Genomic DNA, 56,797 nt, shown 5'->3' with positions numbered 1-56,797 from the left:
GGAGGAGACCGCCTATTTGCGGCTGGGGCCGACATCTCTGAATTTGGTGGTCCGGAAGATGCCCGACGGATTGGTGGTGCCTTTCGCTCAGCCCTCGACGCAGTGGCGGCCATCCCACGTGCCACGATTGCCGCCGTTTCGGGCTTCGCCCTAGGCGGCGGCTGCGAACTCGCTTTGGCGTGCGACTTTCGTATCGCATCCACCAGAGCGGTATTCGGCCAACCCGAGATCTTGCTTGGCATAATCCCAGGTGGTGGTGGTACTCAAAGGCTGGCCCGTCTGGTTGGTCCGGCCAAGGCCAAGAACCTAATTTTCACCGGGCGACAAGTTAAAGCCGCCGAAGCGTTGGCTATGGGCTTAGCCGATGAGGTAGTCGAGCCCGACGAACTAATGCCCAGAGCTACCGAGCTAGCCGCCGAGCTTGCCGCTGGAGCGGTGGTTGCTCAAGCCCTGGCAAAACAAGCCATCGACCAAGGTCTTAGCACTGATCTAGCTACTGGCCTTGGTATCGAGCAGGACCTCTTTGAGCAGGTGTTTCGCACCGAAGATTCCCAGATCGGAGTGGACTCATTCCTCGAAAGTGGTCCCGGACATGCCAACTTTGTGGGCCGTTAGGTAACCACCCAGGTGAACCTACCGCCCACCTATTGCGCCTTTCACCCCGACCGCCGCGCCGGGGTGAGTTGCCAACGCTGCGGACGGCCCATCTGTCCCGACTGCATGCGCACCGCACCCGTTGGTTTCCACTGCCCAGAATGTGTGGCACAAAAAAATAATCGGGTATACACACGGGCCAACATCGCACAACTAAATGATCCGTTGGTGACCAAAGCCTTGGTTGCTATCAACCTGGCCATCTTCGTCCTTACCTTGACCGACGGCGGCGGCCGGGCGCCAGCTAGCGGCCTATTCCAAAAAGGGCGGCTTATTGCAGCGGGCATCACCCGCACCCAAGAGCTGATCGGCGTCGACTTTGGTGAGTGGTACCGCATCTTTACCAGCGGCTTCCTCCACGTCGATCTAATGCACGTTGGCTTCAACATGTATCTGCTCTATGTGCTGGGAACATCTATCGAACCAGCTCTAGGCCATTTACGTTTTGCCCTTCTCTACTTCACTTCGCTGGTCGCCGGCTCATTCGCGGTGCTTTGGCTAAGTCCACTAACGCCCACCGTAGGCGCTTCAGGTGCGGTGTTCGGACTGATGGCGGCCATGTTGGTTGCCCAACGAGCCGCAGGTATGAAGCCGTGGCAATCGAGCATCGGCATTCTGGTCGCCATCAACTTGGTGTTCACCTTCGTGCAACCCAACGTGTCTATCGGTGGTCACATTGGCGGTCTAATCGGCGGCGCAATTAGCGGTGCCATACTCGTCTACCTGCCATTACGCGCTACGCCAGAACACCGGACTCAAGCTCGAAACCTGGCCACAGGACTAGTAGCTGCACTGCTCATAGCCGGATTCATAGGGTCGATTTGGATAGCTGGCGATTGGGTCCAAAAGGTTTAATTAGCAAGCAGCTTAACCAGCAAGCACATAGCGAGAAACGTGCACGCCTGAATCGGCGGTAAATGGTTCGCCAGCCCAGCCAGCATGTCGCTCTGCCAGTATCAACCCGGCCTTCGCCGCCATCTCATCCAGCTGAGTTGGTGTCATATACCGAATTTCCCACGGCCGCAGTCGAATACCGGCTTCGGTGATTTCCACATGTTGTCCAAGCACGGTTTGTTTCACTAGATCGTGCTCAGTAGCGCTGAGTACTAGAGAATCCCTGGTAACTCGGGTAGGGGAAAGCTCACGCCGCAACATGCTTTCAGACCGAGGAACAGAGGACCCGGGAGTATCAGAGCCCAGCACATCAGGCACGAAAGCTTCCACCACGAAAGAACCATCGTCGGCCAGCACCCGAGCGACTCCTTGCAGGCACCGCAGTTGACGCTCTGGTGACGCCAGATTGAACAAAGTATTGAATGTGACGACCACTACGCCGAAGTGCTGCTTTCCAAGGTGCTGCTCAACCAACTCATCAACCACCGCCATGTCACCCAATAGTGAGCGAACCGTTGAAGAGTCAGCCTTGGCGGCCAGCAAATCGAGCATGGCTTGGCTTGAATCAACACCAGTAACCGCTAATCCCTTGCGCGCAATCGGCAACGCCACCCGACCGCTGCCAACGCCCAGTTCCAACACGTTTCGGCTGGTAGTTCCGGTGGCAATGGCATTGATATAACGGGCGGTCGCTGCAGCGTCGCTCACATTGGCATACCATTTGTCGTAGACATCGGCGAACGAGTGGCCATAATCAGGCTCCGGCAACGATAACGGGTTATTCGATAACGGGTTATTCACGCCACCTGGTCTCACTTGCTTACGATGCCGCTAGTCTCGCAATCATACAAATGGATAGAGGGAAAGGAACCCACTGTGGCTTTTGAACTGCCAGCACTACCGTTTGCGATCGATGCTCTTGCTTCTAAGGGCATGAGCGCAGAAACGCTTGAATATCATCACGGGAAGCACCACAAGGCCTATGTTGACAACCTAAACGGCCTTATCGCGGGCACCGAGAACGAGTCGAAGTCGCTCGAAGAGATCATCAAGGCAGCCCCCGAAGGCGGCTTGTTTAACAACGCCGCTCAAGTGTGGAACCACACCTTCTTCTGGAACTGCCTCAGCCCAACCGGTGGTGGCGAAGCCTCAGGTGAAGTCGGAGAGGCTCTCTCAAGCGCCTTCGGATCGGTGGAAAACTTCCGCAACGAGTTCACCGAAGCCGCCAAGACCCAATTTGGTTCTGGCTGGGCCTGGCTAGTGCACGACGGCAGCAAGCTGTCCGTCATGAAAACCGCCAATGCCGACTTGCCAATGAAGCACAGTGTTCAGGCACTGTTGACACTCGATGTGTGGGAGCACGCCTACTACATCGACTTCCGTAACGCTCGCCCCGGCTTCATCGATAACTTCTTTGATCAGCTGGTGAACTGGGACTTTGTGGCCCAGAACCTAAAAGCAGTGTAAAGACCCTCTACGCTTCTCTCGCTGGTGTGCTCGCAAACCACGCCAGCGAGAGTGCGTTTTGGTTGATTAAAGCCGGTTTTGGCCGTGTAGTTTATAGAAATACTCCCTAGCCTTAACTCGTGCCGTCTACCTACCCTGATCGCATATACCTAGATCACGCCGCCACCACACCGATGCGGCCTGAAGCGGTCGAGGCATTGTTGTTCCACACCCAGCACACGGCCGGAAATCCGTCGGGTTCACACTGGGCGGCTCGGGCTGCTCGCCAAGTAATTGATGAAGCGCGTGACACGATGGCTGAGCTGTTGGGAGTGCGACCGGGCGAGGTGAGCTTCACCAGTGGCGGTACCGAAGCCAATAATTTGGCGCTCTTTGGCGTCACCCAGGCCACCAAAGCGACTTTGGCCGTTAGCGCAATAGAGCACGCCGCGGTGCTTGAGCCCACCAAAGCACTAGGTGGCCATATTCTACCTGTCAATACGTTTGGCCAGGTAGACGTTATTGCTCTTGAACAGGTGCTTTGCCAGGCTAACGAGCAAGCAACACTCGGGGGACAAGCAACATTCGGGGGAAAGGCCATCGGCCTAGTTTCGACCATGTTGGTGAACAACGAAATCGGCTCGATTCACCCGCTAGAGCCAATTGCGCAAACCCTGATGGAATTCTCGAAGCACGAGAACGCCACGGCACCGATTTACCTCCACACTGACGCTGTGCAGGCCCCCAATTGGATTGATGTAGCCGCGGCTGCTCAAGCGGCCCACCTCATTTCCGTGAGTGCTCATAAGTTCGGTGGTCCTAAAGGAGTGGGTGCTATTGCTATCCGAGAAGGCACCCCCATTCGGGCCGTGACCTTAGGCGGTGGCCAAGAACGTGAGCGGCGCTCGGGCACCCAGAATGTGGCAGGCATTGCGGCCATGGCCGCCGCGGCCAAAGCAGTTATGGCCGAACGCGCTGAGTTGGTGGCACGTGTCGGAGTGTTGCGCGACAGGTTGGTCAGTGCGATTGAGGCCGAGCTTGATGGGGTCCATGAAACTCCGGTAGATCAACGAGCAGCAGGCTTTGCTCATCTATGTTTCGATGGAGTTGAATCAGAACCGTTGCTATTTTTGCTTGACCAAAAGGGTGTAGCCGCCTCGGCGGCCTCGTCGTGCGCCAGCGGAGCGCTAGAGCCATCGCACGTGCTAGAAGCAATTGGTATCGCGCCGAAATTAGCAAAAGGGTCACTACGATTGTCGCTTGGCCACACCACCACCGAAGCCGATATTAACGGTGCTGCGGCGGCCATTGTGGAAGCAGTTGAGCAGCTTCGAGGAAGTGCGTTATGAGAGTTATGGTAGCCATGTCGGGCGGGGTTGATTCGTCGGTCGCAGCGGCGATTCTGGCTGACCTCGACCACGAGGTGGTGGGGGTCACGCTGAAGTTATGGGGCGGTGAATCTGACACCGGATGTTGCTCGGTGGCCGACGTTGATGATGCTCGTCGAGTGGCGCAACAACTTGGCATAAACCACCAGGTGTTCAATTTTGGCGAAGAATTCAACACCCATGTGGTTGAACCATACATTGCTGCTCACCAGGCCGGATACACGCCTAACCCCTGTGTGGAATGCAACCGGCACCTTAAATTCGACAGTCTTTTGGAACGAGCTCAGACCCTTGGTTTTGACGCCGTGGCCACTGGACACCATGCCCGAGTGGTGCAACATGCTGATGGCACCAAGAGGGTGGCGCGTGGTGCTGATGCCGCCAAAGACCAGTCGTATGTGCTGCACATGTTGACCCAAGACCAACTAGCTCAAGTGATGTTTCCCTTGGGGGAGCGGACCAAAGACGAGGTTCGGGCGTTGGCCGGAAGCATGGGTCTTCGAACGGCCCAGAAACCTGATAGCCAGGATGTCTGTTTCATTACCCAAACCGCGGGTCGTGCTGGCTTCTTAGCGCAGCGAATGGATTTGCACCCTGGAACCGTGGTTGATGAAGATGGCAACGAAATTGGCGAGGTGCCAGCCATCGAGCTGGTGACTATCGGGCAACGTAAAGGTTTGGGCGTGGCCGGGTCGGACGATCGCCAATACGCTGTAGCGGTTGACGTGCCCAGGCGACGAGTCCGAATTGGTCGCGCCGAAGATCTTCTTACTACTACCGTGAGCCTTAGCAACCTGGCTTGGGTGGCAGATGTTGAACCCGAAACGGTCTTGGTGCAAACCTCAGCGCATGGAACGGCGGCCCCAGCCACCATGGTCGGGAACGAAGTCCACTGGCACGAGCCACGCCGTCGGGTAGCGCCAGGCCAGAGCGTAGTGATCTACCAGGGCGATGAGGTTATAGGCAGCGGCATCGCCTGCCCCTAAACCTAAACCGGAAAGCGGCGTTTCTTGGCTTCCGCCAGCACCGCACCTGGCCGAGTGGGCGTGAAGATCATGGTGTCGGTCTCAACTGGTGCTGGGGGTTCCCCAAATCTACGTACGGGCTCAAGCTTGGTTACCCCATGTAGCACTAGCTCTAAGGCCAATCCGGCTGCTCCTGCGGTCAAATCTTCACCTTCGGTGTCAAATGGTGCCGGACCCAAGCGGCGAATGGTCGAACGCTGAAACAGTTGTGCCGTTACCGCAGTGGGGTCGTGAATCACCATGCCCGCTGGCACAAACACCAACCAGCGCCTCGACAGCTGATGTAGGGAACGAACTGCCAGGTAGGTAGCAGGTAGACCAAGCGCTAAAAGCAACACTCCAAGCCACCAAACCTTGGCCGCCAACAACAACGGACCGGCCACCGCTCCGGCCACCGCAATGGCCCAAACCACATACAGGGGACCGAACAACAAAGCCGCTGGAATCCGTAGCGCGAAACGCCGCTCCGACCCGTAGGCAGAACCGTTCACAAACAGATCACCGGCCGTTGGTGCCATTACTGCCACGGTTGCCACACTGGCACCGAGCACGGCCATAATCGCCGCCACCGTTGAAGCCGTTTCAGCAGTTAGGGCCGCCCAAATTATTAGCACTAAGGCCGCCGGGGTTACGGTGCGCACGAAGGTTAAACCCACGGTACGTGGCACAAAGGTCGCCACCAAACCAAGGGTCCAAGCCACCCACAAAATAGCCGATAACAACCACACCACTGGCGTGGAGTGCGACTCGAAGGCGGCGTCTAAAATCGGGCCGAACACGACCGGTAACAGCAACCAAATCACTCGAAGTGGCCAGGGGCTATTTAAGTTCACACTGTTGAGATTTGCTCAGAAGGGTCGTTGCTGGCTAGTCCATTAGGTGGGGGATCGGTCACAAAGTGCCGGAAAGGAGCTAACAATGAATCTGCTGGAAGGAAGCGGAAACACATTGCTAGCTGGCCTTTCGCCAGGTTTAGACACCTCTATCGGTAGTCTTCCGCATACCGAAATTCACCGCGGCGTAGATTTTGTATTAGCGCGCCAAACCCAGCTTCCTGCCATGCCAACCCTTCCCAATCGCTCGCCGATGGAAGGCATGATTGCCCAGGCGGCTTGGGGCATTGCTGGTGTCACCATTGAAGCCGACGGCACACTTTGTATTGATCACGACCAGCTTGACCCAGAAGCACCCGTAGGCGACGCCGAATTACGGGGCGAACCGTTTCTGACCTGGCGACATTTCCTGCACGCGGTTGCGTTTCGTACCGAACCAATAAAGCTGCAACTTACTGGTCCGGTCACTTTGGCGACGGCGCTCACCAAGGCCGGAGTGGCACCAAACTTGGCTTTTAAGATTGCTGGCCGGGCGGTGGAAAGTCGTGCCGAAGCCTTGTTGAATCTGGCCGATGCGTTAGCACCACGAGCCGAGCGCCTGGTGTTTCTCGATGAGCCAAGCTTGGGTGGTTTGGTCTCGGAAGATTTCTTGTGGGACCGTGACGAAGCGGTCGATTTGGTTTCGGGTGCGTTGTTAACTTTAGAACGCCGTGCCACTACTGGCCTGCATTGTTGCGCTTACACCGATTGGAAATTGTTGTTGCAAGCCGGTCCCAAGGTGCTTTCCGTGCCTGTAGGCGGCGGGGTAGAAACCGCTGGCGAAAACCTGGGACGCTTCCTCGATGACGGCGGTTGGATCGCCTGGGGTGCCATTCCCACCGATGCTCCCATTGGGCTTGAACCAGGGCGATTGTGGAAGCAGCTTTCGATGTCATGGTGTCAGCTGGTGCAAAGCGGTTGCGATCCAATCCAGCTGCGGGCGCAGGCATTGGTAACACCGTCTTGTGGCTTGGCCCAGCATGGATTAAGCCAAGCCGACGCCGTGCTACGCCTAAACCGCCAAGTTGCCAGCCAGATTCATGAGCAGGCCATTGGAGTGCGTTTGGCAATTGGTGCCTAGCATTTAGGCCTATGGAGCTGGAAGAAGCTAGGGAAGAAGCGATTGTTCTTCGGGAAACGATTGCTCATCACAACCGTCTTTACTATCAACATGACGCCCCTGAAATCCCCGATGCTGAATACGATCTTTTAGTCCGCCGTCTGGCCGAGCTGGAAGAAGAGTTTCCCAGCTTGCGCGACGCTTCTTCACCAACCCAACAGGTGGGCGCTCCAGCTTCGGCCACTTTCGCGCCGGTAGTTCATACGAGCCGGATGATGTCGCTCGATAACGCCATGGGCTTGGCGGAGCTACAAGCTTGGGGTCATCGCACCGAACGACGTGTCGCGGCCCTGGATAACCCCTCAACGAAGCCGCTGCGTTATGTATGTGAGCTCAAAATCGATGGCCTGGCCATCTCAGTCACTTACCGTGATGGAATCTTCACGCAGGGCGCGACCCGAGGCGATGGTCGAGTAGGGGAAGACGTCACCGAAAACCTGCGGGGCGTGGACGGAATTCCCGAGCGTCTAAGCCGTGATGCGCCGAGCTTGGTGGAGGTGCGTGGTGAGGTTTATATGGCCAAGGCCACCTTTGAGGAGCTAAACCGCCACCAAGAAGCGAGCGGAGGTCCGCTATATGTGAATCCGCGCAACACCGCCGCTGGTTCTTTACGTCAAAAAGATGCTGCTATTGCCGCGAGTCGCGGCTTGAAGTTTTGGGCTTATCAACTGGGTGAAATTGAGGGTGGCCCCAGCTTCGTAAGCCATCAAGAAACCCTAGAGTTCGCGGCTGCTAACGGTTTCCCGGTGAACGACAACATTCGGGCCATGACAAGCTTCGACGAGGTGATGGAGTTCTGTCGTTACTGGGAAGAACATCGTCACGACCTGCCCTATGAGATCGACGGTGTAGTAGTAAAACTCGATGATTTGGCTTTGCGAGAACAGTTCGGTTTCACTGCCAAAGCACCCCGTTGGGCCATAGCCTTTAAGTTTCCACCCGAGGAACGCACTACCAAACTCTTGGACATAGAGGTTTCTATCGGCCGAACCGGTAAAGCCACCCCTTTCGCCCGTTTAGAACCTGTTTTTGTGGGGGGTAGCACCGTTGGCTTGGCCACCCTACACAACCAAATCCAAGTGGCGGCTAAAGACGTTCGGGTGGGTGACACGGTGGTCGTCCGTAAAGCGGGCGACATTATCCCCGAGGTGGTGGGCCCGGTGCTTTCCATGCGGGAACCTGGGGCCCAACCATGGCAATTCCCTAGCCATTGTCCGGTTTGTGGTGGGCCGTTGGTTCGTTTAGAAGGTGAAGGCCACCATTTTTGTATTAACGAAACATGCCCAGCCCGGACCAATGCTCATATTGAATATTTCGCCTCTCGCGGGGCCATGGACATTGAGGGTTTGGGGGAATCTCGGGTGGCGCTGTTCGCCGCCGCCGGGCTTTTAAACGACATCAGCGACATTTATTCGCTCGATTTCGACACCATTGCCAGTTGGGAAGGCTTCAAAGAAACTTCGGTTGAAAACCTGCGACGGGCGATTGAAGCGTCGAAAACCCGTCCGTTGGCCAACCTGTTGGTGGGGCTCAACATCCGGCATTTGGGTCCGGGTGGAGCCCGAGCAATAGTGGGCGAGTTCGGCACTATCGACGCCATCGCAAACGCTTCGGCCGAAGAATTAGGCCAAATAGAAGGTATTGGCCCGGTGATTGCACAAAGCGTGGCCAATTGGTTTCGCTTGGATTCGAACCGGGCATTAATCGAGCGGCTTCGTGCCGCTGGCTTGAACTTTGGGGAATCGGAAACAACCTCCGAAGGAGCTGACGAGCCCCAAACGTTGGCTGGTTTAACCGTGGTCGTGACCGGCACGCTCGGCGGATTCAGCCGCAGTGAAGTTGAAGATGCAATTGTGAGCCGGGGCGGCAAGTCACCCGGTTCCGTGTCGAAACGCACCACGGCGCTGGTGGTCGGTGATTCGCCCGGTGCTTCAAAGGTTACCAAGGCTGAATCGCTTGGAATTCCGATTATCGACGAAGCCGCCTTTGTGAAGCTGCTAGAAACCGGCGAGCTACCCGAAAGCTAAACCGCTAACCCTATGCGGCGGTGAAACACCAGGTCACCACCGATGATTGGTTCGGGCCCACCGATGCTTTCCAGAACGTTGCGGTGGCGCAATTCAGTCCGCTAGCCAGCGTTTCTACGGCTCTGCCGGATGCTGGCTGGAATAAGAACTGGCCTTGACCTCGGTCGCCGGAAAGCTGGGCATCGGGAATAGCGACACCGTTCAAGGTGAGCTGGGCCAGATAGCCGTCGGTTAAGTCGATGCCTACGTTTGATTGTCGCAGCACGTCGGCCTGGTTGGCCGGGATGAGCGACTCGATAGCTGGGTGGCGTTCGGTGGCCGAGCTAGTGGAGCGCTGGCCGCTCTGGCTGGCGAAATACATAATGCCAAAGGCGATGGCTAGCAGCACCGCATAGATGATTCGACGCGGCATGGTGCGGTCGAGAAGCGCAAGTGGAGAGGCAAGAGGAGAGGAAGACACGCCTCAATGATAGTGTCACCAACTTGGGGTTTAGACCGTCTAGTCTAAGAACGTGACGGTTTCGCGCATGGTCGATCAAATCGGACGAGTGCTAGATGGGCGTTACCGGCTAATTGCCCCCGTAGGTGCTGGTGCCTCGGGAAGGGTTTTTCTGGCCGATGACGTGCGTCTGCGTCGCCGCGTCGCCGTGAAGATTCTGCATCCCTCGCTCGCTGATGATCAAGGCTTCTTAAGGCGTTTTCAAGCCGAAGCCCAAGCCGCAGCAGCGCTTAACCACCCCCACGTAATGGCGGTTTACGATTGGGGTCACGACGAAGTGCCCTATCTCGTCACCGAATATTTAGGCGGTGGCAGCCTGAGGGCGCTTCTTGATCAAGGCAATCGCCTTAGTGTTTCCCAAGCTTTGCTGGTGGGTTTAGAGGCAGCTCGGGCGCTTGATTACGCCCACCGACGGGGTTTCGTACACCGCGACATTAAACCCGCCAACCTGCTTTTTGGTGATGATGCCCGACTGCGTATTGCCGATTTCGGTTTGGCTCGTGCGCTGGCCGAAGCGGGCTGGACTGAACCGTCTGGGGCTGTCTTGGGCACCGCCCGCTACGCTTCACCCGAACAAGCCCAAGGGGAACGGGTAGACGGCAAAGCCGACGTTTACGGTTTGGGCTTGACCTTGATCGAAGCGGTGAGTGGCACGGTGCCCTTTGCCGCCGATACCACCATCGCAACGTTGATGGCGCGTATCGACAAAGAAGTTGATCTTGACGAAAGTTTTGGTCCCTTGGGTCCGGTGTTAACCCAAGCTTGTCACCCAAACCCCGCTGAGCGGCCCGACGCCAGTGCTTTGGCAGTTTCGTTTATGGCCTGCGCTGAAGGGTTACCTCGCCCCGAGCGTTTACCTTTAGCTGGTGCACTAGAAGGCGGCAAAAAGCCGCTAGCACCAGAAGATTTGACCGAGGCTGTTCCCTCAACCAACGCTAATGGCGCTGGCCCCGATGGCGAGCCAAGCGAGCTTGATGCCACCATTGCCAACTCGGTGGTCACGGTCGCTGAACCCATCAACCCCGATGAGGACGACAACTCCGGCGAGGACGTTGAGTCGAGCGAACTCAACCCATCACTTGAGACCGACCAAACCACAGCTAAAAAGCGACGGCGCTGGCCTTTGGTGGTTCTGGCGTTGGTGTTATTGGCGGGGCTCGGCACAGCAGGCGGCGTGCTGGCCGCGAAACGCCTGGCTGAACCCGAACTTTATGAGGTTGACAACTACGTGGGGGTTAACGCCGCGGCAGTAGCAGGCCTGGTAGAAACCTTCGGTTGGAGTGTGGAGGTTGAGGAGGTTCGTGAAACCGGGGCCGAGGTAGGAGTCGTGCTTCGCCAAGAACCATTGCCCTTAACCAAACTGGAAGAAGGCCCCGACAGTGTACTTACCGTTTGGGTCTCGATTGGCAACGCGTTAGTGCCAGTGCCAGCCGAGCTAGAGGGGCAAAGCCAAGAAGAGGCCGAAGCGGCCATTGTGGAAGCCGGTTTGGTGGTGGGTGAAATTACGCCAAACTTCCACGAAGATGTACCGGCGGGGGTGGTTATCTCGGTCGAACACGACCCTACCGACGATGGTCAACTGCCCGAAGAAAGCATAATAAATCTTGTGGTTTCGGCCGGGCCGCAACCCCGCATCGTTCCTAACGTGGCTGGAGGTTCCTTCGAAGCTGCCAAAGGCGCCTTGGAAGCCTTGGGCCTCAGCGCCGCTGAAGACCGCGAAGCTTCAGAAACAGTTCCACAAGGCCAGGTGATTGGTACTCGACCAGCCAATGGTGCCGAAGTCGCCAGGGGTGATGAAGTCACAGTGGTGGTCTCTAGCGGTATGCCGTTTGTGAAGGTGCCCGATGTACGGGGGCTTTCCGAGGCCGACGCCACTGCCAAACTTGAAGCCAATGGATTGGTGATCGGCGATCGCCTAGGGCCGCCGCGCCGTGAGGTTCTTACCACCGACCCTCCCGCTGGTGAATCGGTGCGCAAAGGTACCAGGGTCACCATCATCACCCGGTCAACCTAATTACTGGTGTCCCACTAACAGATAATTACCCCAATACGGCCATCGCCGTAACCTTCCACCATGACGGCAAACTCACGCCGTTTCGACGGATTATGGATGGCGTGCCACACCGTCTCGGGAACCTCGGGACTATTAGAAGGCCAAATCTGATCAAGGCGCATGTGAGGCGAGTTCGGAGTGTTCAAGAGCGAGGTCATTATGTTGGCCACCTCTTGATAATTTTCGAAAAGAGTTTCCGACAATTCGCCAGCCTCGGCAGCTTCTAGGGCCGCGGCCGCGGGAATCATGCCCAAGGCCGCCCCCGAGATTGCCGCGAACGACAAATCAGCCAGCGAAAGCGCGGCTAATTCTCCGTTGGTGTCGATATAGGTAGCAATGATGTGCTGACCATCGGGGTTGATCGCCGTGGGCGTGACTTTGGTGGCGGCGGTGCCTTTGCCCACCAACGCCCCAACAAATTCACCTACCGCTTCTTGGATAGGTACTGGTGGGGCAGAAGCGTTAGCTGGCGGTCGCACGGCTATGCAATACCTAGGGCTTGGCGGAACGAATCGGGGTTGAAAGGCTTGGTCAAGAGAAACGACGCTCCGGCTGCCAAGGCTTGTTCTTTGTAGGTAGGCGTTGATTCTGAGGTGATGAAACCGAAAGTGGTGTCGTTACCTTCGGCTCGCAAGGCCTGTAAGAATTCCATGCCGTTCATTTCCGGCATGTTCCAATCAGAGAGAATGAGGTCGGGGGAATGTTCCTTTACGGCCGCTAAACCTTCCAAGCCATTTTCGGCTTCCACGATTTCGGTTTCTTCAAAACCGGCTTGGCGCAGATTTCGCTTCACCAGCATCCGAATAGTTTTGCTGTCATCGACAAGTAGAATCTTGTCCACAAGTACTCCTTGAGAATACGGGCTTTAGCGTTTGGGTAGGCCCACGTTAATAGTTGGCGTGCTTCCTCAGCGTAGGAAGTCAAGCAAAGTTGGTTGAATAACTTTGCCGGTGACTGAAAGCGCAGCTTGATAGGCCATTTCTTGTACTTGAACTTCGATTAGCGATTCGGCCATATCAATATCTTCAACTTCGGCCAAAGCGGCCTTAAGTTGAACATTTATCTCTAAATTTCGAAAACCAATTTCTTCTACCTGGCGGGACCTGGCACCTAGCTCCACCTGGGCGGCCTCAATGCGATCGGTGGCGGCGTCGAGCTTGGTGAGACCAGCACTAGCTGCTTCCATATCGCCGCTGCGCAAAGCTTCTGAAATGCCAGTTAGCACCTGAAAAAGGTTGCCATCAAGCAGCTCATTGGTAGTTAAAGCGTCACCTGGGTTGGCGGGCGTGGCCTCATCGCCAAAGACCGCTGGGCCCGAGCGGTTCACTTGGATGGTGACACCGTCAGCCACGTTGCGTTCCACTACGCCGGCATTGCCGAGATAGTACCCGTCGGCATCGTAGGCGTCGGCCACACCCTCGGTGCCCGAAAATATTGGCCTCGACAGGTGTTGAGTGTTGGAGGTTTGTAGCAGTTCTTCACGAATGGTGTCGATTTCGGCGGCGTAGGCCATGCGAGCTTGGTGGCCGGAAGATGCGTTCAAGGCACCCAGCATCAAACTACGAATTCGTTCGGTTCGCTCAACGGTGTGGGTTAAGGCCCGGTCGGCGGAATCAAGCCAGGTTCGGGCGTCGTTCGAGTTACGTTCTTGTTGTTCATTGCGTCGAAGTTGACCACGGTAGTCGAGCGCCGAGAGTACTTGGGCTGGGTTGTCGGATGGGCGCTGAATTTGCTTGCCCGAAGCGATTCGTTCTTGGGCCCCAACCAGGGAACGAGCTTTGGCGTTGATGTTGTTGAGCAGCATTTTGCTGCTTGACATGTTGGTTACTCGGTTCATGGTTCGTTCCTCGGGTTGCCTCGTGTTGCCCTAGCGTCCCACCAAGCCAGTGCTGTGAATAAGGGTTTGAAGCATTTCGTCAATGGCGGTCATCAATCGAGCCGAAGCGGCATAAGCGTGTTGGGCTTGCACCATGGCCACCATTTCTTCGTCGATATTTACGCCTTTCACACTTTCACGGGCCATATCAACCTGCGATGTGACCTCGATTTGTATGGCATTTCGTCGTGCTAGAGCCTGGGTTTCGATACCTAGGCCACCGATGAGCCGGCTATAGAGGGCATCAGGCCCGTTCGGATATAGCCCTCGCTCACCAAGTTTCGCTAAGGCCGTAGCGTTGCCAGCGTCAAGAGTTCCTGCCGATTGAGAAGGATCGTTGGCGTCGGCGCTAGCAGCTGCAATTTTGTTGGGGTCGCTTTGAAGGGCCGGATTGACCTTTATATTCATGGCCCCTACGCCGCTGGCATCGCCCACAAAGAAGTCTTCCCCGGCGGTTCCATCAAGGTCGAAACCGCTTTGGTGCACACTATTTACATGACTAGCTAGGGCGGCGGCCACGGCGTTTAGTTCATCTAAATAATGGGGCACCATCACATTGGTGGCCTCAAGCAGACCGCCTATTTCGCCGCTAGTTACGATGGCCGGGTAACCATCTTTAGCCCACTGCACGCTATATCGATGCAGCTCGGGCGCATTAGGGTCGGGTGTGCCCCCGGGGGGCGTGGCATCGGTGTCGACGAGGGCTAGTTCTTCAAACCGATCGCCCCTGACTAGAGCGCTGCCGCCTAGATACACATCCATGGTGCCAAGCTCGCCAGCGCGGGTAGTCACACCAGCTATTTCACCGAGTCTTTCAATTAGGCGGTCACGTTGGTCGGCTAAATCGTGCGGGCTTAGACCGGCGGCTGTTGCGTTTCGAATAGCTCCGTTTAGCTCGGCTACCCGAGCTACGGTGGCGTTCACTTCATGCACTAGGGCGTTGGCTTGGTCCACTGAAGAGCGGTGCAGGTTGTGCAGCTCGGTAGCACCACGATTTAGCTCATCGGTAACAGTGCGGGCACGTTCTAAGAGTGCAATGCGGGGGGCTTGAGCACCAGGTTGGTTGGCCAAATCGTCGAAAGCGCCCCAAAGTTCGGCCAGTTGGTGGGCAATACCCACGTCACTTGGTTCGGGGAAGATCATCTCAATACGAGAGGCCACTGAGTGTTGGACCGTGAGAGAAGCGCCTTTGCCGATTTCGTTTAAAGCTCGGGCTTCTAAGAACTCGTCGCGAATACGAATCAGGCCCGCTACTTTCACACCGTTGCCAATGCCATCAGACTTTGACCAAACGGCGGGCACCACCCCACCACCGGCCGACATTAGGTCTACCCGTTGTCGGCTGAAACCTGCGGTCGCGGCGTTTGCGGCGTTGTGCCCGGCGGTTTGTAGGGCCTGTTGGTGCGAGATAAGCCCTGATAATGCAGTTTGGAGTGCGGAGAAGTTAGACATTTACACGTCCCAATCCACCATGGTGGGCCGTGCGGTGGCCCTGGTTCCGGTGCCTTCCGGCGAATAGCCATCTAGTGAAGGGGTCTTGGTGAGGCGAGCCATAAAGTTACGGGTGTCTTCCAAGCCTTGGGCCAAAAGTTCACGATTGTCTCGACTTACCGACTCTATAGAGGCAATAAGAGTGAGGAAGCTGGTTTGATGATCACGCAAGATCTGTCGCCAAGGCTCGCCAGCGGCCGCTGCCAGTTCGGAAAGGCTGGCATCGGCTGCAACACCTAGAGATGGGGCCACGGCTGCTACCTGGGTGGCTCGTAATAGTTCTTCGTTTCGAAGAGCGGTAATGGCGTCTTCCACATCGCGAGAGGCTTGGTCAACCCAACGGGTACGGTTGGCGGCCAGCACCAATTGTTGTGTCTCTAGTCGGTACAGCAAAAGCTCTACCAATCGACGTTGGTGCCATAAGGTTTGGCTCAGCTGCCCTAGCTGCTCTTCGGCGCGAAGCATAGACATGAAGTCTCTATCGGCCCGCGAGCTCTAAAGATGAGGTTTTCCGGGCTTTGTTTATGGCCTTTTTGGCTATCGGTGGGTCGATCGGCCCATTTCCAGCGGAATTTAAGAAAATCTTTCACCAAATCCTTAATTCGCCTTGATGAGCTCCGATCGTTTGTGTGTCACAGGAAGTGATACGGCTCCGGATTCTTATGAGCCGGTAGCCAAGTTCCGAAATCACGGAGGAAATAGGAACAATGCGTATTAACCAAAACATCGCAGCTTTTAACTCATACCGAAACCTATCTATGACCAACACGGTTATGGGTAAAAGCCTTGAAAAGCTTTCATCGGGTTTCCGTATTAACCGTGCCGCCGACGACGCCGCCGGTTTGGTAATTAGCCAAGGCCTGCGAGCCCAAGTTTCGGGTTTGCGCCAGGCTACCCGTAACGCCCAAGACGGTATCTCAGTTGTACAAACCGCTGAAGGTGCCCTAAACGAAGTCCACGCCATGTTGGATCGTATGCGTACCCTGGCTAACCAATCAGTAAACGCTTCGAACGACACCGCTGCTCGTACCGCAGCGGATAACGAAATCACCGAATTGAAGGGTGAGATTAAACGTATTGCTGAGACTACCAAATTTGGGACTCAGGCGCTTCTAGATGGCAGTTTTGGTGCTACACCAGCGAAGCTTGAAGCAACGGGTGATGCGGTAGATTTTAGCAGCTTTACCATTGATGACACTCCAGCCACTGCCAACGATACCGTTTCGATTACTGTTGGTGGCACCACTTATACGGCGACTTTTGCCGATGGGCATACCTTCGCTGATGCGAATGATTTTGCTCAACAGGTTCAAAACAAGTTGCGAGGGGCGTTAGTCTCGGCAGGAGAAGAAGACCTAGCAAACAAATTGAGCGTTGCAGCCGGATTTAACAAGGATGCCGACCTTACCGTTACGGTTGAGCAGACACTTGATGATGGCGACAACTTCACACTGGGAGGAAACCTACTAGGCGCAAACGGGGTCAACCTGGGCACATCCACTAGCGCAAACGCTAAGGGTGATGAAGCTCTGTTCCAGGTGGGTGCCAACTCGGGTGAAACCATTGCGATCAAGAGCGTCGACCTCTTAACCTTGGCGACAAATGGTATAAGTGGAGACGTTCTAACGGCTCAAAATGCTTCTACCTTCATTGACACCATGGATGCTGCCATCGCTTCGGTATCTGATATGCGTGGTCAGCTAGGTGCGGTGCAGAACCGGTTTGAGTCAACCATCAACAACCTGCAGGTGACCACCGAGAACCTAGCCGCTTCGGAGTCTCGTATCCGTGACACTGACATGGCGCTTGAAATGGTGAGCTTCACTCGTCACCAAATCTTGCTGCAGGCCGGTACTGCGATGTTGGGCCAGGCTAACCAATTGCCACAAAGCGTATTGGGCCTACTCCGCTAAATTAGGTACGCCTAAGTGAATTAGCACACCAAGGGTGGGTGGCCATAGCGGCTACCCACCCTTTATGGCTATAAGGGTCTCAAAGGAGCGGTAATGAGCTATATCGATGGCCTAGCATCGGGCCTAAACACAACCGAAATAATTAAAGGCCTTATGCAGGTTGAGGCGATACCTCAAACCCTTCTTAAGAACCAAGTATCGACTATTCAACAAGGCCTCGACGCCTACGCTTCCATTCGTACCAAGATCTCAGGCATTCGCACCGCCGCCGATGCTTTAAGTACCTCGCAAGCTTGGCAGGCGGTGAAAGTTACCTCGTCTAAACCCGACGTAATGGCGGTAACAGCCACCAAGGCCGGAGCCACCCTCGGCTCAACAAGCCTTAGCGTCACCCAGCTCGCCAAAGCCATGGCGCAATCATCGAAAGACACCTTTGCTAGTCTTAACGATCCTCTAGGCGCCAGAGCCATAAGAATTTCCGCTAACGGACACACTTTCGACTCGAGTGAGGCCCAACCGCCCATCGAATCGGTTAGCGACCTAATTCTTGCCATCAACTCTGATTCTAGCCTCAACGTGCGAGCTAGTGCCGTGCAAGTGGCCCCCGGCGAATACCGGGTGGTGCTGACCGCCAAAGATACCGGGGTCGCCAACGGTTTCAGTGTTGAAACTGAAGGTTGGGATCACGATTTCGAAGTCACCAGCCAAGCCCAAGACGCCCTCTTAGAGATGGGCACCATACAAATCACTCGATCTTCCAATGTGATCGACGATCTAATCGACGGCGTATCGATCACCCTCAAAGACGTGTCGGCAACGCCGGTTACCATTGGCATGGAACGCGACATCGATGGTATCACCAGCAAGGTTAAAGCCCTGGTAGAGGCGTTAAATGGTGCGGTGGCGGAAATGAAGCTGCGCACCGGATACGACCCCGAAACCAACCAGCGGTCATCACTCACCGGCGATGCCACCGTCCGTTCACTAAGCCAAAGCCTGGTCAGCGCCGTTACGGGCCTGGTTGCCGGCTCAGAACTCGGCACGGTGGGCTTGGCTGGCCTAGAACTAAACCGAGACGGCACCTTTAGCTTCGACGAAGCGAAATTCAAAGCCGCTTACAACAACGACCCAGCCGCTGTAGAAGCCTTATTCAGCGAAACGACCAGCACTACCGGCGACGTCAGCTTTGAATACGCCGGTTGGCGGACCCAAGCCGGAACCTACGAAATAAACGTCACCGGCGACGGTGAAGGTGGTTATACCGCCACCATCGACGGAGAAGCTGCCGAAGTAAAAGTAAACGACGATGGCTCGCTGCGCATCTCAATGTCGGCTTTGCACAACCGCCTAGGTGGCTTGGCCGTCAACGTGGCGGCCGGAGCTCTACCTGACCCCAACACCAACGACACCGCCAACGTAGGTTCGGTGACGTATAACACTGGTGCTGCCAAGAGACTTGTGGCTTTCACTAATCGTGCCCTCGATCCGGTCGATGGATTACTTACCAGTGCCGAAGACGCACGTAAGAACCGAATCAAAAACCTAAACACCCAGGTGGAAGCGTGGGAGCTACGTTTAGAAAAACGTGAAACCGCCTTACGCCGCCAGTACACCGCCTTAGAAACACTACTTGGGCAACTGGCCAACCAAAGCCAATGGCTCTCGGGCCAACTTGCTGGCTTGAACGCCAACAACCAGAAGTAACTGAGGGGATGAAGGGAACGTCATGTACGCTGCCCAGGCCGCAGTACGCAACAGATTTATAACCGACGGCACAGGCACCGTTTCACAAGAACGCCTACTAATCATGCTGTACGAGCGCCTGCTGCGTGATATTGACGACGCCCACACCGCTCTTGGTGAACCCAGAAACGTTGCGGCCGCCCATGAGGCGTTGGCCCACGCCCAAGACATCGTGGCCGAATTGCACAGCGCCCTAAACCCCGAACTTTGGGAAGGCGGTGAAGAGATGGCCAGCCTTTACACCTATCTGGCCACCCTCTTAATGCAGGCCAACCTAGAAAAATCGCAGGCCAAAGTAGCGGAAGCCCGCTCAATAGTGGCCCCCATGCTGGCTACCTGGCAAGAGGCCTACCAAGCCGTGACCACCCCCGCTCACGCCGCCAAGGTAGGCACGGGCACTCTAGATGTTGCCGGGTAGCCCAATGTCGAACCCTGCCGAGGCGAACATCGAACAATGGAACAGCGCCTTAGACGAGCTCCAAGCCGATCTCGGTGAGCTGCGCCAAGCCCTAGATGACGAAAACCCTGAACTGCCAGCGCTCAATTGGCAACCACCAACAGGTTTGGGCCCCTTACCGGCAGCGTTGGCGCCGCGAGCACAACAACTGGTGGTTGACCTAGACCTAGCACAACGCCACCTAGAAACTTTGCGTAATGCCATTGGTACTGAACTAAGTGAAACCAGTGCTCGCAATAGCCGGGTCAAGCGGGCGATCAGCACGCCGAGTGATACCCCAGCCCCACGTCTTATCGATCACAGCGCCTAGCCCAAGCGGCCTAATTTGGGAATTTTATTCGATAAACCCTAAAGAGCCGCTTCAAGTGGCCGATACGACATAACGAGCTAGGAAGGCTCCACGACCATCGCCACGGACCGGCGAGAAACGTTCTCTTAAGTCGCGAGGTTAGTGATGCTTCCAGTTCATGAGGTTCGGCCGTGATCCTCTCTGACGTAACCATGCAAAGCTTGCAGGCGTCGCTGGCCGGGCTCAATCTTCGCCGTCAAGTGGCCGAAGACAACATCGCCAACATCGAAACGCCGAATTACAAAGCCAAAAAGGTTGATTTCGAAGCGTCGTTGCGCAAAGCCATCGGCAACGCCAACCCGGCCGCAGCCCAGCCAACCGTTTCCAATACTTCGGCGCCTGGCCGTATGAACGGCAACAACGTTTCGGTCGATCTAGAAATGGTCGGACTCACCGAAACAGCCCTTCGCCACCAACTAGTGGTTGAAGCTATGAACTCGAAGTTTCGCTTGTTGCGAAGCGCTATCAGCGGACAATAAGGACCGGCCATGAGTGGAATGTTTTCCTCATTGGCGGTCACCGCCACGGGTATGACGGCTTTCAAAACCTGGATCAACGCTGTTTCTGACAACGTCGCCAACGTGAACACGGTTCGGCCAACCTCAGAACCAGCCTTCCAGGAACGCTTTGTTCATGTCTCGGCCCGCCAAGCCAGCCGCGATGCCATTGGGGCCGGGGTGAAAGTGGACCACATTGAATTCGGTCCGGCGGAAGGGCAGCTGGTTTATGACCCCAACAACCCTATGGCCGATGAAGAGGGCATGGTTCGACGCCCCCAGATGAACCTTTCCGACCAAATGACAGCATTGATTTTGGCGCAACGTGGCTATCAAGCCAACGTGACGGTCTTTGAACGGGCCCGCGACGCTTATCAACGAGCCCTAGAAATAGGTCGATAGCCATGGCCATCATTCCTCCCATTGGTGCTAGCGGAGTTGCGGCTTCACGTTTTGGCGACTTGGCGCAGGTGGGTAACGCCAAAAACGCTCTAGGTGCGACCAACGAATCCGACGGTGACCAAAGCCTTGGATTCGGCCAAGCCGTAATCAATGCTCTCGACAATCTTCAAGCTGCCCACACCGCCACCGACCAAGCTGCCCAAGCTGCAGCCACCGGCGATCTACAAGCGGTCGAGGACTACATGGTGCTGGCCACCGAAACCCAACTCGCCACCCAGCTAACGGTGGCAGTGCGCAACAACGCTGTTGAAGCCTTCAACGAGATTATGAGGATGCAGATCTAATGGCAGGCTTCGACGTGAAATCGCTAAAAGAACGGGCCCAAACTTTAAGTGACGGCTTCACCACCAAACAAAAAGCGTTGATTGGTGGCGGCACGGCCCTAGCAGTAATTGCGCTGCTGACGTTCGTGCGGGTAGCCAATGCCACCGAATATGCCACCCTTTACGCCTCGATTTCGGGTGAAGACGCCGCCGCGGTGGTGGAAACCTTAGAAGGCGAAGGCATTCCATACCGCTTGAGTAACGGTGGTGCCACCATTGCGGTGCCGCAAGACAAGCTGTACAAAACCCGTATTCTGATGAGCGCCAAACCGCTACCCAGCCAAGGCGGGGGCGAAGGCTGGCAAAACCTAGACGGCATAGGCATCACCGCATCCGATTTCAGCCAACAGGTGGGCTACCAGCGGGCACTTGAAGCCGAGCTAGCAAAAACCATACGGTCAATTGACGGGGTAGAAGTAGCCACCGTTCACCTGGCCCTGCCACGCCGCACCGCTTTTGCGCTACAAGACGCCAAAGCTTCGGCATCGGTCATGATCAAAACCAACGGCATTGGCAGCCTTGACCCCATGCAGGTGCAGGCCATTGTAAACCTGGTCAGCTCAAGTGTGGAAAAGCTTGACCCAGCCGACGTGACGGTGGCCGACTCTACCGGTGTTGTCTTAGCGGCGCCCGGTGTTCGTTCGGGGGTGGGTGGTTCTGGCGATATGAACATGCGCCAAGCTGCCGAATTCGAAAGCCGCATTGAAAAGGAAATTACCGCCATGTTGGGTTCGGTGGTGGGTGCGAACCACGCAGTGGTGCGGGTGAGCTCGGAACTGAACTTCGATGAAGCTTCAGTAACCAAAGAAACCTATTCCAACCCTCGTGAAACTGCCGACACTGAAGGTGAACAGCCCCAACTGGTTCTAAACGACGATGTACGCACCGAAAAATACACCGGTGAAACCCCCATGGTAGGCGGCATTCTCGACCTAGACGGGGGACAAGGCGGCACCGGTTCTGGCGAAAACCGCAGCTATGACTTAGATGAAGCTGCTCGCCAATACGCGCTGAACCGTGAGGTTGAACTTATTAATCGGGCACCCGGCAAAATTGAACGAATGTCGGTAGCGGTAATTGTGGATTCCGCCACCACCACACCGGCCATGCTGGAACAAATTGAAGATGTGGTTGCGGTGGCCGCCGGAATTATTACCGACCGGGGTGACACCGTGGTGGTCAGCCGAATGGCTTTCGACACCAGTGCGGCTGAAGCGCTGGAAGAAGAAATGGCAGCGGCTGAAGCTAAAGCCAGCTCGCAAAGCCAGCGTGAACTAATGCAAACCCTGGCTATGGCGGCGGTGGTGTTGCTAATAGTGGGCGTTGCTTGGCGTAACACCGCCAAGGCCCGCAAACGCAACCGCCTGGCCCAAAGTGCTGGCCTAGAACAACTAGCAAACTACGAGACTGTGGGGCTAACTGTGGGTGACGCGGCCGCTGGAGCAGGTTCAAACGACGACGAATTCGCACCACTTGATGCTGATGAGCTGAGCGAACTGGTAGGTGGGTTACACCACACGCCACCGCCCGAAGCCGTTCGAGTAGCCACCGAAGTTGCCGACATGATCGACAACCAGCCCGAAGAAGTAGCCCAGCTGTTGCGAGGCTGGATGACTGAACCTCGAGGTGGCCGACGATGACCTTGGTTGAAACCACCGAAGCGGTTGAGAACCTGACCGGGGTACAAAAAACCGCCATCTTATTAATGGCGATGGGCCAAGAGCGGGCCACCACCATTCTAAAAACGATGCGGGAAAGCGAAGTAACCGAAATCATGGCCGAAGTGGCCCGGTTACCTAAGGTTGACGACCGCACAGTAGAAGCAGTGCTCGGTGAGTTTGCCATTACGGCCTCGGCCCGCCGCCATGTAGCGGTAGGTGGGGTTGATGTGGCCAAAGAAATGCTGACCGCCACGCTAGGTGAACGTCGCGCCGAAGAAATCTTCGAGCAAATGTCGATGAGCTTGGCAAGCGCCCCGTTCGAGTTTCTACGCAAAGCCGACCCGCGCTTGGTGTTGGGCTTCATTCGTGAAGAACACCCCCAAACAATTGCTTTGGTGGTGGCTTACATGACCCCCGACGCCGCGGCTTTGGTTCTAACCAGTCTGCCCGAAGAACTCCAGCGGGAAGTTGCGGTGCGAGTGGCCACCATGGACCGCACCTCGCCCGACATTATTGCCAATGTGGAAGCCATGTTGGAAGCCCGCATATCTTCGGTGGTGCAACAAGGCGACCTTTCCTCAGTTGGTGGGGTTCAAACCCTAGTTGACGTGTTGAACCGGGCCGATCGTGCCACCGAACGTCTGATTTTCGAAGGTTTAGAGAACTTTGATGAAGCATTAGCCGACGAAGTTCGCAGCCTGATGTTCGTGTTTGAAGACATTCTCACCCTCGACGATCGTTCGATTCAACAAGTGCTGCGCCAAGTCGATTCGAAAGACCTGGCTTTGGCGCTAAAGGGCGTGAAAGAAGAAGTGCGGGTGAAGGTGCTTTCCAACGTTTCATCACGCGCTGCTGAGAACCTGAAAGAAGAAATCGACATGTTGGGTGCCGTGCGTCTAGCAGCGGTGGAAGAAGCCCAAGGGGCGGTGGTTCGGGTGATTCGAGCCCTAGAAGAAGCCGGCCAAATTGTGCTTACCCGTTCGGGTGATGAGTATGTCGAATAGCCCGTTCCCACTACTTTCGGAACTGCCCGAAGTCGCGGAAGACCAAGGCGACCCCAAAGCTTTGGCAATTTACCGTTTGGCGCACGATGAAGGTTTTCGCCACGGTGAAATCGCCGGTCAGGCCGCTGGCTATGAAGCTGGTTTGGCCCAAGGCCGTGAAGAAGGTTTTCGCCGGGGCCACTCAGAAGGGCTAGTAGCCGGTATTGATGATGCCGCCGCCATGGCTGAAGCGAAAGTTCGCCGCAATATTGAAGCCCTAGAAATAGCGATCGCGACCTTGGCGCAGCGTGAAGCAACGGCCTTAGAAGAAATCGAAACCAATGTGGTTGACCTGGCGCTATCTTTGGCCGCCGCCATCTTGGATCGTGAGGTTGACGCTTCGATCGACCCTGGCGGTGAGGCCATAGCCCGAGCCTTGAAACTGGCCCCAGGTCGAGGTGAGCTCACCATACGAATGAACCCAAATGATTGTGAAGCGCTGGGCGACCTTTCACAGATTGCACCAGGGCGGGATTTGTTGGTGGTGCCTGATGCGGCCATTGAAGCGGGTGGGGCACTGGTTGAAACCGACACCGCCTTAGTCGATGCCCGTATTTCTACGGCCTTAGCCCGCGCCCGCGAGGTTTTGGCCGACCCCAACCATGAAGCCGTTAACGGTTTCGCCAGTGTCAGCGAAGGGTGGCAATAAAATGGTGGCCTTTGCGGGAACGCCACTGGCAGAGCGTGTCGACGCGGCCCTAATGGCGGCCGGGGCGCGCCGAACCGGTCGTGTGACCAAAGTAGTAGGCCTTACCTTTGAAGTGGCTGGCGTTGAAGCCGCTATCGGCGATGTGATTCGAGTAGAAACCGCAACCGGGCGTGTACTGGGTGAAGTGGTGGCTATCGGTGTCGATTCTGTGACAGCAATGCCGTTAGATGAGCTGAACGGGCTACGAGCTGGTGCTCCGGTTGAGGCTTTGGGGCAAGCAATTTCGGTTCCAGTGGGCGAAGAGTTGTTGGGGCGGGTGATTGACGGTTTGGGTCGACCCCTTGACGACGGTCCACCCCTAGGATCGCTACAACGTGCGGCCTTAATGGCAGATGCCCCACATCCGCTGCGGCGACCCTCTATTTCGGAAGCCGTGCATTTAGGGGTGCGTTCTCTTGACACCATGGTGCCGGTTGGTCGCGGTCAACGCATTGGCATTTTCGCAGGCTCAGGCGTTGGTAAATCAAGCCTAATGTCGATGATTGTTCGAGGTACCGATGCTGATGTTTCGGTAGTGGCGCTAATTGGCGAACGTGGTCGTGAAGTTCGAGAGTTCATCGAACGTGACCTAGGCCCCGAGGGTCTAGCCCGCTCGGTGGTGGTAGTTGCCACCTCTGATGAACCAGCTTTGGTACGTTTGCGGGCGGCCTTCGCGGCCACCAGAGTCGCCGAATATTTTCGTGATCAGGGCCGTCACGTGAACCTGTTAATGGACAGCCTGACCCGCTTTGCGATGGCTCAACGCGAGATTGGCCTTTCCGCAGGAGAAGTGCCTGCCACCAGGGGCTATCCACCTTCAGTATTTGCATTGCTGCCTCGGCTTTTAGAACGTGCCGGGACCTCGGAGCAAGGCTCGATCACTGGTATTTACACCGTGTTGGTGGAAGCCGATGACCTAAACGACCCGATTGGAGATTCGGCCCGATCAATTCTTGATGGCCACATTGCTTTGTCGCGCCGCTTAGCCACCTCAGGTCATTTCCCGACGGTCGATGTTTTGGAATCTATTTCCCGTCTGGCAGGCGCCATCACTAGCCCGCAAGAACAAGAACTCGCCCAGCTGGCACGCCAATTGTTGGCCGTCTACCGCGACGCGCAAGACCTAATTGAAATTGGGGCCTATCAGCCCGGCAGCAACCCGTTGGTAGATGAAGCCGTCTTGCGCCGAGACAGCATCAACCAGTTTTTGCGCCAAGGGATGGGTGAAACCACGCAGCCAGGTGAAGCGTGGCATAACTTGGCCTCGGTTCTTGATGTGCCCTGGGCTGACACCGAGGTCGGTGCGCCATGAAACGCTACCGTTTCCGCCTGGAACAAGTGGCCCGAGTGCGGCGAATTCAAGAAGAACAAGCCCGTGGTGAGTTGTTAATGGCACGCCAACGTTTACTGGAAGCCGGGGCTGAGGTTGCACAACGCACCGATCGTTTAGCTAATCGGGTGGGGCATCGTGGCCAAATAACTACCAGCAGTTTTTTGGCGGAACGTTACCACCACCAGGGTTTAGCCCAAGCGCTGCTAGCAGCCCGCACCGCCGAAGCGAATGCTGCGCTGATGGTAAACACTCGTATTGATGAATGGAAAGCCGCCGCCCAGAAGGTTTCTACCTTAGAACGCCTCGATTCTCGTTCACGGGCGGAATATCAGGCTGAGATGGATCGAGAAGAACAAAAAGAACTCGATGATTTAATCATCACTCGAGCCAGCCAGAACCAGAATGAGGACGAGCCATGACCTCGGTGATGGCAGGAGCTGGCCTGGGCAATGCCCTAGCACGAATCGACCAAATAATCTCGCGGTTCGAACCAGGAGTTGGCGCTGGAACCGATGTTTACAGCGATGCCGATTTCGCCACTCTGCTCGCCCAAAACAACGTCAATTTTAACCCCTCCGCCACGACTTCTTATGGTCTTACCAATACCGGCGAGGCCCTGGTAGCCCAAGGCATGAGTTACCTAGGGGTGCCCTACCTTTGGGGCGGCACTGACCCGGATGTTGGTCTTGACTGTTCCGGTTTCACCCAACGGGTTTTCAAAGACTTAGGCATCGACATTCCACGAGTCAGCCGTGATCAAGCTCGTGGGGGCCAAGCGGTGGCCTCACTCGATGAAGCCCGCCCCGGTGACATTCTGGCTTTTGGTTCCCCGGTCAACCATGTAGCTATTTACGCTGGTGACGGCATGATGGTGCATTCACCCAGACGTGGTGATGTGGTCACCTATGAAGCCATCGATCGGCCCATTACCGCTATTCGTCGTTACACGCCCAGCGCTAGTACACCCTTAGCCACAGGCGGTGCGATTCCTGGTTGGAGCGCGGTGTCCATGTTGGGAAATAATCAAGCTGCCAACTCCTTAGGTGTGGCTGGAGTGCCACAGGCCTATGCGGCTTACTTCAGCGAAAGTGGCTCTCGCTACGGGGTTGACCCCAAGTTGTTAGCGGCGGTGGCCAAAGTGGAATCTGGTTTTAATCCCAATGCTAAGAGCTCGGCCGGGGCGCTCGGGCTGATGCAATTCATGCCCCAAACTGCGGCTTCTATGGGTATCGATCCGCTTGATCCGCGCCAAGCAATAGATGGTGCGGCCCGATACCTGCGTGCCCAACTCGATGATTTTGGCAGCTTAGATTTGGCTCTGGCTGCCTACAACGCCGGGCCGGGAGCAGTTCGCAAACACGGCGGAATTCCGCCATATTCCCAAACTCAGACCTATGTGGCCAAGGTGCAGAGCATCTTGAACGGAGGCAACTGATGTCAGACTTAACAGCGGTGCTGCCAGCGCCGGTCACCACCTACAGCGGTGCTAACGCCCCGTCTGTCGCGACCGACAGCGCCGATTTCAGCGAGACCGAAGGTGAAACCTTTGCCGAGGTGGCTGAACGGGTAATGCCCGTGCTGGTTTCAGAAACTGACACCGAAGCTGTGGTTGAAGACCTTAGCGACGAGGAAACCGAAGAGGCTTTATCGTCAACCAATGGTGAGCCTATAGCCATAGCTTGGGACGTGTGGGGTCAACTCCGCACGGTGGACGAAGTCGACCAAAGCCAAACCAAAACCGAGGAGGCCCCGCCAGAGGAGGCGGCATCGCAACCCGACGTTGTGGCACACGCCAGTTCGTCGCCTGAAATACCTTCTGAACCACCAAATAGCTTGGCGGGGGAGAGCAGTTCTGCGCCGGAGAACGCAGAAGAAGGACCTTCGGCGCCAAGAACCGATTTCACAATCGACACCACTGCTCGTGCCGAGGTCGAACAAGACACCGAACTCACGCCACAAACCCCGGCGCAAACCAACCAAGAGGCGGTCACCCAAACCGCTCCAGCGTCGGAACAGGTGGGCTCATCGGAATCAGCTAAGGCCGAGATTGTTCAACCCAAAGGCCCGGCAGCAGAACAAGCAAAACCGGCGGCAACACCGAATATGGTGACCGCACCAGCAACACCGCCCACCGCTACGGCCGCCAATTTTGAAACCGCGCTTAGCGAAGCCCAAAGCATGGCCCAACCCGAAGCGCCGGTGTGGGAACAACTGGCCACCGCACTTAAACCGGTGCGGCTCTTATCCGACGGCAGCCAACGTCTTTCGGTGGAACTTCACCCAGCGGAATTGGGTTCGGTCCATCTAGAGGTTTCCTTGAAAGACGGGGTGCTAAGCATTCGAGCCGTGGCGGAACACGTGCTCGGCCGAGATGCTCTGCAAAATTCGCTACCCGACCTGCGTGGCGAACTTACCAAAGCAGGCGTCCAGCTTGGCAACGTGGATGTTGGCGATAAAACCTCCTCGGGTGGCCAGGGCAACACCGAGGCGCAACAGGCGCCCCACGTGATGGGGCATGACGCTGGTGAAAGTGCGACAAACCCCTCAGCTGCCCATGGCACACCGGCTGTAAATACTCCTATTCGCGTTGGCCCCGGCGCCCTAAACCTGGATCTTTAACATGACTTACATTCCACCTACCCCGGCCGCTACCGCCGACACTTGGGGCGCTAATACCAACCAGGCGCGTTCTTCGTCGGAGATGGACAAAGACGCTTTCATGAAGCTCTTGGTAGCGCAGCTGAAATATCAAGATCCACTATCGCCCGCGGATCCTGGTGAGTTCCTAGCTCAAACCGCCCAGTTCACGGCGGTTGAAAAGCTGGAACACATTGCCACCCAAACATCTGAACAAACCTGGGCTTTGGCCCTTGGTACTGCTAGCACCCTTATAGGTAAGGAAATTTCCTTCCTGCGAATGGATGGCACCACGGGTGTTGGCGTCGTGAGCTCGGCCACGACAGACCCAGACGGGATTGTACTCAACGTCGGAGACGAAGAGGTTCCTTTGGGTGCCATTACACAAATTGGTTCTGGAGACGGTTCAGGGACGAACAGCGACCAGGTCGAAACACCCAACCAAGATGCTGAAACACCTACAGAAACTGAATCACCCGTAGAAGAAGGAGAAGCTCCATGATCCGATCAATGTTCTCGGCCGTATCGGGCTTACGTAACCACCAAACCATGATGGACGTAGTGGGTAACAACATTGCGAACGTCAACACCACCGGTTTCAAAACCTCGAACGTGGTTTTCCAAGATGTGTTAAGCCAAACGCTTCAGGGCGGGGGAGCTGCCACCGCGCAACAAGGTGGCACTAACCCGGCACAAGTTGGTCTTGGTGCCCGTGTGGCTGCCATTACCACCAACTTTGGTCAAGGTGCGCTGCAACGCACCGGGCGCGCCACCGACTTGGCAATTGAAGGTGACGGCTTCTTTGTGGTTAGCCAAGCGGGCCAACAGCTCTACACCCGAGCCGGGTCCTTCTCGGTTGATGCGCTGGGTCGATTGGTAACCCAAGACGGCGCATTTATCAATGGCTGGCAATCAGGAGCCGATGGTCGAGTCAACACCAACGGACCGGTGGGTATGATCCAAATTCCAGTTGGCGACTTGATTGCGCCCGTGGCCACATCATCACGCGAGCCCGGTGTGACCGTGGGTGGAAACTTGCCGGCTAATGCTGATGTGGGCCGCATCATTACCAACTCGGTGCAGGTTTTCGATGGGCAAGGTAATCCCGTCAGCTTGAAGATGGCTTTTGAGAAGACCGATGAAAACGAGTGGGAAGTCACTTTCTCCTACGTTGACGAAAATGGTGATGACGTCGAGTTAAATACCGAAACATTGGCTTTCGACCCCGACACCGGCGAGCTGGACACTCCCGCTGACTATGGAATTGTTATTGACGACGCTGACGGAATATTTGGTGGAGATATCACTATCACCTTGGGTGAAGAGGGCGGGCCTAACCGACTCACCCAATACGGGGAGCTTTCGACACTGGCGATTCTTGACCAAGCGGGCTCCGCTGCCGGGTCGCTCCAGTCTTTCACCGTCTCCCAAGACGGCTTGATCGTCGGTTCCTACTCGAATGGCCGCACCCGGCCCATCGGGCAGATCGCCCTTGCCGTCTTTGCCAACCCCGAGGGCCTCGAAAAGGTGGGTGGCTCGAACTTCCGTCCCACCATGAACTCGGGTCTGGCCCAGCTAGGTCGAGCGGGTGAAGGCGGCCGTGGCCTCCTAAGTTCGGGCACCCTCGAAATGTCGAATGTCGACCTGGCTCAAGAGTTCACCAGCCTGATCGTGGCTCAGCGTGGCTTCCAGGCCAACTCGCGTGTGGTCACCACCTCGGATGAGCTGCTGATGGAAGTAGTGAATTTGAAGCGTTAAGCCAATAGGTTTCGCGGTTAGTCCTTAAGACGCAAACGTCGCGGCCGATAGTACAAACATCGCCTCTCGATTTGTGTGAGGAAAGTGACGGAAATGCGATGATTTTGCTTAAACGACTAAATGGCAGCGAGTTTGCTGTCAACGCCGACCTGATCGAACGCATTGACGTTACGCCAGACACCGTGGTGACCCTGGTGGATGGAACCAAATACGTAGTAAACGATTCGATCGACGACATTGTCGATCGAATCGTGTCGTTCCGGGCCCGCATCTTAGCCACCGTGGATGGCTTCGATGGTGACGACTCGGATGCCGTGGTGTCACCACTTCGCCTGGTGGCAGAGATAGTCGAGGACTAGAGCCATGGAACCAGCAAGTCTGATTGGCCTAGTGCTTGTCCTCATCGGGGTTTTCGTTGGCTCCACCATGAAGGGTGTCTCCATCGGCGCCTTCTTTGGGGTACCAGCGGCTTTCCTGATTGTGATTGTGGCCTCACTCGGTGCCGCCATGATGTCGAACACCATGGTTGACATGAAGAACATGGGCAAGGCCTTCATGAAGGCTTTCAAACCCGGTGACACCGGCGACCCAAGTGCCTCCATCGACCAAATTGTTGAGTTCGCGGAACGGGCACGCCGGGAAGGTTTGTTGGCCCTAGAAGACCAACTTGACCAGGTGACCGACCCATTCATGCGTCGAGGCCTCCAAATGGCTATCGACGGTGGCGACCCCGAGCTGGTACGCGAAGTGATGGAAACCGAAGTCCGGGCGCTGAAAGAACGTCACAAGGTAGCTGCCGCGTTTATGAACAGTGTGGGTGTCTTCTCACCCACTTTCGGAATTATCGGTGCCGTGGTGGGCCTTATCGCCACCCTTAGCCACCTCGATGACCCAAGCAAGCTTGGTCATGGTATTGCCGCGGCCTTTATTGCCACCTTCTGGGGTGTGTTCGCCGCCAACGGTATTTTCCTGCCCATTGGCAAGAAACTGCAACGCCTTTCAGCCGAAGAACTGGCTCACAAACAACTGATTATCGAAGGAGTGCTTTCAATTCAGGCTGGCTCGAATCCGCGCATGCTCGATGACATCTTGACCTCTTATTTGGCCCCCAAGGTGCGGGCGGCCCGGATGGAAGAGCGGCGCAGTGCGTAAACGCCACGACGACCACGAAGAAGAAGTGCATGAAAACCACGAGGCCTGGGTAATTCCCTATGCCGACATGCTCACTTTGTTAATGGGCCTTTTTGTGGTTTTGTGGTCAATTAGTAATGCTGACCTGTCGAAACTTGAAGCGCTACAAGGCAGTTTCGCATCGTCGCTTGGTTTAACTCTAAAAGGTGAAAGCCAGCTGCCGTCGCCTAGCAGTGAAGGTGGAGGACCCTTAAGCGGTTCCCATGGACTATTAGATTCCATCAAGCCTGCCATGGTCTTGGTCGGTGAAGAACTAGTAAGCCAAAAACGGGTAGAAAACGCCCTCGACGCGCTAGAGCGAGAAGAAACTCAGCAACAAGCCCAACGCATTGAAGATCGCCAGTTAGCTGAGGTTGAAGAAGCCATTAGCCAACACGCTGCCTCGCAAGGCTACGGCGATGCCGTGCAATTTCGTCGCGAAGGTCGCGGGTTAGTGGTCTCAATTGTTAGCGACCAGGTACTTTTCGAACCCGGATCGGCCGATTTACGACCTGATGGTCGTATTGTGCTCGATGGCCTGGCCAGTATTCTATTTATGCTGCCAAACGAGCTGGCCATTGAAGGTCACACCGACAACGTACCCATCGCCACCAGCCGTTTCCCCTCCAACTGGGAGCTTTCAACCGCCCGAGCGACTTCGGTGCTTCAGTACCTAGTAACCGTGCACCATTTCCCCGCGGAACGTTTACGAGCGGCAGGCTTTGGTGAATACCGGCCCCTTAGCAGCAACGACCAGCCTGAAGGACGTCGCCAAAACCGACGGGTTGAGGTAGCTGTGCTTTCCATGCTTGATGTGAACGCTTCCGGAGAAATTGTTACGCCAGGAGAAGATTCATGAGTGTACAAGAAGCTAACCGGACCTTAAAAGAACCCGGAACCGAGTTGCCCGACGGCGAGGCCGAGACTGGTGGCAAAGGGGGTAAGGGCAAGAAAAAGAAAGACAAAGGTGGTAAGTCGAACCTGGTGCCAGCCATTGTGATCGCGGTGGGCCTGGTGGTCGGTGGCTACTTTGTGGGTAGCGGCGGTAGCGGCGGCACCACCGAAGTGATAGTTACCGCCCCCGAGGTAACACTCGGTCCGCTGGTAGAGATTGACCCGATTACCTTAAATCTGGCTGATGGACATTACCTTCGCTTGGGAGTCTCGTTCCAGATGAGCGATGCCTATGAAGACGCTGCGAAAGACGAAGAAGTTTACGTGTTCCCATCCGCCGACGCTTCGAAGGTTCGCGACGCCTTAATCAGTATTTTCGGTGGTAATGATTATCAAACTCTCTCACGTGCTGATGGCCGTGAAAATGCTCGTGAAGAGCTATTAACCAAATCGAATGACCTGCTGAGTGGTAATGTCTTGGCGGTCTTCTTCACCGATTTCGTCATCCAATAGGTTCACCCAAGGCGCTGATTAGCAGTGACAGTTCCCCAACCTAAAACTCGTAGGGATGAGCCCGACGCTTTGCGCCATAAACCTTCGCGTCACGACGACCCAACCTTTCAGGCCAAGGCCCGCAGCTTCGATTTTCGTCGTCCCAACAAGCTAAACCGCGACCATATTCGCAGCTTAGAAAACATTCATGAAACTTTCGCCCGTCAACTAACCACCGTGCTTTCAAGCACTCTGCGAGCTGTTTCACAGGTAACGGTGGCCTCTATTGAGCAGTTGGCCTATGAAGATTATGTCGAAGAAGTGCCCAACCCTTCGCACATGACGATCATCTCGCTTGAACCCTTGCCCGGGGTGGCCGTACTGCAATTTCCTTTGAGCGCAGCCATGGTGATTATCGATTTGATGTTGGGCGGCCATGGGGCCTCAAATGGCCCGCAGCGACCCTTAACCGACATAGAACGTGGTCTAATGCGGACCATCATTGATCGGGCGCTTGGCGAACTTACTTTTTCGTTTGAATCGGTAGAACGAATTGAACCCACCATCTTGGGTTATGAATCGAACCCGCAGTTTGTGCAGGTGGCAGCGCCGTCCGACATGACTGTGGTGGTGACATTCGACATGAAAATTGGTCGAGAGGAAAACAAGGCCACCTTGTGTTTTACCTACTCGGCGTTGCAGCCCATTCTCGATGCCATGGCGTCGGTTACTTCACATGGACAACAAGGTCGACAAGATATCGCTTTGGCTCGCGCCCAACTAAGCGAACGGATGCTTGACGTTCCGGTAGATATGGCCATCGAGTTTGTCCCCACAAAGTTGACCTCGGCGGCCATTGTTGAGCTTGAAGTAGGCGACGTTATTGGTCTTGGCCACCCTACCGATGTGGCCCTAACGGCTTCGGTCGGTGGTACCCCGACCTTCAAAGTCCGTGCGGCGCGAGCTGGCAAGCGTCTAGCCTGTCAGATCGTCGAGAACATTGACGGCAAGCCCCGTTTAGGCTCATAGCCGGAAATTTCCTGGAGACTTTTTATGACCACCCACATACCAGGCCAACCCAACCCGGCAATTTCGGCGGAAGCTCTTGAAGAGCTGGTATCAACCGTGGCCGATGACTTCCCAGCGGTGGGATTACAAGCAGGCCCAGCCGATGTTCAAGACAACCTTGACCAGCTTCTACCGGGCATCGACTCAATGGTTATGGTGGTGCCGGTACTAAGCGACATCGAACGTGAAGTGTTCGTTATAGTTTCGCCAACTTTATTGACCTCGATGGGCGGCACCGACCTAGCAACGCTGCCGGAACTGGTTAATCGCACGGTCACCGAGCTCGCCAATGGTGACGAACTCGACCTAAACGCCACCCGTTTGGGTGTTGGTGTCGGTGCCCTGGCTGGCTTAGCGGTGGAAGGTGACGGCCCAGGTGCCACCATGATGGCGGCTGGGGTCTTCGCTGGTGTCGACCACATGGGCACGGTAGGCGTTTCGCTGCTACCCACCGAGAAAATGGCCCCAGTGACCGCCGACGAGACCGAACTTGGTGAAATGGACCTACCCCCGATGACCCCCACGCCCACCGTAAGTCGTGCTCCACTTGGTCGAGGTCTTGACATTTTGGGTGGAGTCGAGATGAACGTGGTAGCCGAGCTAGGCCGAGCCCGGATGACGGTTGGCGATTTGCTTTCGTTGGTACCAGGTTCGGTGATTGAGCTTGACCGTTCAGCGGGCAGCCCAATCGATTTGTTGGTGAATGGCACTTTGATCGCTCGGGGCGAAGTGGTGGTGGTGGACGAAGAATTCGGACTTCGAATTTCCGAAATAGTTTCCAACGATGAAGTCACCCCATGACCAGTGTCAGCTCCTTTGAACTACTGCTACGGCTAGGGCTTAGCTTTGCGGTTGTCCTAGGACTGATTCTGGGTGCAGCAAAATTCTTACGTAACAAACCAGGCTTTGGACGTGACCCCAAAGCCCCGAAGTTTGATGTGCTGGATCGGATTTCGGTCGGCCGTTCTTCTTCGGTGGCCCTGGTGCGCTTAGGCGGCCGGGGGCTAGTAGTTGGCATCACCGATGGTTCAATAACGCTGCTTACCGAAGCGCCGGAACTCATCGAAACCTATGAAGAAATTGAGGCTCAACGGACTGAGTCTCAGGAGGCTAGTAACGCCTCTAAATCACCAAGGACGAACTTCCTCCAGACTCTTAGAGAGTTGACCGTAAAGAAGTCTTAATGTTCGTCAAATTAGCTGGCCTTATGGCCGTGATACTGGTCGGGTTAATCGCGCTCGGCGGACCGGTTGGTGCCCAAACCTTCCCCGAACCGTCCATTCCTGAAGTGGAAGGCCCACCAGTACCAACGCCCCAAGAAAACACGGGACCCCGTGCCGTGATCGATGTGGACTTGAGCCAAGGCGAAGCCCCCAGCCAAAGCATCATCATAATTTTAGGGCTGACCCTGTTGTCGATTGCCCCGTCGTTGCTGATCCTCACTACCAGCTTCACTCGTATGGTGATTGTGCTTTCGATCACTCGAAACGCTCTTGGCCTTCAAACCATTCCCCCGAACCAGGTGGTGGTGGGTTTAGCTCTTTTCTTGTCGCTGTTCGTGATGGCACCCACCCTTTCCAAAATGAATGAGGAGGGTTTGCAGCCTCTTCTAGCTGGGGAAATATCCCAAGGTGAAGCTTTTGAGGCAGCTTCAGGACCGCTCAAGACCTTCATGTTGTCAAACACCCGTGAAGGCGAGCTGGCCATGTTGGCGTCGGTTTCGCCCGAGCCAACCCCAGAACGGGTAGAAGACCTTTCCCTGACCACCGTGATACCAGCGTTTGTGCTGTCGGAACTGAAGAGCGCCTTCATCATCGGATTCGTGATCTTCATACCGTTCTTGGTGATCGACTTGGTGGTCTCATCAGTACTCATGTCGTTGGGAATGATGATGCTGCCGCCGGTGTTCGTTTCGTTGCCGTTCAAGGTTTTGTTGTTCGTGATGGTTGATGGATGGACTCTCATAGCCAAAACGCTGTTGGAAAGCTACATGTAGGCCATGAACGAGACGATTGTTGTAGAAATCGGCGTTCAAGCAATGCTCTTAGCCATGAAGCTGGCTGGTCCGGTGTTGCTGGTAACCCTGGGCATTGGCGTAACGGTGGGCTTGGTTCAATCGGTGACTCAAATTCAAGAGCCGACGCTGACCTTTGTGCCGAAATTTATTGGCGTAGGCGTAGTGATTCTGATTGCTGGTGCGTGGATGTTGCGACAAGCAGTGGGTTTTGCCGAAGGCCTATTTGAACTGGTGCCTCGATTACTAAGCACGCTGACGCCACAAGTCGCACAAATGATGGCGCAGCACTGGCCGTGGTAGTGCCATGATCATTCAGATTGATGTAAGTGTTCTAGTAGGGTTTTTCTATGCCCTGATTCGCACCGGGGCTTGGATCACAATTTCGCCACCTTTTAGCTCGAACGCCATTACTCCCCGGGTAAAAATCGCTATTTCGGTTGGGCTTTCGCTGCTTTTAGCCAACACCTTTGCCGATACCGACGTGTCGCTCGAAGCGGGCCCCTTTATTTTAGGAGCGCTATACCAAGCGTTCGTGGGTGCCGCCATGGGTTTTGTAGTGCTGCTGTTATTCCAAGCGGTACAGGTGGCAGGCCAACTGGTGGACATGTCGTCGGCCTTTAGCAGCGCCACATTGTATGACCCATTCTCAAACGCTTCCTCGACCCCTATTGGTCGGCTCTTTGAAATGATGGCCATCACCATTTTGTTCATGATTGACGGGCATCTGATGTTGGTTCGAGGCCTAATTACCAGCTTCACCATGGCCCCGGTGAGTGGCTTTTCGTTGGAAGCCATGCCCGGCATTCTGATTGGTAATTTTGGGGTTCTGTTCGTGGCCTCGCTACAAATTGCGTTTCCACTTTTGGCAGCGCTGTTCTTGGCCGAGGTCACTCTCGGTTTAATGACCAGGGCAGCTCCGCAGCTCAACATTTTAATTATCGGTTTCAACGTAAAAATACTTATGTTGCTGTCGTTGCTTGTGGTGGCCCTGCCCATAATTCCACGCGCCGTGGAACGATTGGTGGAACAAATTCTTTCCGCCCAATCCGGATTTTTTGGGGGGTGAGCCATGGCCGACAAGTCTTCTAAGACCGAAAAACCTACCCCGAAACGCCGCAAAGATGCCCGTAAAGAAGGCCAAATAGCCCGCAGCCAAGACCTTTATGGCTGGCTGGCGGTCATGGTGGGCAGCATTGTGGTGCCGTGGCTAATTGGTTGGATGGGCACCGCGCTTGCGGGCTCGATGGGCTACTTGCATGAAGTGATGCTTAACCCGAACCCAGCAGCCATGAACCAAGCGGCCAAAGGTATTGTGGCCTCGGTAGCTCTCGGAGTAATCGTCTATCTACTCTTCGCGGCGGCCCTGGCCACGGTTACCAACGTGGCACAAACCGGTGTGGTGCTCTCAGGTAAATCGCTGAAACCAAAATGGAAAAGAGTTAACCCCGCTGAAGGCTTCAAACGCATGTTTTCGGCCCGCACCCTGTGGCAAGCCGCCAACAGCGTATTGAAACTAGCCCTGATCAGCTTTATCGTCGTACCCGCCATGCTGAGCACCGCGCGGGCCTTGGCCGGTGCTGCTCAATTCGACCTGTTCGCAGGATTGGCATACGTGGGGGAGCGCACCACCACTGCCATTCGCACGGCTGCAGCGGTAGGCCTAATGATCGGTTTTGTTGACTACGGATACCAGCGCTGGCGCACCGAAAAAGACATGATGATGTCGAAACAAGAAATTAAAGACGAGATGCGCAATAGCGAAGGTGACCCTCACGTTCGTGCCCGTCAGGCCTCGCTGCGAATGTCAGCTTCACGAAATCGCATGTTGGCGGCGGTAGCCGATGCCAACGTGGTAATAACGAACCCCACCCACGTCGCGGTGGCTCTCGAATACAAGCCAGGGTTCGGGGCACCAAAGGTTTTGGCACGGGGTACTGACAAGTTGGCGTTACGCATTCGAGAACGAGCACGTGATGAAGAAGTACCGATTGTGGAGTCGGCAGCATTGGCCCGAGCGCTATACACCTCATGTGAAGTCAACGACGAAATTCCACGGGTCTTGTTTGAAGGTGTGGCGGTAATTCTGGCGTTCGTGCACCGCTTGGCGGCCCGACAGAGCTTTAGCGGCAGCCACGTTATGGACGTTCCAATTTCATGGGACCCGCAACTTTCAAACCTGGAAAGTTCAGCTGGTCGCAGCATGCGTCGTCAACGGCGAAAAAATTCTCGACGAAAAGCTAAAGCTTCGGTGGCAGCTGCCGATATACCAAACGACTAAATCCAGCCAGGACGGTTGGCACTCACCGGCATGGACGCCCGGCGACAGGCAGCGTTGTAACGTGCGTGACCAACGACTTGGGCAGGCAATATTTCCGGCGGGAGTAATATTTGTGGTGGCCATGATGGTCATCCCATTGCCCACCGCGGTGTTAGACGTGTTGTTGACCATCAACATTGCCGCCGGCGTACTGCTGCTATTGGTTTCTTTGAACGTCAGCCGGGCGCTCGATCTAGCGGCTTTCCCATCACTGCTGCTGGTGGCCACACTGTTCCGTTTGGGCCTGAACATCAGCTCAACTCGACTAATTCTCTCCAAGGGTGACGCTGGCGAGGTCATTGCAGCCTTCGGCAGTTTTGTAATCGGCGGGTCGCTGGTTGTGGGCCTGGTCGTGTTCTTAATTCTGGTGGTAATCCAGTTCGTGGTGATCACCAATGGCGCCACCCGAGTGGCGGAAGTGGGTGCCCGTTTCACCCTCGATGCCATGCCCGGTAAACAAATGGCCATCGATGCTGATTTGAACGCTGGGGTAATTGACGACAACGAAGCACGCAAACGCCGGGCCGAAGTCGGTGCCGAAGCCGACTTTTACGGGGCTATGGACGGTGCCTCAAAGTTCGTTAAAGGCGACGCTATTGCATCGGTGATTATCACCATAATTAACCTGGTGGGGGGCCTAATTATTGGTGTTGTGCAGCTTGGCTTCCCGGTTGGCGAAGCCGTTTCTCGCTACAGCCTCCTCACCGTCGGCGACGGCTTGGTTTCACAAATCCCAGCCCTCTTGGTTTCTATCTCCTCGGGCATGATCATCACTCGCTCGGCGGGTGAATCCGACCTCGGCTCTGATGTGTTTAGCCAGTTCGCCAACCAGCACCGCTCGCTTCGCACCGGTGGTTTGGCCATGACCTTGGTGGGTTTTGTGCCTGGGTTGCCCACCGTGCCTTTCGTGGTGGTTGGTGTAACACTCTTTGTAATCTCTACCCGGTTGGCAGCTCGGGCCGCCGCTCTAGAAGCAGCCGAGGGTGCCGACAAGTTGGCACCGCCGCCCGACCCTGATGACCCCAGTGAGCTGGTGCGCACCATGCGTATCGAACCAATCAGCCTAGAGCTAGCAGTTGATTTAGTTGATTTGGTTGATGTGAGTGTTGGAGGTGACCTCCTCGATCGAGTGCGGGGTTTGCGACGCAAACTGGCGCTCGAAATGGGTCTAATCATTCCACCAGTTCGAACCCGCGACAACCTTGACTTAGAGCTTGGCACGTATGTGATTCGCATTCATGGGGTGGAAGCCGGCCGCGGCAGCGCACCACCAGGGTCGGTAATGGTGCTGGCCGATGATCTAAGCCAATTTCCGGGGGTCGAGACCCGAGAAGCTGTATTTGGTTTGCCAGCTAAATGGATTTCGGCTCAAAGCCGTGGCCATGCCGAGGCCTTGGGCGCCACCGTGGTTGACCGTGCTTCGGTGATCACCACGCACCTAGCCGAACTGTGCCGTCGCCATGCACCCGATCTATTAAGCCGACAAGAAGTTAAGGGTCTGATCGACCTGGTGCGACGCAGCGACCCGGCCATCATCGACGACCTGACCGCGGCACAAGTCAGTGTGGGCGAAGTGCAGTTGGTGCTACAGGGACTCTTGGCCGAAGGTGTAAGTATTCGCGACCTAGTGCGCTTGCTCGACGGGGTTGGTCAGCGAGCGCGCCACAGCCGCGATACCGAAGCACTGATCGAATCGGCCCGAGCGGCCATTGCCGCCTCGATTGCTACGGCCTACGCCATCGACGGTTCCCTAAGCGTGATCACACTTGACCCAATGTTGGAGCAAACCCTGGTGGGTTCCATTCAAGTCGGTGAAGAAGGTCGATTCTTGGCGCTCGACCCAAGCGTGGCCGAAGCGCTGGCCCACCAGGTGGCAAACCGTCTTGAAACAATCGAACAAAGCGGGCTGAGCCCGGTGTTAGTTTGTGCGCCCATTCTCCGACCGGTCTTGCGGCGTCACCTGGCCCGCATGATTCCCCGCCTCTCAGTTCTTTCTTATGAAGAGCTTCCCGATCATCTAACGATCCAAGCCCTAGGAACGGTGAACATTGACCAACCAGTTGAAGTTTGACGGTCCGCGACTTGAAGATGTGTTGCTTCGAGTGCGAGACGAAATAGGTGAAAATGCGGTCATCGTAGAAGCCAACCGCACCCTACGTGGCGGCGTGGCCGGATTCTTTGCCAAAGAATGGTTTGAAGTGGTGGTAGAAGCCAACCCTGAAGCCGACCTACTAGCTTGGGCGGATCGAGTGGAAGATTCAAGCGTGGCACAAGCAGAACCAACGCTTGAGTTCGAGCAGGTTCTAGCTACCGCCACTCGTCCAGCCTTGGCAACAATCGAACTGCCTAGCCCCAAGGTTGAATTACCCAGCCCCGAAAAAGCCTTGAGCCAGCTACCTCTGGCCGAAATGCTAGAGGCCCTCGATGCCATCGTGCCAAGCCCGTTTCACCCCGCACCAGGGCCGAGCGTGATTGTTTTTGCTGGTGAGATGAACGCTGCCATGTTGGCCGCCGGTGCCTTTGCTAAACGGCTGGGACAAAACTCGGGCGATATTGTGGCCGTTTCGAAAGCCCCAGTCTCAACTCTGCCAGCGTGGATGCAGATCAACTCGAAAGCCGCCGCACGTCAACGTGGTGCACGCTGGCGCATGGGAGACACCCCGGTGGTTGTGGCCATCGACTTGGTGCCGGGCCTAGACGGACACAACTGGGCTAGTGAAATGATTGGCGCCCTTGGTGCAGACCATGTGCGGCTAGTGGCTAACGCTTGGCAGGTCATCACAGACATCGCGCCCAAAGCAGCCATGTTGGGTGGCGTTGACGGTTTAGAACTGGTGGGTCTGGCTGATTCAGCCACACCGGAAATTTTCTTAGATCTGGGCTTTCCCGTGCTCGGCCTCGACGGTCGAGTGGCCACCTCCGAGTTATGGGCAGCGTTGTTGATGGAACGGCGGAACGATGAAAAACGGTAATTCAATGGCGACAATTCTTGTTGAGGCCCGCTTTGGCATCACGTTGTTGCTGGCCACGGCATTGGCTGGTCCGGTACTAATGGCGGCCCTAAACGGTGAACGCAGCCCGGCTTCGGCGCTGCTTCTATACGGTGTTGCCATTGTGGTGGCCTGGTTTGTGCTTGGATTTATGGTGGCTGCGTTTTCTTCGCCCGGCCCCATCACCGATGATATTGATGATGAACGCGACGATTCTGAGCGTTCGATTAAGTAGGTTTGAACCGTGCGTGTTGAATCGGAACAACTTGGAGTGATTGAAGTGGAAGAAACCAAGATTATCCGTCTGCCTGATGGACTCTTAGGGTTCCCCGAGATCACTCGGTTTGCGCTAATTGAAGCTAGCGACGACGGAACATACTTTTGGTTGCAGGCCCTTGATAATCCAGAGTTATCTTTTCTTAGCCTGATTCCTTGGGGCTTTTTCCCTGACTATGAACCCGAAATTTCTGATGCTGATCAGGCGGTATTGGAACTAGACAGCCCCGAACATGCATTAGTTCTATGTTTGATAACCATTAGCGATGATGCGGTTACAGCAAACTTATTAGGACCGGTAATTATTAACAGCATTAGCGGAACTGGCCGGCAGATTGTGCTTGAGCGCACCGACTATTCCACCCGTGCTGAGCTCGCCCAACTCTGATGCTGGTCCTTAGCCGTAAATCCAACGAATCAATTATCATTGGCGGTGACATTAAAGTAACCGTGCTGGAAGTTCGCGGTGACCAGGTACGTTTGGGTATTTCGGCCCCCCGCGATGTAACCGTCCATCGTGAAGAGGTGCACGCCGAGATCCAGCGCGAGAATATTTCAGCAGCTTCAGTGCGTTCAAGTGATATAACCCGATTGCCTAAGTTGCCTATGCCGCCGAAGTAACTTCTTAAATCAACGACATCAATGCGCGGGTTTGTGACAAAATGCCTTACCGCGTATAAGTTAATTAAACTAATCTAGGTTTATTCCAAATCTAACGGAAGCAATATGTCACTCGCGTTCAACCCACAACCTCTAAACGCCGAACAGCGTGAACTTGTGGATGCCCATCTGCCCATGGTTGAGCACCTGGTGTTGCGAGTAAGTTCAAGCTTCCCACGCCACGTTGACCGTGGTGATCTAATCAGTGCTGGCATGGTGGGCTTGGTCGAAGCCGCCATGCGCTACGACGAAGCCCGAGGCGTACCCTTTTCACGCTATGCCGCACGCCGCATTCGTGGTTCTGTGCTCGATGCCGTACGCAGCACCGACTGGGCACCCCGCTCGGCGCGCCAACTCTCACGTGCTGCCGATAGCGCTACCCAAGAGCTAGCGGCCCGCAGCGGTCGCATTCCTACCGATGCTGAATTAGCAGCCGAAATTGGCATCAGCTTGGCGGAACTAACCGAAATGCGCGGTCGCATCCAGCGCGGTGTCATCCACTCGCTAGAAGCCCGTACCAGTGGTGACGGCGCTCGAATTGAAGATCGCTTAACCGATACCTCAGTCTCGGGGCCCGATGAGCTACTGGAACAAGAAGAGTTAAAAGGTTATTTACGCGCTGCCATAGAGCACCTACCCGAACGGCATCGCATTGTGGTGGTAGGCCATTATTTCGAACAGCGATCCTTTGAAGAACTAGCCAGTTTCTTGGGGGTAACGCCATCGCGTATTTCCCAGCTGCGTTCCGACGCTGTTGAGATGATTAAAGATGGTATTGAGGCCCAGTACGAACCACCGAGCAGCGAGAAAGTGGTGGGTCGTGTGGCCTTGCGCCAAGCACGTTTCGCGAGTGAAATCGCCTCGCATAGCGATTGGCGCTCGCGTATCGATAAGGCTGCTCGCACCTTCGATTCGCTAAGTCGCTTCGGGATAGACGGCGTGGAAGACGGCGGCTCCACGGCCGTTGATGTTTAACCGCTAAGGCCTCTTTCAATCCGACCCATCCAAGCCACCGCGTTCCGATAGGCCCAGACGATCACGCTGGGATCGAAATGAGATCGTGCTAAGGCGTCAAGATCGTTCATTTCGTAAGCTTTAACAAGGGCCAAACCTTCACCTAGGCGGCCCGAACCGCTCCGCAGTGCGGCCGCAATAGCATCGGATACTGGAATCCGATCAAGTACTTGGTCGACGGAGAGCCCAAGCAATAGGTCGAGGCTTGAAAACAATCCGGTCGTAAAAGCGGCGTTTGCTAATGCAGGGTTAGTCAGCTCGAATAGCTCTTTGGCATGACAGGCACGCAGCAACGAAATTTTGACCACTTCAGGGGAATGGTCGGTAGCTTCTGAAAGCGACAACAACGCCGCTACCGAGCGAACCGTGTCGAGCCCCAAATAAACAATGGCATCACGGGTACGTTCCACCCGGCGTTCCAAAGCCAGATAGCTAGAGTTCGCCATGCGCAACATCTTGTAGGAAAGGCCAACATCGATTGAAACCAGCCGGTCAATGTCGTCGATGGTCACATCCGGGCGTTCCAGCTCTCCCAAAAGTTGTAGTACTGCCACCCGATTGGCAGGGATGGTGGGTTCGTCGATACGTTCCGCTGGCCGTAAAATATCGCCTTGCATCCAGGTGGCCCCGGCCCGCTTGGTTGGCTCCACATCCGAGGGTTCACGCAGGCCAGTGACCAGCACCTTGGCTCGTGGACTCCAGTCCACAATTTGGGTAATAAGGTCTTCGCAGTGTTCTTCGTCGAAGGGGATGCTGGCACCATCGACGATCTGCACTACGTGGTCAGGGCGCTCAGCCTGGTCAATGTTGGCCACCAACATGCGGTAACCATCGTCTCGAGCGCTGCGCAGAATTTCTTCATCGGCTCGCCTGATCTCACCCGAAACTTCGATCATCATGCGTTCGGGGGGTAAAGCATGGTGAATACCGTCACGGAGTGACTGCATAGGCAGGTTTATGAAACCAGTGCGACCCCCAATCAAGCTGTCAAGACCGATTTCTAACAAGACCCGGGTCAATAGGAATCGTGGCTGGTCGCCCGGGTCTTCACCAATGGTGTCGACAATGAGTTGATAACCCAAGACGTCCATTCGACGGTCAAAAACGGGGGCACGACCAATGAAGGTGGCCTTTGGACGAGGCACGGGTGGTGGTTCAGCTGGGGCCAGGTTGGCTTTCGCTACCATGGCACGAGTAACCACAGTGGGGCGAGGGGCACCTTCGGTGGCTTTGCGCTTTAGGAAACGTCGGCGTGACGCGGCAGTCATATTGGATCTATCGGCACGAGCGAGCCAAAGTTGACCCAAGTTGTCAAGCTTCTGCCGCAATTATGGCTGGTGTGTGACCTATGTCTCTAGCGTGGCGATAAAGTATGGCCAGAAAAATAGATAGAGTCATTAACTAATGGACAGACGCGTCTCTTCTGAGCTGGACACATCGTCTAAATCTAAATTTGAAGGCATTAGGGGACGTATGGCGCACAGCCCTCGTTACCCCTGGTTGGTGCTAGCCACTGCACTGTTTGGCCTCTTTACCGTTGGCTTCACCATTACCATTTTGGCCATCTCGGTGCCACGGATGGCCGAAGAGTTCAACTCGGTCGAAGCCACAATCACCTGGGTCGTTACCGGACCAATGTTGGCCTTTGCGGTGGTTGGCCCTGCCACAGGAAAACTGGCTGATATTTATGGCCAACGTCGCATGTACCTGATCGGGCTGGGCGGCGCCGGTATTTTCGCGGCCTTCACAGCTATGGCCTGGGATCCAGCTTCGTTAATCAGCTTCCGTATTCTCTCCGCCACCATGGGTGCCGCTTGCGGTCCCGCCTCAATGGCCATGATCAACAAACTTTTCACCCGTGAACAGCGGGTGCAAGCCATGGGGTATTGGTCACTTGTTATGGCCGGAGGTCCGGTGATTGGTGCTGTGGCCGGTGGTCCGGTGGTTGAAGCCTTTGGTTGGCGCTGGATCTTTATTGCTCAAGTGCCAGTGGTCTTAATCGGATTCTTGGTGTCGTTTGTGTTGTTGCCAGAAGGCGACACGGTGGAGCGGGTTCGCTTCGACTTTGCCGGTTCAATGCTGCTTGGCAGTTCCTCAGCAGCAGCTTTGCTGGCGCTCAACCGCGGTCCAATAATGGGCTGGTCACACCCCTTGGTCGTGGCTGGTTTCGTATATTTGCCGGTGGGTCTAGTGCTGTTTTTCTCTCGCCAGCGGCGCATCGATTATCCACTGGTACCACTCGAATATCTGCGACGGCGGAACTTCACTTTCCCCATCATTACTCAGATGCTCACGAACTTCGCCTACATGGGTGGGTTCATGCTGACCCCGTTGTTGTTGCAAGACGTCTTGGCCTACGGCGAGGCTCGCACCTCAGTGGTGTCTATCGCCCGGCCCCTCCTCTTCGCTATTGCCGGGCCGGTGGCCGGTGCGGTGGCAATCCGGGTCGGTGAGCGTTCCTCCGCGGTATTTGGCGTTATTATTATTGTGTTGTCGATGGTGGGCCTAGCACAGGTATCACCTGGAATTTCTGATATTTACATAATGGCGGCGCTCGGTCTCTCAGGAATTGGAATGGGGGCAGTGTCACCGTCGATGGCGGCCAGCATCGCTAACGCCGTTGACGAACGCGACCTGGGAGTAGCTGGTGCCACCCAGCAGATGATGAGCCAGACCGCCGCTGTGGTTGGCATTCAATTGTTGCAAACCGTTCAATCCACCCGGGTCGATTCCGTTGGTCTGGTCAGCTCTTATTCCCATGCCTATCTCTTTGGCGGGTTTATCTCGGCGCTGGCCATCTTTAGCGCTTTGATGATCCGCTCGACCAAAGACGCTCGAGCTATTGACACCGAGGCTTTGGCACTGAAACCAATCGCGGCACCGGTCGGTCGGTGACAACCTATCAATTTCTAAGCCCCGAATGGATTGAAGCAGTTCGGGCCCTGCGAGCGAAACACGAACTACCAACAGCACCGTATTCGATACGAGTAAATCTGCTGGTGACGGAGACTCCTTTCGAAACTGGAGTGCTACACGGACACATCGACACCAGCGCTGGCGACATCAGCATTGAGGTAGGCGAGCTACCAAACCCCGATTTGTCAATCGCTATTACCTATTCCGTAGCACAACGGATTTTCGTGGAACGCGATGAGGCTGCAGCCATGGAAGCCTTCCTAAGTGGGACCATGCAAGTAGAGGGTGATTTGGCGGTGCTCTTTTCTTTGCAGGCCCAAACACTCGGTTCTGCCAACGACCTTGCGGAAAGTGTTTTAGCAATAACACGACCGGTCTGATGTCTAAGTAGCGACCTCGGGGCATTAACCTAAAAACATGTCCTATTCGATATCGCGTGAAGATGTAGCCAAAATGGCGAAGCTTGCCGAACTGCGCCTAGATGATCAAGAGCTAGAAAGCTTTACTGCTCAGCTAGTGCAAACACTCGAGTTCGCCGAAGACCTCGACCAAGCGATTGTTGATCCACTCCCCATCACGATTCTTCCACTTGAGGGGGTGAACGTGATGCGCCCCGATGTGGTGGTGCAGCCATTGCCACGAGAAGCACTGATGGCCGCCGCTGCCAATGTTGAAGAGAACCAATTTCGGGTGCCGCCAGCGTTAGGAGAATCATAATGGACGCCACCAAACTTGCCGCTAGTGTGCGCAGCGGTGAAAAGAGCGCGGCCGAGGTAGCGGAAGAAGCTCTGGCCCGCATCGAAGCACAAGATTCCACCATTAATGCTTTTACAGCACTAAACGGTGAACTAGCAGAACAAGCCCAAGCTATCGATGCCGCGGTGGCAGCGGGTGAATCGGTAGGGCCACTTGCTGGCGTCCCCGTAGCGGTAAAAGACAACATCGTGACCAAAGGGCTGACTACCACGGCCGCTTCAAGAATGCTTGAAGGCTGGATTCCGCCCTATGACGCTACCGTGATCACTGCGTTGGTTAACGCCGGCGCTTTGGTGATTGGTAAAACCAACCTCGATGAGTACGGGATGGGTTCCAGCACCGAAAATTCTATTTTCGGCCCGACTAAGAATCCGCTTGACCCCACCAAAGTCGCTGGAGGTTCAAGCGGAGGCAGCGCCGCTGCTGTTGCTTCCGGCATGGTTCCCTTGGCCCTTGGCAGCGACACGGGCGGATCCACCCGCCAACCGGCAGCGTTTTGTGGCCTGGTTGGAGTTAAACCTACCTATGGTCGGGTGTCGCGTTACGGCTTAGTGGCTTTGGCGTCATCACTTGACCAAATAGGCCCCATGGCCGCCACCGTTGCCGATGCGGCATTGTTGTTGGAAGCAATCAGCGGCCACGATCCGCTCGACACCACCTCCTACAACACCCCAGTGCCCGCATTTAGCGACAACCTGGACGAAGGCGTAGATGGTCTACGCATTGGCCTCGTTAGCGAGCTGATGGGCCAGGAAATTGACAGCGAAATTGTGGAACGAACCCAAGCTGCGGCCCAGGCGTTACGTGAAGCCGGGGCACAAGTGGAAGAGGTCTCAATTCCTTCGTGGTCACTTGGCGTGTCGGTCTACCAATTCCTGATGAGCGGCGAGGCTTCCAGCAATTTGGCACGTCTCGACGGTGTTCGTTACGGCTTACAAGTAAGTGGTGCCACCAGTGCTGAAATGATGGCCGCTTCGCGTTCGGCTGGTTTCGGTAACGAAGTGAAACGGCGTTTGCTGTTGGGTACCTATGTGCTCTCGGCCGGACATTACGAGGACTACTACGAAAAAGCACAACGAGCTCGAACCCTCATAATCAACGAAACTGTCGATGCGTTTGGCCATTTCGACCTGTTGCTTTCACCAACCACCACCAGTGTGGCTTTCAGGCTCGGTGAAGACCGTGACCCGAAAGAACGTTACATCTCGGATATGTGCAGCGTGCCTGCCAACCTAACGGGTGCTCCAGCCGTGACCGTACCCTTTGGCCGTAACCGTGAAGGCCTGCCCATAGGGGTGCAGTTAATAGGTAACTCCTATCAAGAACACACGATGTTGGTAGCGGCTCGAACTTTGGAGGCGACAAATGAGTGACATCCTTCCCGGCGATTGGGAAATGGTTATTGGCCTAGAAGCCCACGTAGAGCTGGCCACCAAAACCAAACTATTTTGCGGCTGTCCCAACTCGTTTGGTGATGAGCCGAACACCAACGTTTGCCCTGGTTGCTTGGGACTACCAGGCGGACTTCCAGTGGTTAACGAAGCGGCGGTTCAACATGCCATGCGCTTAGGCCGGGCCCTGCACTGCCAAGTAAACCCGTCGGTGTTTGCCCGCAAAAACTATTTCTATCCTGATATGTCGAGCAACTATCAAACCTCACAGTTCGACAAGCCCACCAACACCGAAGGCTGGCTCGAGCTAGCCGATGGCCGCCATGTTGGAATTGAACGGGCTCACATTGAGGAAGACACGGGAAAAACCACTCATGTTGGTGGCGGTGGCCGCATCCACGAGGCCGAATATTCCCTGGTCGATTACAACCGGTGTGGTGTGCCACTGGTTGAAATTGTGGGTAAGCCCGATCTTCGCAGCGCTGAAGAAGCCCGCCAATACGTGGTCGAACTGCGTTCGATTATCTTGGCGGTTGGAGCTAGCGACGCCAAGATGGAAGAAGGCTCGATGCGGGTCGATGCTAACGTTTCGGTTCGCAAACCCGGTGAAGGTTTTGGTGTTCGCTGTGAAATCAAGAACCTGAACTCGCTACGGAGCTTGGTTCGGGCCATCAACTATGAAGCCCGTCGCCAAGTTGATGTTTTGGAATCCGGTGGCAGCCTGTTCCAAGAGACCCGACACTGGGATGAAGAAGAAGGCCGTACCAACAGCATGCGTTCGAAAGAAAGCGCCGCTGATTACCGGTATTTTCCAGATCCTGACCTCTTGCCTTTGGCCCCCGATGACGACGAGATTGCCGCGATTGACGAGGCAATGCCCGCTCTTCCGGCGGAACGTCGCGAGGCGGTGCGAAATGCTGGTGCTTCGAGCGAAGTAGCGGCCCTAATGACCGAAAAGGGCGTTGATACCCTAGCGGTAGCGGCTATTGATCAAGGGGCACAACCTGAGCGGGTATTTACCCATCTTGAGCACAATGTTCCCGCTGAAGCGGCCGAGAAGCTTAGCGTTGCCGACTTTGTCGAGTTGATCAATCTTGAAACCTCGGGCCAGCTAACCGCCACTCAAGCCAAAGCGGTTTTGGCCGAGATGATCGCCAGTGGCAACAACCCGGCCGCAATTGCCAAAGCTCGTGGTTTTGAAGCCATGGAAAGCGACGAGCTAGAAGCGTTGGTGGATGAAGCCATTGCCTCAGATGAAGCCGCCTGGGAGAAATTCAAGGGTGGTGACGCCAAAGTAGCTGGTGTTTTTGTGGGCTATTTGATGAAGGCCACCAAGGGTCAAGCTGATGGGAAAGCCGTTAACGCCTTATTGCGCCAAAAGGCAGGCCTTTAACGAAGCTTGGTTAACTACTTGGCTCTTAAGCCACCTCGCGTCGGTTTAAGAGCCAGGTAGTAAGGCCGATACCCGCTGCACACAACATAATCAAAACCGCTACGGCCACCGTGCCGTCGATGTCGGCGTGAACCAAATTAACGTTTGCGAAATCGCTAAACGCCGAGTTTATATAAGTTTGGACGGATAGCCGCGAGGCGCCGGTGGCGCTTCTAGCCACGGTGCCTTCCCAAATTAAAACGTAAACCAGCCCCCATAAAAGAGCGCGTTTGAATCGCAGTCCTATGGCTACAAAGAGCGAGCAATAGGCCATAATTCCTAGGGTCGCGGCAAAGGTGGTCGCCAACGCCACCCTTCCGCCACCACCGGCCAAAAAGGCTGAGATTACTAGAGGTATCACTACTAGCGGCACCGCTACTACCCAGGCGGCAGCGGTAGCACCACCCGCCACCAGAGAGCGATTGGTGGGTCGCATCCACAGATATACCAAAGAGTTGTCTTCTACCAGGTTGCCAAGCGCGGCAGTAGCAAAAACCAATGAAATTATTGGAACCATTAGCGTCATCCCATAGCCAGAAATAAATAAACTGGCGCTGCGGATGGGGTCGGTTGGATTCGACGCCCCAATGGCTAAGGCAATCAACGCTCCAGCGATTCCCATACCGGTTAATGCGATTAAACGGCCTTTGGTGGCGATAACCCCGCGGATAAAGGCGAAAATTGCGAAGAAAACCTTCATTAGCGCTCCACCAGATATCGAAAGACGCTTTCGAGGTTGTCATCAAGGCTGGCCAGTTCTTCCACCCTGGCTTCAACCTGAAGCGCCGCTCGAGCGATATTGGTTCTAAAATTTATAATGTCGTTAGTGTCGACCAAGAGCTCTTCCGGTCCTTCAATCCGCACCGACATCGCCTGGCCGGCACCTAACAAAACACCACCCAGCTCACGGGGTTTATTAGTTACAATTCGCAGGCGGTGAGGCCGGTCATCCATAAGATCGCGAATAGCGTGGAAATCGCCGATAGCTGCTAAGCGTCCTTCGGCGATAACGAGAATTCGTGAACCAAAACGTTCCACCTCGTCGAGTACATGGCTCGACACCACCACGCAATAACCCGCTTGGCCCAGAGAGTTAAAAAGATGCACCATTGCTAAACGCTGTCGGGGGTCTAGACCAGTTAAGGGCTCATCTAAGATGATGATGGGTGGATGATGCACGAGTGCCTGAGCGATCTTCACCCGTTGGCGCATCCCTTTAGAAAATGTAGACACTGGTCGGGTGTCGTCACTAGACAACTCAACGCGGGCCAGCGCTTCACGAGCAGCGGCTTCGGGGTTGGGCAGATGGTGCAAAATGGCGGCTAGACGAACAAACTCGAAGGCGCTTTGGTGTTCGAAAAGGCCATCTTGTTGCGGAACCAAGCCGATATCACGCATTACTTCGGTACTGTGGCGCGGGTCGCGGCCTAACAATTGAACTTCGCCGCTAGAAGGCGGGGTGAGGCCACACATCATCCGCAAAATGGTGGACTTGCCGGCACCGTTTGGACCCAACAAGGCGGTGACTCCGGCATCAATGGTGAAAGTGACTTCGGAAACGGCCACCAGATCACCGAAAAACTTCGAGACTTCGCTAAAGCTGATCAGGCTCATCGGGTCACGTCCAAACGTTGGTAGCGGCGTATAACCAAGGCGCTTAACACGCCACTCCAAGCCACGATGGCCACCAAATAGGCCCAGTTAGAAATGCTGGGCTCACCAAAATTCGATCCGAAATATAGGCGCTCCACAATGTCTAAGGGCAGATCAACCAGACTGAAGAGCCTCATCCACACTGGCCAATCGGCCCCGTTCACCAAGACCGAAGTTAAGACTTGCGAACCGAGCAAGGCCATAATTATGGAAGCCGCCGCTACCGCCATACGGTCAGTAAAACTCGCCACAGCGAAGGCCAACGAAGTGTAAATGGCAGTAATGGCAGCACCCGCCAAGAATATTCGCCCTAGCAGCGTTAGGTAATCGACTACGTTGCCTGGGCCTTGACCTTGCAAGCTGTAGGCCAACAAGAGCATCAGCAACGGCCCGATAGTGATAATGCTAAGCGCTAGCACGGCGGTTAAAGCTTTGGACGCCAAATAGGTAAGGCGGTTCAGTGGCGAAGCCAAATACAAGCCTAAAAGCCGTGTGCGGCGATCGTTGCATAGCAGCTCGGGTGCTAAGAAGGCGGTGTAAAGCACCAGCGCACTCACAATGAAACCGTAATAGTCGCCATAGGTAGGAACAGCCTCGGCAAAAGCGTCCGGCAAAAGCGAAGCAATGCCAATGAAGACCACCGCAGGTAAAAACGCGATCACAATAATGAGGGCCGGGATTACTTTGGCCCAGAACCCGCGGCGCATTCCCAAGGCTCGCTCGAAGCTAAAACGAATGAGGGTGCGCATAGCGGCCCACACTTGGCCGCGAGGGCCTTCGTAGCGGCGATAGCCACGATCTAGAATTTGGGCGTCGCTCATGATGCACTCCCTAAGAAGATGTCTTCTAGGCTTCGGCGCTCGGGTTGCAACGAACGTAGTGGGGCCCCAACCTCGGCAATGGCGTCACGTAAAGCATCTAGGCCCTGATCCAGATTCTGGTTAATGGCGATGCTCAGGCGATTGCCAGCAATGTTGGTAGACCAACCAGCTTGGCTTAAAAGCTGGCCGACCAATTCCACGTCTCGATCAAGCACCGCCACCACCCCGTAGGTATCGCCGCGTAGCTCACCTAGACCGCCGGATGCCGCTACCGTGCCGTTGGCCAGGATCACCACTGAATCGCAGATTTGTTCCACTTCTTCAAGTAAGTGCGACGACAACACCACGTCAATGCCAAACTCGGTGCCGATCCGGCGAATTAGGCTCAGCATTTTCTCTCGCTGCAGCGGATCCAGGCCATCGGTGGGCTCATCCAACAAGATCAAGGCCGGATCATGCACTAAGGCTTGTGCCAGCTTGACACGCTGTCGTTGACCAGTAGACATGGTTCCCAAGGCTCGGAAGCGTTCTTCGCCCAGGCCCACCTGCCAAAGGGCATCGCTGGCTCTGGTGGTCGCGTCGCGGCGAGACAAACCGTGAATTTCGCCAATGTGGCGAACCAGATCGTGGGCACGCAGATCGGGTGGCAAGAGATGATGTTCGGGTGAGTAACCAATCCGTGCCCGGATTTTTGGGCCAGCGGTACGCGGGTCAAGACCAAAAACCCGAAGCTCGCCGCTGTTGGGTTCGTGGAGACCTAAAATCATGCCAAACAAGGTGGTTTTGCCAGCCCCATTCGAGCCCAACAAACCAGTCACCCCACCTGATACTTGAAACGAACAATTGGTGAGCACAGCATGGGTGCCCCACGATTTTGTTATGTTTTGGCCAGAAATAGTGGGGTTATTTGGGGCGCCGCTAGAAGAAGGTGGTCCTTCTGCAACATTTGTCATTACCGCCATATTAGAAGTTCTGCCGCAAAAGGGTAGGCTCGTGGCATGACTGACCCGATGAAACCACGGTCCCATGAGGTTACTGACGGGTACGAACGTGCCCCGGCCCGCGCCATGCTTCGAGCGGTGGGGATGGGCGACAACGACTGGGAGAAACCCCAAGTAGGAGTAGCCTCGTCGTGGAACGAGGTAACCCCGTGCAACGTGCCTTTGGATCGTTTGGCAAAACGTGCCAAAGAAGGGGTACGTGCCGCGGGCGGGTTTCCTCTCGAGTTCAACACCATTGCGGTCAGCGATGGCATCTCGATGGGCCATGAAGGGATGCGGGCTTCGCTAGTTTCGCGAGAAGTGATTGCTGACTCGGTTGAAACGGTGATGCACGCCGAACGCATGGACGGCATGGTTACCTTTGCTGGCTGCGACAAATCGCTGCCAGGCATGTTGATGGCATCAGCCCGGCTGAACCTGCCGTCGGTATTTGTGTATGGCGGCTCGATTCTGCCCGGACACCACAATGGCCGAGCCCTCGACATCACCAGTGTTTTCGAAGCGGTTGGTGCCTACGCTGCTGGCACCATGGACAAAGCCGAACTTGACGCCATTGAGCGTGAAGCCTGTCCGGGCGAAGGGTCATGTGCTGGCATGTTCACCGCCAACACTATGGCTTCGGTGGGCGAAGCCTTGGGCATGTCGTTGCCTGGAAGTGCCTCGGCAGCCGCCGTGGATCGCCGCCGCGACGACTACGCCTACGCCAGCGGTACCGCAGTCTTGAACCTGCTGAAGCTAGGTATTCGCCCTCGCGACATCATCACCAAGGCAGCTTTAGAAAACGCTATTGCCGTGGTTATGGCACTGGGTGGCTCTACCAACGCCGTGTTGCACCTATTGGCAATTGCCTATGAGGCCCAAGTAGATCTGCAACTTGAAGATTTCAACAAGGTTGCCGCCCGGGTACCGCACCTGGCCGACACCAAACCCCACGGCAAGTATCACATGTGGGATATCGACCGTATTGGTGGTGTGCCGGTGGTAATGCAGATGCTGCTGGAAGCGGGCGCGTTGCACGGCGACGAAATCACCGTGACCGGCAAGACCGTGGCCGAAAATTTGGCCATGATAAACCCACCTGCCCCCGATGGAGAGGTGGTTCACACCTGGGATAACCCCATTCATAGTGTGGGTGGTATCGCCGTGTTGTCTGGCTCATTAGCCCCCAAAGGTTCGGTACTAAAGGTGGCCGGCATCGATTTTGACTATTTTGAGGGCCGGGCACGGGTCTTCGATGGCGAAGACGCTGCTATGGAAGCTGTGCTGGGTGAACAAATTGAAGCGGGCGACATTGTGGTTATTCGCTATGAAGGCCCCAAGGGTGGTCCGGGCATGCGTGAAATGTTGGCCATCACTGGGGCCATGAAGGGAGTAGGCCGCGGTTCTGACGCCGCACTCCTAACTGACGGACGTTTCTCGGGGGGAACTCATGGCTTCTGCATTGGCCACGTGGCCCCTGAAGCCGTTGATGGTGGGCCGATTGCCTTTGTGGAAGAAGGCGACAAAATTATCGTCGACGTGAAGAATCATTCCATTGAATTGATGGTTGATGAAGCCACATTGGCCGAGCGACGCAAGAACTGGAAAGTGCCCGAGCCGCGTTATACCAAAGGCGTGCTGGCGAAGTTCGCCAAGTTGGTGCAAGGAGCCGAGGTTGGTGCGGTTACCGAGCCCTAAGCCTCAATGTTGAACAAAGGTCGCAGGGGGTTTGCTATCCCTATCGTGAAACTGCCACAATCACCATTGTGTCTGTTTCTTCTCACAACCTTGTAGTAGTGAACTAGCGCACGCCAGAAATAATTGGTGTGCGCTTACCGACCTCCCCCTAGGGAGGTCGTCTTAGTTTTCGCCCTAATAGCCCCATGATCTCGAGGAAATCAATGAAGATGAACGGTGGACAAGCCCTAATCAAGAGTCTGGAGATGGAAGGCGTAGAGGTAATTTTCGGTCTTCCGGGCGGGGCGATTCTGCCGGTATACGACCCGATTATCGACTCGCCGATCCGTCACATTCTGGCCCGTCATGAACAAGGTGCTGGGCACATGGCCGAAGGTTATGCCCATGTGACCGGTCGGCCCGGTGTCGCCATGGTCACTAGCGGCCCTGGGGCAACCAACATCATCACCCCACTGGCCGATGCATTTATGGACTCGATCCCAATGGTGGTCATTACCGGTCAAGTACCTGCAGCCGCAATTGGCACCGATGCCTTCCAAGAAGTCGACACCGTTGGTATTACTCGTTCGGTCACCAAACACAACGAACTAGTCACCAACGCCGCCGATATCCCTAGGGTCATTCGAGAAGCCTTCCACATCGCCACCACCGGACGGCCAGGCCCAGTCTTGGTGGACATCTCGAAAGACATTGTCGACCCGACCAACCCTAACTCGGCGCTCGATTGGTACTGGCCAGAAGCGGTAGACCTGCCTGGTTATCACCCCATCTCGAAAGCTGAACCCGAGTCCATCCGTGCGGCGGCCGAGTTGATCAACCAGTCAACCCGACCGGTTCTGTATGTGGGTGGGGGAGTGCTGAAGGCACGTGCCGCCGATGAGTTGCGGGCCCTGGCCGAATACCAAGACATCCATGTGGTCACCACTTTGATGGCACGAGGTGCCTTCCCCGATGAACACGAACTAGCCCTTGGCATGCCGGGTATGCACGGTACTTACACTGCTATCACCGCCATGCAAGAGGCCGACTTGTTGATCGCCGTTGGTGCTCGATTCGATGACCGGGTAACGGGCAAGCTGGCTGGTTTCGCACCGCACGCCAAGATAATTCATATTGATATTGACCCGGCCGAAATTGCTAAGGTTCGACGCCCTGACGTGGCGATCATTGGCGATAGCCGGTTGGCTTTGGAAGACCTTTTGGCGGTGCTGCGCCAGATGGGTGAAAGTGCTATTCCCGATCGTTCCGCATGGAAAACCAGAATTTCGGCGTGGCGAGAAAAATTTCCGCTCACCTATGAACCTTCCGAGGTTGGTGCGGCTCTAAAACCACAATTTGTGCTGGAACAGCTACGCGATGCACCCTCAACGCCCGAAGATACGATCGTGGTGGCCGGTGTGGGCCAACACCAGATGTGGACCAGCCAATGGTGGCAGTTCAATCACCCGTACACCTGGGTCAACTCGGGCGGTTTGGGCACCATGGGCTTCGCGGTACCAGCGGCCATTGGTGCCAAAGTTGGTAAGCCCGATCGCACGGTGTGGGCGGTTGATGGCGACGGTTGTTTCCAAATGACGGCCCAAGAGTTGGCCACGGCCGCCGCTGAGCAAATTCCTGTCAAGATAGCAATATTGAACAACGCTTATCTGGGCATGGTTCGACAGTGGCAAGAAATGTTCTACGAAGAACGCTATTCCGAGGTTTATCTCTCGCCTGACCTGCCTGATTATAAGATGTGGGCTGAATCTATGGGCTGTGTAGGTATGCGGGTCGAAGCACCCGACGATGTGCCGGCGGCCATTGAGGCGGCCAATGCCATTAACGATCGCCCCGTGGTGATCGACTTTCGCACCGACTCGGCGGAAAAAGTGTTCCCCATGGTTCCCGCCGGGGCGACCAACTCTGAAGTTGTTGTTGATCCAAGCCAGCGAGGACTGCTCTCATGACCGAAGATGCTTCATACCGCACGCTGACCGTTCTGGTGGAAAACAAAGCCGGTGTCTTGGCCCGAGTAGCATCGTTGTTTGCTCGCCGCGGTTACAA

62 protein-coding genes (2 of these 62 running past the window's edge) are annotated in these 56,797 nt (G+C 55.6%); 49 read left to right on the top strand and 13 right to left on the bottom strand.

Features of this window, described 5'->3' with window-relative positions; translation table 11 throughout:
* Together WC184_10395 and WC184_10390 are read left to right on the top strand one after the other, a co-directional pair.
* Positions 1–615, top strand: partial view of an enoyl-CoA hydratase-related protein gene (locus WC184_10395; protein ID MFA7478284.1) — the 3' portion only. Its footprint begins 165 nt before the window's first position; the window shows 615 of its 780 coding nt (coding positions 166–780); its start codon lies beyond the left edge, outside the window; it ends in the stop codon at positions 613–615.
* A 144-nt stretch (positions 616–759) separates the two neighbouring features.
* The gene (locus tag WC184_10390; GenBank protein MFA7478283.1) at positions 760–1,509 is read left to right on the top strand and encodes a rhomboid family intramembrane serine protease; all 750 of its coding nucleotides are present in this window, start codon (positions 760–762) and stop codon (positions 1,507–1,509) included.
* Between the two features lie 12 nt (positions 1,510–1,521).
* On the opposite strand, the gene WC184_10385 is transcribed toward WC184_10390, so the two are convergent.
* Entirely contained in the window at positions 1,522–2,349 is an 828-nt protein-coding gene (locus tag WC184_10385) for a class I SAM-dependent methyltransferase (GenBank protein MFA7478282.1), read from the bottom strand.
* Between the two features lie 75 nt (positions 2,350–2,424).
* Here WC184_10385 and WC184_10380 point away from each other — a divergent pair, with 75 nt between their 5' ends.
* From WC184_10380 to mnmA, 3 genes are all read left to right on the top strand, one after another.
* Positions 2,425–3,015, top strand: coding sequence for a Fe-Mn family superoxide dismutase (locus WC184_10380; GenBank protein ID MFA7478281.1), 591 nt, complete (start codon positions 2,425–2,427; stop codon positions 3,013–3,015).
* 119 nt (positions 3,016–3,134) lie between these two features.
* A complete protein-coding gene (locus WC184_10375; protein ID MFA7478280.1) occupies positions 3,135–4,343 on the top strand; it encodes a cysteine desulfurase family protein in 1,209 nt (402 codons plus the stop codon).
* Entirely contained in the window at positions 4,340–5,368 is a 1,029-nt protein-coding gene (gene mnmA / locus WC184_10370; protein MFA7478279.1) for a tRNA 2-thiouridine(34) synthase MnmA, read from the top strand. Before WC184_10375 ends, mnmA begins: the two co-directional genes overlap by 4 nt.
* Before the next feature lie 2 nt (positions 5,369–5,370).
* On the opposite strand, the gene WC184_10365 is transcribed toward mnmA, so the two are convergent.
* Entirely contained in the window at positions 5,371–6,240 is an 870-nt protein-coding gene (locus WC184_10365) for a hypothetical protein (protein ID MFA7478278.1), read from the bottom strand.
* An 85-nt stretch (positions 6,241–6,325) separates the two neighbouring features.
* Here WC184_10365 and WC184_10360 point away from each other — a divergent pair, with 85 nt between their 5' ends.
* The gene (locus WC184_10360; protein MFA7478277.1) at positions 6,326–7,360 is read left to right on the top strand and encodes a hypothetical protein; all 1,035 of its coding nucleotides are present in this window, start codon (positions 6,326–6,328) and stop codon (positions 7,358–7,360) included.
* A gap of 11 nt (positions 7,361–7,371) precedes the next feature.
* A complete protein-coding gene (gene ligA / locus WC184_10355) occupies positions 7,372–9,426 on the top strand; it encodes an NAD-dependent DNA ligase LigA (GenBank protein MFA7478276.1) in 2,055 nt (684 codons plus the stop codon).
* 10 nt (positions 9,427–9,436) lie between these two features.
* Here ligA and WC184_10350 read toward each other — a convergent pair whose 3' ends face one another.
* Complete coding sequence (locus WC184_10350; GenBank protein ID MFA7478275.1) at positions 9,437–9,886, bottom strand: hypothetical protein; 450 nt, start codon at positions 9,884–9,886, stop codon at positions 9,437–9,439.
* Positions 9,887–9,938: 52 nt separating this feature from the next.
* On the opposite strand from WC184_10350, the gene WC184_10345 reads away from it, so the two are divergent.
* Complete coding sequence (locus WC184_10345) at positions 9,939–11,939, top strand: PASTA domain-containing protein (protein MFA7478274.1); 2,001 nt, start codon at positions 9,939–9,941, stop codon at positions 11,937–11,939.
* A 14-nt stretch (positions 11,940–11,953) separates the two neighbouring features.
* On the opposite strand, the gene WC184_10340 is transcribed toward WC184_10345, so the two are convergent.
* From WC184_10340 to flgN, 5 genes are all read right to left on the bottom strand, one after another.
* Positions 11,954–12,457: a hypothetical protein gene (locus WC184_10340; GenBank protein ID MFA7478273.1), complete on the bottom strand. Its 504-nt coding sequence runs from the start codon at positions 12,455–12,457 to the stop codon at positions 11,954–11,956.
* A gap of 2 nt (positions 12,458–12,459) precedes the next feature.
* Positions 12,460–12,819, bottom strand: coding sequence for a response regulator (locus WC184_10335; protein MFA7478272.1), 360 nt, complete (start codon positions 12,817–12,819; stop codon positions 12,460–12,462).
* 66 nt (positions 12,820–12,885) lie between these two features.
* On the bottom strand, positions 12,886–13,815 hold the full coding sequence (locus WC184_10330) for a flagellin (protein MFA7478271.1): 930 nt from the start codon (positions 13,813–13,815) through the stop codon (positions 12,886–12,888).
* A 30-nt stretch (positions 13,816–13,845) separates the two neighbouring features.
* On the bottom strand, positions 13,846–15,306 hold the full coding sequence (flgK, locus tag WC184_10325; protein MFA7478270.1) for a flagellar hook-associated protein FlgK: 1,461 nt from the start codon (positions 15,304–15,306) through the stop codon (positions 13,846–13,848).
* Positions 15,307–15,816: a flagellar export chaperone FlgN gene (flgN, locus tag WC184_10320; GenBank protein MFA7478269.1), complete on the bottom strand. Its 510-nt coding sequence runs from the start codon at positions 15,814–15,816 to the stop codon at positions 15,307–15,309. It lies immediately after the preceding gene.
* Between the two features lie 236 nt (positions 15,817–16,052).
* On the opposite strand from flgN, the gene WC184_10315 reads away from it, so the two are divergent.
* The 33 genes from WC184_10315 (at position 16,053) to WC184_10155 (ending at position 43,068) form a co-directional block, all read left to right on the top strand.
* Positions 16,053–17,258 carry a flagellin gene (locus tag WC184_10315; GenBank protein ID MFA7478268.1) on the top strand — a complete coding sequence of 402 codons (1,206 nt, stop codon included), beginning with the start codon at positions 16,053–16,055 and terminating at the stop codon, positions 17,256–17,258.
* A gap of 93 nt (positions 17,259–17,351) precedes the next feature.
* The gene (gene fliD / locus WC184_10310) at positions 17,352–18,962 is read left to right on the top strand and encodes a flagellar filament capping protein FliD (GenBank protein ID MFA7478267.1); all 1,611 of its coding nucleotides are present in this window, start codon (positions 17,352–17,354) and stop codon (positions 18,960–18,962) included.
* Between the two features lie 22 nt (positions 18,963–18,984).
* Positions 18,985–19,419 carry a flagellar export chaperone FliS gene (fliS, locus tag WC184_10305; GenBank protein MFA7478266.1) on the top strand — a complete coding sequence of 145 codons (435 nt, stop codon included), beginning with the start codon at positions 18,985–18,987 and terminating at the stop codon, positions 19,417–19,419.
* A 4-nt stretch (positions 19,420–19,423) separates the two neighbouring features.
* Positions 19,424–19,768 (top strand): hypothetical protein, encoded by a 345-nt coding sequence (locus WC184_10300; protein MFA7478265.1) that lies wholly within the window; start codon positions 19,424–19,426, stop codon positions 19,766–19,768.
* 170 nt (positions 19,769–19,938) lie between these two features.
* Entirely contained in the window at positions 19,939–20,286 is a 348-nt protein-coding gene (locus WC184_10295; GenBank protein MFA7478264.1) for a flagellar biosynthesis protein FlgB, read from the top strand.
* A gap of 9 nt (positions 20,287–20,295) precedes the next feature.
* Entirely contained in the window at positions 20,296–20,706 is a 411-nt protein-coding gene (gene flgC / locus WC184_10290) for a flagellar basal body rod protein FlgC (GenBank protein ID MFA7478263.1), read from the top strand.
* 2 nt (positions 20,707–20,708) lie between these two features.
* Positions 20,709–21,050: a flagellar hook-basal body complex protein FliE gene (locus WC184_10285; GenBank protein MFA7478262.1), complete on the top strand. Its 342-nt coding sequence runs from the start codon at positions 20,709–20,711 to the stop codon at positions 21,048–21,050.
* Positions 21,050–22,729, top strand: coding sequence for a flagellar basal-body MS-ring/collar protein FliF (gene fliF / locus WC184_10280; GenBank protein ID MFA7478261.1), 1,680 nt, complete (start codon positions 21,050–21,052; stop codon positions 22,727–22,729). Before WC184_10285 ends, fliF begins: the two co-directional genes overlap by 1 nt.
* On the top strand, positions 22,726–23,754 hold the full coding sequence (gene fliG / locus WC184_10275) for a flagellar motor switch protein FliG (GenBank protein MFA7478260.1): 1,029 nt from the start codon (positions 22,726–22,728) through the stop codon (positions 23,752–23,754). Before fliF ends, fliG begins: the two co-directional genes overlap by 4 nt.
* A complete protein-coding gene (locus tag WC184_10270; GenBank protein MFA7478259.1) occupies positions 23,744–24,442 on the top strand; it encodes a FliH/SctL family protein in 699 nt (232 codons plus the stop codon). Before fliG ends, WC184_10270 begins: the two co-directional genes overlap by 11 nt.
* 52 nt (positions 24,443–24,494) lie before the next feature.
* Positions 24,495–25,793, top strand: a complete 1,299-nt coding sequence (locus tag WC184_10265) for a FliI/YscN family ATPase (protein MFA7478258.1) — start codon at positions 24,495–24,497, stop codon at positions 25,791–25,793.
* A complete protein-coding gene (locus WC184_10260) occupies positions 25,790–26,233 on the top strand; it encodes a flagellar FliJ family protein (GenBank protein MFA7478257.1) in 444 nt (147 codons plus the stop codon). Before WC184_10265 ends, WC184_10260 begins: the two co-directional genes overlap by 4 nt.
* A complete protein-coding gene (locus tag WC184_10255) occupies positions 26,230–27,249 on the top strand; it encodes a transglycosylase SLT domain-containing protein (GenBank protein ID MFA7478256.1) in 1,020 nt (339 codons plus the stop codon). Before WC184_10260 ends, WC184_10255 begins: the two co-directional genes overlap by 4 nt.
* Positions 27,249–28,433: a flagellar hook-length control protein FliK gene (locus WC184_10250; GenBank protein MFA7478255.1), complete on the top strand. Its 1,185-nt coding sequence runs from the start codon at positions 27,249–27,251 to the stop codon at positions 28,431–28,433. The genes WC184_10255 and WC184_10250 overlap by 1 nt, the downstream gene beginning before the upstream one ends.
* Before the next feature lies 1 nt (position 28,434).
* A complete protein-coding gene (locus WC184_10245) occupies positions 28,435–28,953 on the top strand; it encodes a flagellar hook capping FlgD N-terminal domain-containing protein (GenBank protein MFA7478254.1) in 519 nt (172 codons plus the stop codon).
* Positions 28,950–30,209 (top strand): flagellar basal-body rod protein FlgF, encoded by a 1,260-nt coding sequence (gene flgF, locus WC184_10240; protein MFA7478253.1) that lies wholly within the window; start codon positions 28,950–28,952, stop codon positions 30,207–30,209. The genes WC184_10245 and flgF overlap by 4 nt, the downstream gene beginning before the upstream one ends.
* A 98-nt stretch (positions 30,210–30,307) precedes the next feature.
* Positions 30,308–30,568 carry a flagellar FlbD family protein gene (locus WC184_10235; GenBank protein ID MFA7478252.1) on the top strand — a complete coding sequence of 87 codons (261 nt, stop codon included), beginning with the start codon at positions 30,308–30,310 and terminating at the stop codon, positions 30,566–30,568.
* A gap of 4 nt (positions 30,569–30,572) precedes the next feature.
* The gene (locus WC184_10230; protein MFA7478251.1) at positions 30,573–31,361 is read left to right on the top strand and encodes a flagellar motor protein; all 789 of its coding nucleotides are present in this window, start codon (positions 30,573–30,575) and stop codon (positions 31,359–31,361) included.
* Complete coding sequence (locus tag WC184_10225) at positions 31,354–32,238, top strand: flagellar motor protein MotB (protein ID MFA7478250.1); 885 nt, start codon at positions 31,354–31,356, stop codon at positions 32,236–32,238. The genes WC184_10230 and WC184_10225 overlap by 8 nt, the downstream gene beginning before the upstream one ends.
* On the top strand, positions 32,235–32,786 hold the full coding sequence (locus WC184_10220; protein MFA7478249.1) for a flagellar basal body-associated FliL family protein: 552 nt from the start codon (positions 32,235–32,237) through the stop codon (positions 32,784–32,786). Before WC184_10225 ends, WC184_10220 begins: the two co-directional genes overlap by 4 nt.
* A gap of 24 nt (positions 32,787–32,810) precedes the next feature.
* On the top strand, positions 32,811–33,794 hold the full coding sequence (fliM, locus tag WC184_10215; GenBank protein ID MFA7478248.1) for a flagellar motor switch protein FliM: 984 nt from the start codon (positions 32,811–32,813) through the stop codon (positions 33,792–33,794).
* Between the two features lie 24 nt (positions 33,795–33,818).
* Complete coding sequence (fliN, locus tag WC184_10210) at positions 33,819–34,634, top strand: flagellar motor switch protein FliN (GenBank protein MFA7478247.1); 816 nt, start codon at positions 33,819–33,821, stop codon at positions 34,632–34,634.
* Positions 34,631–35,017: a flagellar biosynthetic protein FliO gene (locus WC184_10205; GenBank protein MFA7478246.1), complete on the top strand. Its 387-nt coding sequence runs from the start codon at positions 34,631–34,633 to the stop codon at positions 35,015–35,017. The genes fliN and WC184_10205 overlap by 4 nt, the downstream gene beginning before the upstream one ends.
* Positions 35,017–35,829, top strand: a complete 813-nt coding sequence (gene fliP / locus WC184_10200) for a flagellar type III secretion system pore protein FliP (GenBank protein MFA7478245.1) — start codon at positions 35,017–35,019, stop codon at positions 35,827–35,829. Before WC184_10205 ends, fliP begins: the two co-directional genes overlap by 1 nt.
* Before the next feature lie 3 nt (positions 35,830–35,832).
* Positions 35,833–36,150, top strand: a complete 318-nt coding sequence (locus WC184_10195) for a flagellar biosynthetic protein FliQ (GenBank protein MFA7478244.1) — start codon at positions 35,833–35,835, stop codon at positions 36,148–36,150.
* Between the two features lie 4 nt (positions 36,151–36,154).
* The gene (gene fliR, locus WC184_10190) at positions 36,155–36,916 is read left to right on the top strand and encodes a flagellar biosynthetic protein FliR (GenBank protein ID MFA7478243.1); all 762 of its coding nucleotides are present in this window, start codon (positions 36,155–36,157) and stop codon (positions 36,914–36,916) included.
* Positions 36,917–36,919: 3 nt separating this feature from the next.
* Positions 36,920–38,128, top strand: a complete 1,209-nt coding sequence (locus tag WC184_10185) for an EscU/YscU/HrcU family type III secretion system export apparatus switch protein (protein ID MFA7478242.1) — start codon at positions 36,920–36,922, stop codon at positions 38,126–38,128.
* A 61-nt stretch (positions 38,129–38,189) separates the two neighbouring features.
* Positions 38,190–40,238, top strand: coding sequence for a flagellar biosynthesis protein FlhA (gene flhA / locus WC184_10180; GenBank protein ID MFA7478241.1), 2,049 nt, complete (start codon positions 38,190–38,192; stop codon positions 40,236–40,238).
* A complete protein-coding gene (locus tag WC184_10175; GenBank protein MFA7478240.1) occupies positions 40,216–41,139 on the top strand; it encodes a hypothetical protein in 924 nt (307 codons plus the stop codon). The genes flhA and WC184_10175 overlap by 23 nt, the downstream gene beginning before the upstream one ends.
* 4 nt (positions 41,140–41,143) lie before the next feature.
* Entirely contained in the window at positions 41,144–41,392 is a 249-nt protein-coding gene (locus WC184_10170) for a hypothetical protein (protein MFA7478239.1), read from the top strand.
* A gap of 9 nt (positions 41,393–41,401) precedes the next feature.
* Positions 41,402–41,821, top strand: a complete 420-nt coding sequence (locus WC184_10165; GenBank protein MFA7478238.1) for a flagellar assembly protein FliW — start codon at positions 41,402–41,404, stop codon at positions 41,819–41,821.
* Positions 41,821–42,054, top strand: a complete 234-nt coding sequence (csrA, locus tag WC184_10160; protein ID MFA7478237.1) for a carbon storage regulator CsrA — start codon at positions 41,821–41,823, stop codon at positions 42,052–42,054. The genes WC184_10165 and csrA overlap by 1 nt, the downstream gene beginning before the upstream one ends.
* Positions 42,055–42,159: 105 nt before the next feature.
* Positions 42,160–43,068 carry a FliA/WhiG family RNA polymerase sigma factor gene (locus WC184_10155; protein MFA7478236.1) on the top strand — a complete coding sequence of 303 codons (909 nt, stop codon included), beginning with the start codon at positions 42,160–42,162 and terminating at the stop codon, positions 43,066–43,068.
* Here WC184_10155 and WC184_10150 read toward each other — a convergent pair.
* Positions 43,065–44,375, bottom strand: coding sequence for an HDOD domain-containing protein (locus WC184_10150; protein ID MFA7478235.1), 1,311 nt, complete (start codon positions 44,373–44,375; stop codon positions 43,065–43,067). The two genes, WC184_10155 and WC184_10150, sit on opposite strands and share 4 nt — an antisense overlap.
* 136 nt (positions 44,376–44,511) lie before the next feature.
* Here WC184_10150 and WC184_10145 point away from each other — a divergent pair, with 136 nt between their 5' ends.
* Genes WC184_10145 through gatB form a run of 5 tightly spaced genes read left to right on the top strand, consistent with a single transcriptional unit; the run spans position 44,512 to position 49,563 of the window.
* Positions 44,512–46,002, top strand: a complete 1,491-nt coding sequence (locus WC184_10145; protein MFA7478234.1) for an MFS transporter — start codon at positions 44,512–44,514, stop codon at positions 46,000–46,002.
* Positions 45,999–46,403 carry a hypothetical protein gene (locus WC184_10140; GenBank protein ID MFA7478233.1) on the top strand — a complete coding sequence of 135 codons (405 nt, stop codon included), beginning with the start codon at positions 45,999–46,001 and terminating at the stop codon, positions 46,401–46,403. Before WC184_10145 ends, WC184_10140 begins: the two co-directional genes overlap by 4 nt.
* Positions 46,404–46,440: 37 nt before the next feature.
* The gene (gatC, locus tag WC184_10135; protein MFA7478232.1) at positions 46,441–46,740 is read left to right on the top strand and encodes an Asp-tRNA(Asn)/Glu-tRNA(Gln) amidotransferase subunit GatC; all 300 of its coding nucleotides are present in this window, start codon (positions 46,441–46,443) and stop codon (positions 46,738–46,740) included.
* The gene (gatA, locus tag WC184_10130) at positions 46,740–48,152 is read left to right on the top strand and encodes an Asp-tRNA(Asn)/Glu-tRNA(Gln) amidotransferase subunit GatA (protein ID MFA7478231.1); all 1,413 of its coding nucleotides are present in this window, start codon (positions 46,740–46,742) and stop codon (positions 48,150–48,152) included. Before gatC ends, gatA begins: the two co-directional genes overlap by 1 nt.
* The gene (gene gatB / locus WC184_10125; protein MFA7478230.1) at positions 48,145–49,563 is read left to right on the top strand and encodes an Asp-tRNA(Asn)/Glu-tRNA(Gln) amidotransferase subunit GatB; all 1,419 of its coding nucleotides are present in this window, start codon (positions 48,145–48,147) and stop codon (positions 49,561–49,563) included. The genes gatA and gatB overlap by 8 nt, the downstream gene beginning before the upstream one ends.
* Before the next feature lie 25 nt (positions 49,564–49,588).
* On the opposite strand, the gene WC184_10120 is transcribed toward gatB, so the two are convergent.
* The 4 genes from WC184_10120 to WC184_10105 are packed head-to-tail and all read right to left on the bottom strand — an operon-like array spanning position 49,589 to position 53,029.
* Positions 49,589–50,302 carry a hypothetical protein gene (locus WC184_10120; protein MFA7478229.1) on the bottom strand — a complete coding sequence of 238 codons (714 nt, stop codon included), beginning with the start codon at positions 50,300–50,302 and terminating at the stop codon, positions 49,589–49,591.
* On the bottom strand, positions 50,302–51,216 hold the full coding sequence (locus WC184_10115) for an ABC transporter ATP-binding protein (protein ID MFA7478228.1): 915 nt from the start codon (positions 51,214–51,216) through the stop codon (positions 50,302–50,304). Before WC184_10115 ends, WC184_10120 begins: the two co-directional genes overlap by 1 nt.
* On the bottom strand, positions 51,213–52,076 hold the full coding sequence (locus tag WC184_10110) for an ABC transporter permease (protein MFA7478227.1): 864 nt from the start codon (positions 52,074–52,076) through the stop codon (positions 51,213–51,215). The genes WC184_10115 and WC184_10110 overlap by 4 nt, the downstream gene beginning before the upstream one ends.
* Positions 52,073–53,029 (bottom strand): ABC transporter ATP-binding protein, encoded by a 957-nt coding sequence (locus WC184_10105; protein ID MFA7478226.1) that lies wholly within the window; start codon positions 53,027–53,029, stop codon positions 52,073–52,075. The genes WC184_10110 and WC184_10105 overlap by 4 nt, the downstream gene beginning before the upstream one ends.
* A gap of 45 nt (positions 53,030–53,074) precedes the next feature.
* Between WC184_10105 and ilvD the strand changes: the two genes are divergently transcribed.
* From ilvD to ilvN, 3 genes are all read left to right on the top strand, one after another.
* A complete protein-coding gene (ilvD, locus tag WC184_10100; GenBank protein MFA7478225.1) occupies positions 53,075–54,754 on the top strand; it encodes a dihydroxy-acid dehydratase in 1,680 nt (559 codons plus the stop codon).
* Between the two features lie 203 nt (positions 54,755–54,957).
* Positions 54,958–56,700 carry a biosynthetic-type acetolactate synthase large subunit gene (gene ilvB / locus WC184_10095; GenBank protein ID MFA7478224.1) on the top strand — a complete coding sequence of 581 codons (1,743 nt, stop codon included), beginning with the start codon at positions 54,958–54,960 and terminating at the stop codon, positions 56,698–56,700.
* On the top strand, positions 56,697–56,797 hold the start of the coding sequence (ilvN, locus tag WC184_10090) for an acetolactate synthase small subunit (GenBank protein MFA7478223.1). 400 nt of this gene lie beyond the right edge of the window; the window shows 101 of its 501 coding nt (coding positions 1–101); it begins with the start codon at positions 56,697–56,699; its stop codon lies beyond the right edge, outside the window. Before ilvB ends, ilvN begins: the two co-directional genes overlap by 4 nt.

The sequence above is a fragment of the Acidimicrobiia bacterium genome (genome assembly GCA_041676705.1).
In the GTDB taxonomy this organism is placed as follows: domain Bacteria; phylum Actinomycetota; class Acidimicrobiia; order Acidimicrobiales; family SKKL01; genus Actinomarinicola.
This window is presented reverse-complemented; position numbering and strand designations above follow the sequence as displayed.

Bases quoted from the DNA above. Each gene is read 5' to 3' on its own strand.
- mnmA (MFA7478279.1), top strand. From the start codon at position 4,340: ATGAGAGTTATGGTAGCCATGTCGGGCGGGGTTGATTCGTCGGTCGCA.
- WC184_10360 (MFA7478277.1), top strand. From the start codon at position 6,326: ATGAATCTGCTGGAAGGAAGCGGAAACACATTGCTAGCTGGCCTTTCG.
- ligA (MFA7478276.1), top strand. From the start codon at position 7,372: ATGGAGCTGGAAGAAGCTAGGGAAGAAGCGATTGTTCTTCGGGAAACG.
- WC184_10330 (MFA7478271.1), bottom strand. From the start codon at position 13,815: ATGAACCGAGTAACCAACATGTCAAGCAGCAAAATGCTGCTCAACAAC.
- flgK (MFA7478270.1), bottom strand. From the start codon at position 15,306: ATGTCTAACTTCTCCGCACTCCAAACTGCATTATCAGGGCTTATCTCG.
- flgN (MFA7478269.1), bottom strand. From the start codon at position 15,816: ATGTCTATGCTTCGCGCCGAAGAGCAGCTAGGGCAGCTGAGCCAAACC.
- WC184_10315 (MFA7478268.1), top strand. From the start codon at position 16,053: ATGCGTATTAACCAAAACATCGCAGCTTTTAACTCATACCGAAACCTA.
- fliD (MFA7478267.1), top strand. From the start codon at position 17,352: ATGAGCTATATCGATGGCCTAGCATCGGGCCTAAACACAACCGAAATA.
- fliS (MFA7478266.1), top strand. From the start codon at position 18,985: ATGTACGCTGCCCAGGCCGCAGTACGCAACAGATTTATAACCGACGGC.
- WC184_10300 (MFA7478265.1), top strand. From the start codon at position 19,424: ATGTCGAACCCTGCCGAGGCGAACATCGAACAATGGAACAGCGCCTTA.
- flgC (MFA7478263.1), top strand. From the start codon at position 20,296: ATGAGTGGAATGTTTTCCTCATTGGCGGTCACCGCCACGGGTATGACG.
- WC184_10285 (MFA7478262.1), top strand. From the start codon at position 20,709: ATGGCCATCATTCCTCCCATTGGTGCTAGCGGAGTTGCGGCTTCACGT.
- fliF (MFA7478261.1), top strand. From the start codon at position 21,050: ATGGCAGGCTTCGACGTGAAATCGCTAAAAGAACGGGCCCAAACTTTA.
- fliG (MFA7478260.1), top strand. From the start codon at position 22,726: ATGACCTTGGTTGAAACCACCGAAGCGGTTGAGAACCTGACCGGGGTA.
- WC184_10270 (MFA7478259.1), top strand. From the start codon at position 23,744: ATGTCGAATAGCCCGTTCCCACTACTTTCGGAACTGCCCGAAGTCGCG.
- WC184_10265 (MFA7478258.1), top strand. From the start codon at position 24,495: ATGGCGGCCGGGGCGCGCCGAACCGGTCGTGTGACCAAAGTAGTAGGC.
- WC184_10260 (MFA7478257.1), top strand. From the start codon at position 25,790: ATGAAACGCTACCGTTTCCGCCTGGAACAAGTGGCCCGAGTGCGGCGA.
- WC184_10255 (MFA7478256.1), top strand. From the start codon at position 26,230: ATGACCTCGGTGATGGCAGGAGCTGGCCTGGGCAATGCCCTAGCACGA.
- WC184_10250 (MFA7478255.1), top strand. From the start codon at position 27,249: ATGTCAGACTTAACAGCGGTGCTGCCAGCGCCGGTCACCACCTACAGC.
- WC184_10245 (MFA7478254.1), top strand. From the start codon at position 28,435: ATGACTTACATTCCACCTACCCCGGCCGCTACCGCCGACACTTGGGGC.
- flgF (MFA7478253.1), top strand. From the start codon at position 28,950: ATGATCCGATCAATGTTCTCGGCCGTATCGGGCTTACGTAACCACCAA.
- WC184_10235 (MFA7478252.1), top strand. From the start codon at position 30,308: ATGATTTTGCTTAAACGACTAAATGGCAGCGAGTTTGCTGTCAACGCC.
- WC184_10230 (MFA7478251.1), top strand. From the start codon at position 30,573: ATGGAACCAGCAAGTCTGATTGGCCTAGTGCTTGTCCTCATCGGGGTT.
- WC184_10220 (MFA7478249.1), top strand. From the start codon at position 32,235: ATGAGTGTACAAGAAGCTAACCGGACCTTAAAAGAACCCGGAACCGAG.
- fliN (MFA7478247.1), top strand. From the start codon at position 33,819: ATGACCACCCACATACCAGGCCAACCCAACCCGGCAATTTCGGCGGAA.
- WC184_10205 (MFA7478246.1), top strand. From the start codon at position 34,631: ATGACCAGTGTCAGCTCCTTTGAACTACTGCTACGGCTAGGGCTTAGC.
- fliP (MFA7478245.1), top strand. From the start codon at position 35,017: ATGTTCGTCAAATTAGCTGGCCTTATGGCCGTGATACTGGTCGGGTTA.
- WC184_10195 (MFA7478244.1), top strand. From the start codon at position 35,833: ATGAACGAGACGATTGTTGTAGAAATCGGCGTTCAAGCAATGCTCTTA.
- fliR (MFA7478243.1), top strand. From the start codon at position 36,155: ATGATCATTCAGATTGATGTAAGTGTTCTAGTAGGGTTTTTCTATGCC.
- WC184_10185 (MFA7478242.1), top strand. From the start codon at position 36,920: ATGGCCGACAAGTCTTCTAAGACCGAAAAACCTACCCCGAAACGCCGC.
- WC184_10170 (MFA7478239.1), top strand. From the start codon at position 41,144: ATGGCGACAATTCTTGTTGAGGCCCGCTTTGGCATCACGTTGTTGCTG.
- csrA (MFA7478237.1), top strand. From the start codon at position 41,821: ATGCTGGTCCTTAGCCGTAAATCCAACGAATCAATTATCATTGGCGGT.
- WC184_10155 (MFA7478236.1), top strand. From the start codon at position 42,160: ATGTCACTCGCGTTCAACCCACAACCTCTAAACGCCGAACAGCGTGAA.
- WC184_10150 (MFA7478235.1), bottom strand. From the start codon at position 44,375: ATGACTGCCGCGTCACGCCGACGTTTCCTAAAGCGCAAAGCCACCGAA.
- WC184_10145 (MFA7478234.1), top strand. From the start codon at position 44,512: ATGGACAGACGCGTCTCTTCTGAGCTGGACACATCGTCTAAATCTAAA.
- gatC (MFA7478232.1), top strand. From the start codon at position 46,441: ATGTCCTATTCGATATCGCGTGAAGATGTAGCCAAAATGGCGAAGCTT.
- gatA (MFA7478231.1), top strand. From the start codon at position 46,740: ATGGACGCCACCAAACTTGCCGCTAGTGTGCGCAGCGGTGAAAAGAGC.
- gatB (MFA7478230.1), top strand. From the start codon at position 48,145: ATGAGTGACATCCTTCCCGGCGATTGGGAAATGGTTATTGGCCTAGAA.
- WC184_10120 (MFA7478229.1), bottom strand. From the start codon at position 50,302: ATGAAGGTTTTCTTCGCAATTTTCGCCTTTATCCGCGGGGTTATCGCC.
- WC184_10115 (MFA7478228.1), bottom strand. From the start codon at position 51,216: ATGAGCCTGATCAGCTTTAGCGAAGTCTCGAAGTTTTTCGGTGATCTG.
- WC184_10110 (MFA7478227.1), bottom strand. From the start codon at position 52,076: ATGAGCGACGCCCAAATTCTAGATCGTGGCTATCGCCGCTACGAAGGC.
- WC184_10105 (MFA7478226.1), bottom strand. From the start codon at position 53,029: ATGACAAATGTTGCAGAAGGACCACCTTCTTCTAGCGGCGCCCCAAAT.
- ilvD (MFA7478225.1), top strand. From the start codon at position 53,075: ATGACTGACCCGATGAAACCACGGTCCCATGAGGTTACTGACGGGTAC.
- ilvB (MFA7478224.1), top strand. From the start codon at position 54,958: ATGAAGATGAACGGTGGACAAGCCCTAATCAAGAGTCTGGAGATGGAA.